Annotated in this window: 48 protein-coding genes, 2 tRNA genes and 2 pseudogenes (1 of these 52 running past the window's edge); 35 read left to right on the top strand and 17 right to left on the bottom strand. The window is 67.4% G+C overall.

Features of this window, described 5'->3' with window-relative positions:
- Positions 1 to 1,115 carry the 5' portion of a lipopolysaccharide biosynthesis protein gene (locus tag E3T34_RS07440; RefSeq protein WP_166785854.1) on the bottom strand. 334 nt of this gene lie to the left of the window's left edge, so the window shows 1,115 of its 1,449 coding nt (coding positions 1-1,115); the start codon lies at positions 1,113 to 1,115; the stop codon falls past the left edge of the window.
- Between the two features lie 465 nt (positions 1,116 to 1,580).
- Here E3T34_RS07440 and E3T34_RS07435 point away from each other — a divergent pair.
- The 8 genes and pseudogenes from E3T34_RS07435 to E3T34_RS07400 form a co-directional block, all read left to right on the top strand.
- A pseudogene (locus E3T34_RS07435) lies at positions 1,581 to 2,153 on the top strand (UDP-glucose 6-dehydrogenase); the annotation flags it as partial.
- Between the two features lie 107 nt (positions 2,154 to 2,260).
- Positions 2,261 to 2,512, top strand: a complete 252-nt coding sequence (locus E3T34_RS07430; protein WP_134342610.1) for a hypothetical protein — start codon at positions 2,261 to 2,263, stop codon at positions 2,510 to 2,512.
- A gap of 696 nt (positions 2,513 to 3,208) precedes the next feature.
- Positions 3,209 to 4,303, top strand: a complete 1,095-nt coding sequence (locus E3T34_RS07425) for a DUF4012 domain-containing protein (RefSeq protein WP_206750597.1) — start codon at positions 3,209 to 3,211, stop codon at positions 4,301 to 4,303.
- The gene (locus tag E3T34_RS07420; RefSeq protein ID WP_134342608.1) at positions 4,300 to 4,794 is read left to right on the top strand and encodes a hypothetical protein; all 495 of its coding nucleotides are present in this window, start codon (positions 4,300 to 4,302) and stop codon (positions 4,792 to 4,794) included. Before E3T34_RS07425 ends, E3T34_RS07420 begins: the two co-directional genes overlap by 4 nt.
- Positions 4,794 to 5,009, top strand: coding sequence for a hypothetical protein (locus tag E3T34_RS07415; RefSeq protein ID WP_134342607.1), 216 nt, complete (start codon positions 4,794 to 4,796; stop codon positions 5,007 to 5,009). Before E3T34_RS07420 ends, E3T34_RS07415 begins: the two co-directional genes overlap by 1 nt.
- A gap of 27 nt (positions 5,010 to 5,036) precedes the next feature.
- Complete coding sequence (locus E3T34_RS07410; RefSeq protein ID WP_134342606.1) at positions 5,037 to 6,350, top strand: UDP-glucose/GDP-mannose dehydrogenase family protein; 1,314 nt, start codon at positions 5,037 to 5,039, stop codon at positions 6,348 to 6,350.
- Positions 6,351 to 6,406: 56 nt separating this feature from the next.
- Positions 6,407 to 7,393 (top strand): LCP family protein, encoded by a 987-nt coding sequence (locus E3T34_RS07405; protein WP_166785852.1) that lies wholly within the window; start codon positions 6,407 to 6,409, stop codon positions 7,391 to 7,393.
- A gap of 76 nt (positions 7,394 to 7,469) precedes the next feature.
- Complete coding sequence (locus tag E3T34_RS07400) at positions 7,470 to 9,305, top strand: DUF4012 domain-containing protein (protein ID WP_134342604.1); 1,836 nt, start codon at positions 7,470 to 7,472, stop codon at positions 9,303 to 9,305.
- Positions 9,306 to 9,389: 84 nt separating this feature from the next.
- On the opposite strand, the gene E3T34_RS07395 is transcribed toward E3T34_RS07400, so the two are convergent.
- Positions 9,390 to 9,686, bottom strand: a complete 297-nt coding sequence (locus tag E3T34_RS07395) for a hypothetical protein (protein ID WP_134342603.1) — start codon at positions 9,684 to 9,686, stop codon at positions 9,390 to 9,392.
- A gap of 229 nt (positions 9,687 to 9,915) precedes the next feature.
- Between E3T34_RS07395 and E3T34_RS07390 the strand changes: the two genes are divergently transcribed.
- The gene (locus tag E3T34_RS07390; RefSeq protein ID WP_134342602.1) at positions 9,916 to 10,140 is read left to right on the top strand and encodes a hypothetical protein; all 225 of its coding nucleotides are present in this window, start codon (positions 9,916 to 9,918) and stop codon (positions 10,138 to 10,140) included.
- Positions 10,141 to 10,788: 648 nt separating this feature from the next.
- Here the strand turns inward: E3T34_RS07390 and E3T34_RS07385 are convergent.
- Entirely contained in the window at positions 10,789 to 11,871 is a 1,083-nt protein-coding gene (locus tag E3T34_RS07385) for an acyltransferase (protein WP_166785850.1), read from the bottom strand.
- A gap of 158 nt (positions 11,872 to 12,029) precedes the next feature.
- On the opposite strand from E3T34_RS07385, the gene E3T34_RS07380 reads away from it, so the two are divergent.
- Together E3T34_RS07380 and E3T34_RS07375 are read left to right on the top strand one after the other, a co-directional pair.
- A complete protein-coding gene (locus E3T34_RS07380) occupies positions 12,030 to 14,312 on the top strand; it encodes an ATP-binding domain-containing protein (RefSeq protein ID WP_134342600.1) in 2,283 nt (760 codons plus the stop codon).
- Between the two features lie 476 nt (positions 14,313 to 14,788).
- Positions 14,789 to 15,604: an HAD-IIB family hydrolase gene (locus E3T34_RS07375; protein ID WP_134342599.1), complete on the top strand. Its 816-nt coding sequence runs from the start codon at positions 14,789 to 14,791 to the stop codon at positions 15,602 to 15,604.
- A 10-nt stretch (positions 15,605 to 15,614) separates the two neighbouring features.
- Here E3T34_RS07375 and E3T34_RS07370 read toward each other — a convergent pair whose 3' ends face one another.
- From E3T34_RS07370 to E3T34_RS07345, 6 genes are all read right to left on the bottom strand, one after another.
- Positions 15,615 to 16,508, bottom strand: a complete 894-nt coding sequence (locus E3T34_RS07370; RefSeq protein ID WP_134342598.1) for a UTP--glucose-1-phosphate uridylyltransferase — start codon at positions 16,506 to 16,508, stop codon at positions 15,615 to 15,617.
- A gap of 537 nt (positions 16,509 to 17,045) precedes the next feature.
- Positions 17,046 to 17,432 carry a VanZ family protein gene (locus E3T34_RS07365; RefSeq protein ID WP_370327361.1) on the bottom strand — a complete coding sequence of 129 codons (387 nt, stop codon included), beginning with the start codon at positions 17,430 to 17,432 and terminating at the stop codon, positions 17,046 to 17,048.
- Positions 17,433 to 17,752: 320 nt separating this feature from the next.
- Complete coding sequence (locus E3T34_RS07360) at positions 17,753 to 19,222, bottom strand: DHA2 family efflux MFS transporter permease subunit (RefSeq protein ID WP_134342596.1); 1,470 nt, start codon at positions 19,220 to 19,222, stop codon at positions 17,753 to 17,755.
- 140 nt (positions 19,223 to 19,362) lie between these two features.
- Positions 19,363 to 19,436: transfer RNA gene (locus E3T34_RS07355), tRNA-Pro, on the bottom strand.
- An 80-nt stretch (positions 19,437 to 19,516) separates the two neighbouring features.
- Positions 19,517 to 20,500 carry a metallophosphoesterase gene (locus E3T34_RS07350; RefSeq protein ID WP_104099394.1) on the bottom strand — a complete coding sequence of 328 codons (984 nt, stop codon included), beginning with the start codon at positions 20,498 to 20,500 and terminating at the stop codon, positions 19,517 to 19,519.
- The gene (locus E3T34_RS07345; RefSeq protein ID WP_134342595.1) at positions 20,497 to 23,079 is read right to left on the bottom strand and encodes a transglycosylase domain-containing protein; all 2,583 of its coding nucleotides are present in this window, start codon (positions 23,077 to 23,079) and stop codon (positions 20,497 to 20,499) included. Before E3T34_RS07345 ends, E3T34_RS07350 begins: the two co-directional genes overlap by 4 nt.
- A gap of 50 nt (positions 23,080 to 23,129) precedes the next feature.
- On the opposite strand from E3T34_RS07345, the gene E3T34_RS07340 reads away from it, so the two are divergent.
- Positions 23,130 to 23,294, top strand: a complete 165-nt coding sequence (locus tag E3T34_RS07340; protein WP_134342594.1) for a DUF4177 domain-containing protein — start codon at positions 23,130 to 23,132, stop codon at positions 23,292 to 23,294.
- A gap of 3 nt (positions 23,295 to 23,297) precedes the next feature.
- Positions 23,298 to 23,768, top strand: a complete 471-nt coding sequence (locus E3T34_RS07335; protein ID WP_134342593.1) for a RidA family protein — start codon at positions 23,298 to 23,300, stop codon at positions 23,766 to 23,768.
- A gap of 87 nt (positions 23,769 to 23,855) precedes the next feature.
- Here the strand turns inward: E3T34_RS07335 and acs are convergent, their stop codons facing one another.
- Positions 23,856 to 25,811, bottom strand: a complete 1,956-nt coding sequence (acs, locus tag E3T34_RS07330) for an acetate--CoA ligase (protein WP_104099397.1) — start codon at positions 25,809 to 25,811, stop codon at positions 23,856 to 23,858.
- Between the two features lie 435 nt (positions 25,812 to 26,246).
- Between acs and E3T34_RS07325 the strand changes: the two genes are divergently transcribed.
- From E3T34_RS07325 to E3T34_RS07305, 5 genes and pseudogenes are all read left to right on the top strand, one after another.
- Entirely contained in the window at positions 26,247 to 27,440 is a 1,194-nt protein-coding gene (locus tag E3T34_RS07325) for a TadA family conjugal transfer-associated ATPase (protein WP_104099398.1), read from the top strand.
- 95 nt (positions 27,441 to 27,535) lie between these two features.
- On the top strand, positions 27,536 to 28,465 hold the full coding sequence (locus E3T34_RS07320) for a type II secretion system F family protein (protein WP_233191126.1): 930 nt from the start codon (positions 27,536 to 27,538) through the stop codon (positions 28,463 to 28,465).
- Between the two features lie 367 nt (positions 28,466 to 28,832).
- Positions 28,833 to 28,997, top strand: coding sequence for a DUF4244 domain-containing protein (locus E3T34_RS07315; protein WP_233191137.1), 165 nt, complete (start codon positions 28,833 to 28,835; stop codon positions 28,995 to 28,997).
- A pseudogene (locus E3T34_RS16810) lies at positions 28,978 to 29,313 on the top strand (TadE family type IV pilus minor pilin); the annotation flags it as partial. The gene E3T34_RS07315 and the pseudogene E3T34_RS16810, both read left to right, overlap by 20 nt.
- Positions 29,314 to 29,503: 190 nt before the next feature.
- Positions 29,504 to 29,890: an Rv3654c family TadE-like protein gene (locus E3T34_RS07305; protein WP_241973128.1), complete on the top strand. Its 387-nt coding sequence runs from the start codon at positions 29,504 to 29,506 to the stop codon at positions 29,888 to 29,890.
- A gap of 34 nt (positions 29,891 to 29,924) precedes the next feature.
- On the opposite strand, the gene E3T34_RS07300 is transcribed toward E3T34_RS07305, so the two are convergent.
- Positions 29,925 to 30,164 carry a hypothetical protein gene (locus E3T34_RS07300; protein WP_134342591.1) on the bottom strand — a complete coding sequence of 80 codons (240 nt, stop codon included), beginning with the start codon at positions 30,162 to 30,164 and terminating at the stop codon, positions 29,925 to 29,927.
- Positions 30,165 to 30,302: 138 nt separating this feature from the next.
- Between E3T34_RS07300 and topA the strand changes: the two genes are divergently transcribed.
- The 17 genes from topA (at position 30,303) to E3T34_RS07220 (ending at position 49,943) form a co-directional block, all read left to right on the top strand.
- Positions 30,303 to 33,326 carry a type I DNA topoisomerase gene (topA, locus tag E3T34_RS07295; RefSeq protein ID WP_104099402.1) on the top strand — a complete coding sequence of 1,008 codons (3,024 nt, stop codon included), beginning with the start codon at positions 30,303 to 30,305 and terminating at the stop codon, positions 33,324 to 33,326.
- Positions 33,323 to 33,979, top strand: a complete 657-nt coding sequence (gene tmk / locus E3T34_RS07290) for a dTMP kinase (RefSeq protein ID WP_233191130.1) — start codon at positions 33,323 to 33,325, stop codon at positions 33,977 to 33,979. The genes topA and tmk overlap by 4 nt, the downstream gene beginning before the upstream one ends.
- 319 nt (positions 33,980 to 34,298) lie before the next feature.
- On the top strand, positions 34,299 to 35,462 hold the full coding sequence (locus E3T34_RS07285) for a DNA polymerase III subunit delta' (RefSeq protein ID WP_134342590.1): 1,164 nt from the start codon (positions 34,299 to 34,301) through the stop codon (positions 35,460 to 35,462).
- A 31-nt stretch (positions 35,463 to 35,493) separates the two neighbouring features.
- Positions 35,494 to 37,047 carry an alpha/beta hydrolase gene (locus tag E3T34_RS07280; protein ID WP_233191132.1) on the top strand — a complete coding sequence of 518 codons (1,554 nt, stop codon included), beginning with the start codon at positions 35,494 to 35,496 and terminating at the stop codon, positions 37,045 to 37,047.
- Positions 37,048 to 37,092: 45 nt separating this feature from the next.
- On the top strand, positions 37,093 to 37,731 hold the full coding sequence (locus E3T34_RS07275; RefSeq protein WP_104170792.1) for a TetR/AcrR family transcriptional regulator: 639 nt from the start codon (positions 37,093 to 37,095) through the stop codon (positions 37,729 to 37,731).
- A gap of 45 nt (positions 37,732 to 37,776) precedes the next feature.
- Positions 37,777 to 37,852 (top strand) — tRNA-Thr (locus E3T34_RS07270).
- 476 nt (positions 37,853 to 38,328) lie between these two features.
- Complete coding sequence (locus E3T34_RS07265; RefSeq protein WP_104099405.1) at positions 38,329 to 39,327, top strand: Gfo/Idh/MocA family protein; 999 nt, start codon at positions 38,329 to 38,331, stop codon at positions 39,325 to 39,327.
- Between the two features lie 293 nt (positions 39,328 to 39,620).
- Complete coding sequence (locus E3T34_RS07260) at positions 39,621 to 41,951, top strand: bifunctional diguanylate cyclase/phosphodiesterase (protein WP_134342589.1); 2,331 nt, start codon at positions 39,621 to 39,623, stop codon at positions 41,949 to 41,951.
- A gap of 29 nt (positions 41,952 to 41,980) precedes the next feature.
- Positions 41,981 to 42,754 carry a D-alanyl-D-alanine carboxypeptidase gene (locus E3T34_RS16715; protein ID WP_255570925.1) on the top strand — a complete coding sequence of 258 codons (774 nt, stop codon included), beginning with the start codon at positions 41,981 to 41,983 and terminating at the stop codon, positions 42,752 to 42,754.
- The gene (locus E3T34_RS16710; RefSeq protein WP_255570924.1) at positions 42,742 to 43,482 is read left to right on the top strand and encodes a D-alanyl-D-alanine carboxypeptidase; all 741 of its coding nucleotides are present in this window, start codon (positions 42,742 to 42,744) and stop codon (positions 43,480 to 43,482) included. Before E3T34_RS16715 ends, E3T34_RS16710 begins: the two co-directional genes overlap by 13 nt.
- Positions 43,483 to 43,510: 28 nt before the next feature.
- The gene (locus E3T34_RS07250) at positions 43,511 to 44,101 is read left to right on the top strand and encodes an isochorismatase family protein (protein WP_134342588.1); all 591 of its coding nucleotides are present in this window, start codon (positions 43,511 to 43,513) and stop codon (positions 44,099 to 44,101) included.
- Positions 44,102 to 44,181: 80 nt separating this feature from the next.
- A complete protein-coding gene (locus tag E3T34_RS07245; protein ID WP_241977362.1) occupies positions 44,182 to 44,928 on the top strand; it encodes an alpha/beta fold hydrolase in 747 nt (248 codons plus the stop codon).
- A gap of 548 nt (positions 44,929 to 45,476) precedes the next feature.
- Positions 45,477 to 46,763, top strand: a complete 1,287-nt coding sequence (locus E3T34_RS07240; protein ID WP_198412271.1) for an MFS transporter — start codon at positions 45,477 to 45,479, stop codon at positions 46,761 to 46,763.
- Between the two features lie 155 nt (positions 46,764 to 46,918).
- Positions 46,919 to 47,758 (top strand): DUF4397 domain-containing protein, encoded by an 840-nt coding sequence (locus E3T34_RS07235; protein WP_134342587.1) that lies wholly within the window; start codon positions 46,919 to 46,921, stop codon positions 47,756 to 47,758.
- A gap of 28 nt (positions 47,759 to 47,786) precedes the next feature.
- On the top strand, positions 47,787 to 48,446 hold the full coding sequence (locus E3T34_RS07230; RefSeq protein ID WP_134342586.1) for a class F sortase: 660 nt from the start codon (positions 47,787 to 47,789) through the stop codon (positions 48,444 to 48,446).
- A 29-nt stretch (positions 48,447 to 48,475) separates the two neighbouring features.
- A complete protein-coding gene (locus E3T34_RS07225) occupies positions 48,476 to 49,132 on the top strand; it encodes an RNA polymerase sigma factor (RefSeq protein WP_241977361.1) in 657 nt (218 codons plus the stop codon).
- Positions 49,119 to 49,943, top strand: coding sequence for an anti-sigma factor domain-containing protein (locus tag E3T34_RS07220; RefSeq protein ID WP_134342585.1), 825 nt, complete (start codon positions 49,119 to 49,121; stop codon positions 49,941 to 49,943). The genes E3T34_RS07225 and E3T34_RS07220 overlap by 14 nt, the downstream gene beginning before the upstream one ends.
- Before the next feature lie 19 nt (positions 49,944 to 49,962).
- Here E3T34_RS07220 and hpaD read toward each other — a convergent pair whose 3' ends face one another.
- The 6 genes from hpaD to E3T34_RS07190 all read right to left on the bottom strand — a co-directional run bounded on the left by hpaD (position 49,963) and on the right by E3T34_RS07190 (position 57,474).
- Positions 49,963 to 51,039 carry a 3,4-dihydroxyphenylacetate 2,3-dioxygenase gene (hpaD, locus tag E3T34_RS07215; protein ID WP_134342584.1) on the bottom strand — a complete coding sequence of 359 codons (1,077 nt, stop codon included), beginning with the start codon at positions 51,037 to 51,039 and terminating at the stop codon, positions 49,963 to 49,965.
- An 82-nt stretch (positions 51,040 to 51,121) separates the two neighbouring features.
- Complete coding sequence (gene hpaE / locus E3T34_RS07210) at positions 51,122 to 52,657, bottom strand: 5-carboxymethyl-2-hydroxymuconate semialdehyde dehydrogenase (protein WP_104099412.1); 1,536 nt, start codon at positions 52,655 to 52,657, stop codon at positions 51,122 to 51,124.
- 3 nt (positions 52,658 to 52,660) lie between these two features.
- Complete coding sequence (gene dapA, locus E3T34_RS07205) at positions 52,661 to 53,620, bottom strand: 4-hydroxy-tetrahydrodipicolinate synthase (RefSeq protein ID WP_134342583.1); 960 nt, start codon at positions 53,618 to 53,620, stop codon at positions 52,661 to 52,663.
- Positions 53,621 to 53,733: 113 nt separating this feature from the next.
- Positions 53,734 to 54,513: a GntR family transcriptional regulator gene (locus tag E3T34_RS07200; RefSeq protein WP_134342582.1), complete on the bottom strand. Its 780-nt coding sequence runs from the start codon at positions 54,511 to 54,513 to the stop codon at positions 53,734 to 53,736.
- A complete protein-coding gene (locus E3T34_RS07195; RefSeq protein WP_134342581.1) occupies positions 54,510 to 56,105 on the bottom strand; it encodes a fumarylacetoacetate hydrolase family protein in 1,596 nt (531 codons plus the stop codon). The genes E3T34_RS07200 and E3T34_RS07195 overlap by 4 nt, the downstream gene beginning before the upstream one ends.
- Positions 56,106 to 56,118: 13 nt before the next feature.
- Positions 56,119 to 57,474: an MFS transporter gene (locus tag E3T34_RS07190; RefSeq protein WP_104099416.1), complete on the bottom strand. Its 1,356-nt coding sequence runs from the start codon at positions 57,472 to 57,474 to the stop codon at positions 56,119 to 56,121.
- Between the last annotated feature and the right edge of the window lie 197 nt (positions 57,475 to 57,671).

Raw genomic sequence — 57,671 nt, 5'->3', positions numbered from 1 at the left:
CTACCAATCACGACGCAGAGAATTACGAATGTCTTCGTGACTAGATTGTAACGAAGAAGCGATTTGGTCAGCGCACGTGCCAGGAAAACCCAATATCCCGTGTAGGTCATCACCTGAAATAGGGCGCCAATGCTTAGAAGTTGAAGGATCGGTGCTGATTGAACCCAAGCGGGCCCAAGAAGTATTCGGACAAATGGGTAGGCGGTGGCAACAAGCAGACCGAAGAATAGCGACGCAATGTAGCTCAGCATGAGCTGAATACGGGTGACCGCTTGAACAAAGACCACTTTTGATTCGACGCGTGACAAAAGTGGAAGAACGACGTTAGAAAGTGGGCCCAGCAACTGGACCACGGGCAGCGTGATTATCTGGAACGCTCGGTTGTAGAGCCCGAGTGCCGCTGCGCCGGAGCGGGCCCCTAGGATGATGCTGTCAACGTTGTAACTTATGTAGCCGACGATCTGAGCCCAGCCCAAGTGCCATCCGTACTGGAGAAATGGCTTGATCTCAGACCTGCGCGTCGGCAGTCCAGGGACCCACCGCGCCAGCGCTACCCGGAGGATGCAGAGGGTGGCAGCTATTCCCAACTGCAAACCCACGAGCGCCCAATATCCTGCTCCTGAAAGCGCGAGAATCACTGCAACGCCGAGGCCTGCTACCTGTGACCCCACATCTGTGGCAGCGAGTGTGAAGAATCGATGATTTCGAGTGAGTTCGACCTGGAACTGCGTCTGAATTCCATTCAAAAGAAAAGTGACCGAGATCGCCAGTATCACGTTCACCAGCCGAGGGTCACCGTAAAGAGACGCGATCAAGGTGGCTGCCCCGCAGCAAGCACCCGCGAGGGAGAGACCGAGCAGAGAGTTGATCCAAAATAGATTGGATTTTTGTGCATGTGAGATCGTCTTGGCCTGAACTGCCGCTGAAGAAAGACCGAAATCTCGGAAAAGTTCCCCGACTCCGACAACAGCCATGACCATTGCTAGAAGACCAAAATCAGCGGGCGAGAGCAAGCGCCCAAGAACAATCAAGTTCACAAGCAGCAAGCAGAGCTTGATGACTTGGCCGGTTACTACCGCTGCGCCGCCTCGGGTGGCAGTGGCCGAGAGGCTCAACGCCAAATTCCCGGTTGGGTGACCCAGAAGCCAATGCGGCAGGTAGATCTATTCCGCATCTTTATCGCCGCGGTGGATGCCATGCGCGCGCTCAACCCAGAATTCCCAACCTCTTATAGACTGTGAAGTAGTGGAGTGTTAGCTTGTCTCGCCAGCCTTTTATACAACACATCAGTCCCGATCCTAGCGTCCGGAGTGCTTTGCGTTTTAGCGCGCACGGGCGGTGAATGGCGATAGTCGCACTAGGGTTCGATAATTTAAGCGCCCATTGGCGCCGCCACCGTTATGGCTGCTGAGGAAAGCGGCTAGGCAGTCGCGCTGCCTGAGCGTGCGCAAGCCACGCTGGCATCTGTCCTCGCTCCTTCAAAAGTAGCCCGGTAATGCTCGGAGAGCGCCAAGGAACTGCTTTTCAATGAGCGGCGACACGCACCCTCACCGATTGTCTTGAGCAAGGAGGCAACTTGCATGAGAATGTCCGTAATCGGCTGTGTATACCTTGGCGCAGTGCATGCATCGGCAATGGCCATGTCGGGCCACGAGGTCGTGGGTATTGACATCGATGCCAGCAAAATTGCCCAGCTCTCCTCCGGAAAGCCGCCTTTCTGCGAGCCCGGGCTTTAAGAAATTCTCACGTCGGCCATGGCCTGGGGCCGGCTGCGATTTAGTACGGATATGGCAGATGCCGCAGATGCACAGGTCCATTTCGTAGACGTCCGAACCCCTCAGAAACTAGGTAGTCATTCCGCAGACCTCCGCTACGTCGACGCTGCAGTTAGCGCTCTGCTTCCATACCTGAGAGCAGACGACCTCGCTGTGGGAAAGAGCACCGTTCCGGTCGGCACGGTGGCCCAAGTGGAACCCGGCCCGGCCGGGGGACACTTGACGCAGCTCCTAAACGAGGTCTTCGCGTTGGCGTTGGCCGCCCAAACTCCCCTTATCGTGACCGACTTCGCCACGGCTGAGCTGGTGAAAGTCGCCGCAAATGCCTTCTTGGCCACCAAAATAAGCTGCATTAGTGCAACGTCTGAGATCGCAGATAGTTTTCCGAGGGTGCCCAAAGCCTAAACGGTGATGAGGCTTTGGCCATCGTGAGGAAACGGTACGCGTTTACCGACGGGGATTTCCAATGAGCTCGCAATCAGCAGGTGTCCTATAAAGCAGTGCTGGGCAAGAAGACCCTTAATGCGGAGACACTAATCAACGCGGGTAAATTAAGCGGTCTCATCGGCCCGGTGGCGCCCTTCGTCGCTGTCGATGGCGGGCTGAACGCGGCCTATGCGGCGGGTCTTTCAGTGGAGATAGGTGACGTGCGTGTGGGCGACGTTTCCTTCTTCACGCTTCCAACGGCGGGCACCCGAACTGCGCCCGACGGCCAGTCGATTGTCGTCATCGGTTAGGACAAGCTGGCTATCGTGCAGCGGGGATTCCAAACCGACACATTGAATGAGTATCAACCTGAGTAGCGGGCCATATGGCGTAGGAGGAGTTTCTGACGGCTGCTCCTAAGCAAGTGGCAGCCGCGCCCTTCTCTTCTCCCCGGGACAGGTCTATGGTCTGGTCACCCACCTATTTGGCTGCCTAGGAGGCAACGCTATGCCAACGCGACTCGCCCGACCGTCACTGCGCAGGTTTTGGCCTGTACGTCGTAATCGCTGCCTGCAGTGTCGGCGCCCAATTACGGCCGTTCTGGTGACGCGGTGGTGCTCCGCCGAATGTGAGGATTACTGGGTTCAGGACTGCATCTAGTCTTCTCCTAACTCGAGGTGTGGATCAACTCCGGTGCGGCCCCGACCTAATTCTTTCCGCCATGTCTGCATTGTCGCGGCACAGAGCCCGTTGCTCAGCGGCGGGGGAAAGCTCGTGGCGGTTAGCGGTTAGCGGTTGGCGGTTGGCAATGCGAGTGATGTAGAAGACGTTTCCTAGACCGAGGAGCACGAGCAGGCCGAGGCTGCTCACCAGAACAATGACGGGGTCAGGGCCGGACAAGCTTGAGGCTGCCACCGCACTGGCGGAGTCTGTCGTGTATAGGGCCGCGGATGGCGCGTCGCTTGCCCTGGTCTTCGGGTGCGCGCCACCACAGGTTGCAATTGCAGTTGAAGAGATTCCGCTGGCGTGGTGGTGATGCCGCGGGCGCTCAGATCCGCGATGTCCGAAGCTGGCTCCTCTGGGAGCAGACCCTCGTGGGCACACTCAAAACCCAAGCTGCCGCGATGGACTTCGTCGGGGTCGGCGCCACGTCCAACGAACTCTCGGCTGCCACGAGCAAGGCCGTCGACCAAACTCACGATCCGCTTTGGCGGGCCGCAGAACTCATCCCCTTTGCCGGAGTGAACCCCACCGCGGTGCGTGAAATGGCCGAAGTTGTTGACGTAGTGGCCGAGCAAGCGGTCGCACTTATCGCCACAATCGCATCCGGCCTGAGTGCCGCGTCGCTAAAGCCCGTCGAAGGGAAGATCAATCTTGGGCCGATCGTGGAGCTGAATACAGCCGTGTCAACTGCGAGCACAGCCCTCAACTCGGCGGCATCATCCGTAGCCGCGATTAGTCTCGATAGCACCGTCGACCAAGTCATCGCGGCCGGTATCAAGCTCTCCACCATGCTCGACGGTGCGGCAACCATCGTGGGGGACGTGAGCTCGTTCACCTCGGTGGCACCCGATATTCTCGGCGCATCCGGGCCCCGCACCTACAGCCTGATTTTCCAGAACCTCGCCGAAACCACCGCGCTCGGTGGGACCGCCGCCGCCCTGACCGAGGTCACCATTGACGATGGGGCGATCAGCATTGCCCGACAGGCGTCGCGCCAGGGCTCCCCGTGGCGGGACGGCAAACCGGTCGTCACGGAAGACCCCAAGCTCTCCGCACTGTACACACAGCTGATGTTCACGCGGCTGAACCTCTCAACGAGTAGGCCTGACTTACCCACGGCCGCCCGGTTCACCCAGGCCTTCTGGCAGCAGGACTTTGGCGGCACCGTCGACGGTGTTATCTCGATCGACCCCGCTGCACTTGCCCACATGCTCGGTGCCACCGGTCCCGTGGCGATGAGCACGGGCGATGTGCTCTCCAAAGACAACGCCGTGGCTCTGCTGCTGAACGAAATCTACTTCCGCTACCAGGGCAAGAAAGGACCCGATCAGACGGATGCGTTTTTGCTGAGGCAGCCAAGACGATGTTTGACGCGGTGACCAATTCGAAGGCTGAACCGCAAGACATGGTGAAGGCCGTGAGCCAGGGCGTCAACGAATACCGCATCATGGCGTGGAGCTCGCACACCGAGGAGCAGAAGATTCTCGCGGGCATTCCGATCGCCGGCATCCTGCCCACAACGAATGAGGACTCCACCACCACGGGTGTGTTATTCCGAGACATGTCGGCGCCCAAGATGGACTTCTACCTTGAGACCGCCGCGACGCTCAGCACGGATGTCGGCACCGCGGAAACCCCGACCTTCACCACCACCGTGAACCTGCGCTCCACGCTGACACCCGAACTGGCGGCAAGCTGCCGAGTTATGTGGCCAGCGGCGCGGGGGGCGTCAAACAGTCCCACACGGAGGCATTCGTCCACGGGCCTCCCGGCACGACCTCTGCGTCCTCGTCGATCGCAGCCGACGTCGGTGCGGAACTTGAGACCACCACCGATGATCTCGGCCGGCCGGTGGCACGGTTCTCGGTAATGCTTACCCCCAGTCAGACCAGTGCGGTCACGGCCGTCTTCACCGGGCCGGCCGGCACCTACGCGGCACCGGAACTCCGCACGACCCCGATGCTGAATCCGACCACGGTCACGGTCGATGCCCCGGCTGCGATCCTACGAAGTAGTAGGGCGGCTATACGACGCACTGACCGTCTCATCGATTCCACGCATGCTGGCCAGCAGGGCAGTCACTAATAGGCTGAACCACATGGAAGAGAACGCATGAAGATTTCGGTTATCGGCTGTGGCTACCTCGGGGCGGTGCACGCCTCGGCGATGGCCGAACTCGGTCATGAGGTGGTGGGCATCGATATTGACGCCCGCAAGATCGAGCAGCTCGCCGCGGGTAAGCCGCCGTTCTACGAGCCGGGTCTGCCTGAGATTCTCACCTCGGCCATGGCCTCGGGTCGGCTTCGCTTCAGCACCGACATCGCCGATGCGGCCGGCGCCCAGGTGCACTTCATCGGCGTTGGCACCCCGCAGAAGGCAGGCAGTCACGCAGCCGACCTCACCTACGTCGACGCCGCCGTGCAGTCTCTGTTGCCCCATCTCGCTGCCGGTGACCTGGTCGTGGGTAAAAGCACGGTGCCGGTCGGAACCGCGGCTCGCCTGGCCGCCGTGATCGAGGCCTCCGGCAACGGCGCGACCCTCGCTTGGAACCCCGAATTTCTGCGCGAGGGCTTCGCAGTGAAAGACACCATCAGCCCTGACCGGCTGGTCTACGGCGTCCCTCCTGGCGAGGCCGGCGAGCAAGCAACGGCATTGCTGAACGAGGTCTATGCCTCGGCGATGGCCGCGCAGACTCCATTGATCGTCACCGACTACGCCACCGCCGAGCTCGTGAAGGTCTCAGCGAATGCGTTCCTCGCCACCAAGATCAGTTTCATCAATGCCATGTCTGAGATTGCCGACGCCTCCGGGGCGAACATCAGTGAGCTGGCCGACGCCATCGGCTTCGATAACCGCATAGGGCGCCGCTTCCTCAATGCCGGGGTCGGGTTCGGCGGCGGCTGCCTACCCAAGGACATCCGTGCGTTCACCGCCCGTGCTGAGGAACTCGGCCGGGGCGACTCGGTCGCCTTCCTGAAGGAGGTCGATGCGATCAACCTGCGGCAGCGGCAGCGGGTCGTGGCAATGACTTTGCAGGCGCTGGACAAGCCCGTCTACACCGCGAAGGTTGCCGTACTCGGGCTGAGCTTCAAGCCGCACTCCGACGACGTGCGGGACTCACCGGCACTCGACGTGGCCGTGCAGCTGCGGGGGCTCGGTGCCGACGTTGTGGCGACCGACCCGCAGGGAATCGAGAACTCAAGGTTGCGGCATCCGCAACTCACCTACTCGACCAGTATCGAGGAGACCTTGCGTGACGCGGACGCAGTGGTGCTGGTCACCGAGTGGGCCGAGTTCAAGCAGATCGACCCGGTCTGGGCGGCCACACTCGTGCGTGTTCCCATCATCATCGACGGCCGGAACACGCTCGATGCGGCCGCGTGGCGGGCTGCGGGCTGGACGTACCTGGGGCTCGGTCGACCGTGATGACTGGAGTATCTCATGCCCCTCTGACGAAGCCGAAACGCCGAGGACGGCGGATCGTGCTCATCGCCATCGCCGCAGTAATCCTCCTCGTCGCCGGCACCGCGGGTATCTATGTGTGGAGCCTGAGCAACACCTTCGACACCCAGACAGTGAAGATTCCGGATGTGTTTCCCGACGAGGCGTCTCGCCCGACGGCGGCACCCGTCGATGCGGCGAGCGGGCGGAACACGAGCGGGCAGAACATCCTTCTGCTCGGCTCTGACACGCGGGGAGCCAACGATGGGTCCATTGCAGACCTGACCGGCCAGCGCTCGGACACCATCATGGTGGTGCATGTGCCGGCGAACCGCAAAAACATCTACGTCATGTCGATCATGCGTGACAGCTGGCTCGAGATTCCGGGCCGTGGCGAGGACAAGATCAACGCCGCCATGTCCTACGGCGGAGTGCCCCTCGCAGTGCAGACCATTGAAGGTCTTCTTGGTGCACGCATCGACCATGTGGCGATTGTCGATTTCACCGGTTTTAAGGGCATCACAGATGCGCTGGGCGGCGTGGCCATCGACAATCCGATCGGATTCGACTCGTCCCATCTGAAGGGGCATTACTTCGCCGAGGGGACGCACCTCTTGAACGGGACGGAGGCGCTGGCCTTCGTGCGGGAACGTTACGCCTTCTCTGACGGCGACTTTCAGCGCGCACGTAACCAGCAAGCCTTCATCAAGGCCGTGCTCGGCAAGTCGCTGACGGTGGAAACCCTCTCAAATCCCGCCAAGATCAGCGGTCTGGTCGGAGCGATTGCTCCCTACCTCGCCGTAGACGAGGGGCTGAACTCGGCCTACGTGGCCGGTCTGGCCGTGGAACTGCGCGACGTGCGTGTGGGTGACGTCACCTTCTTCACCCTGCCGACAATGGGCACCGGCACCTCACCGGACGGCCAATCTATTGTCGTCATCGATCAAGACAAGCTGAAGGCTGTGCAGCAAGGGTTCCAGATGGACACGCTCGATGCGGTCCAGTCGGAGTTTCAGACGATGGAGTGAACGGGCGGGCACCACGGAGCCGGCGTGCGCGCCAGCCGATACTGGGCGATCGGCCGGCATGGGTTAGCGTACGTAGGTGACTGATTCAACCGACGACCGCGCCGCCGCTCACGCCCGACCTCGGCGGGTAAAGAGCCGTCACCGGCGAGTTCTGATCACCCTCACCGTGCTTATCGGACTCGTCGTTCTGCTCAGTGCCGCCGGGGGATGGGTCGGCTCTCGGGCGCTGACTGCCAAGGCAGAGCTCGAAAAGGCGCAGACCCTCGTGGGTGCCCTGAAGACCCAGGCCACGGCCATGGACTTTGCGGGCGTCGGTGACACATCTACGAAACTCTCCGTCGCTACGAGCAAGGCTGTCGATCAGACTCATGACCCGCTGTGGCGGACTGCGGAAATCGTTCCGTTCGCTGGCCCAAACCTCTCTGCCGTGCGCCAGATGGCAGAGGCCATCGACATGGTGGCGCAGGATGCGGTCGCGCCGATCGCGTCAGTGGCGTCAGGCCTGAGTGCCGCGTCGCTGAAGCCCGTTGACGGAAAGATTAACCTCGGGCCGATCGTGAAGCTGAACACAGCCCTCGCCACAGCGAGTACCGCGCTCGATTCGGCGGCGGAAGCTGTTGCCGATATTGAACTCGACGGCACCATCGAGCAGATCAGCGCGGCCGGCACCAAGCTCTCGACCATGCTCGACGGCGCGGCAACTAGCGTGAGGGACGTGAACTCGTTCACCTCGGTGGCACCCGACATGCTCGGAGCCTCGGGGCCACGTACCTACATTCTCGTTTTCCAAAACCTAGCTGAGACAACCGCGCTCGGTGGCACTGCCGCCGCCCTTACCGAGGTCACCGTGCTCGACGGCAAGATCAGCATCGGCCGCCAGGCGTCTAGCCAAACCTTCCTGAAAGACGCCGTGAGTCCGGCGATTGGAGAAGACGCCAAGGTCTCTTCGCTGTTCACCTCGCTGATGTACACCAGACTGAACCTCGCGACCAGCCGGCCCGACTTCCCCACCGCAGCCGAGATCGCGCAGGCGTTCTGGCAACGGGACGTCGGCGGAACCGTCGACGGAGTAATCTCAATCGACCCCGTCGCTCTGGCGCACATGCTGGGCGCTACTGGCCCGGTCACGATGAGTACCGGTGATGTGCTCTCGAAGGACAACGCCGTGGCCCTGCTGCTGAACGAAATCTACTTCCGTTACCAGGGCCGGGATGGGCCTGACCAGACCGACGCTTTCTTCGCTGAGGCCGCTAAAACCATGTTTGACGCCGTGACGAACTCGCAGGCCGAACCGCAGACCATGTTGAAAGCCGTCACCCAAGGTGTCAGCGAGCACCGCATCATGGCGTGGAGCGCCCACCCCGAGGAGCAGAAGATTCTCGAAGGCACCCCTATCGCCGGCATCCTGCCCACAACCAACGATGAGTCGACCACCACGGGGGTATTCTTCCGGGATATGTCGGCATCGAAGATGGACTTCTACCTCGAAACCGGCGCGACGCTCAGTACGGATGTCTGCACCGCGGCGACCCCGACCTTCACCACGACGGCCAAGCTGCACTCCACCCTCACGCCGGAACTTGCGGCGGTGCTTCCGAGCTACGTGGCCAGCGGCGCGTGGGGCGTCAAACAGTTCCGCACCGAGGTCTTCGTCTATGGGCCTCCCGGCACGACCTTCGTGTCGTCGTCGATCGACGCCGTCGACGGGGCCGGTCTGGAGACCACCACCGACGACCTCGGCCGGCCCGTGGCACGGTTCTCGGTCATGCTGACCCCCGGTCAGACCAGCGCGGTCACGGCCGTCTTCATTGGCCCCGCCGGCACCTACGCGGCACCGGAACTGCGCACGACGCCGATGCTGAACCCGACCGCGGTCACGGTCGACGCCCCCGGCTGCAGTACCGCGAAGTAGACAAGCGGGTGCACGGATAACTGAGCGGCTCACCGATTCGCTGGCAACACGGTAGACGTTCCTGCCGCCCTGTAAGTCTGCGCCTCAGCGGCGGGAGAAAGACCGCGGCTGCTGGCGATTGGCGAAGCGAGTGCGATAGAAAAAGTTTCCAACGCCAAGCAGCACGATCAGGCTCAGGCTGCTCACCAGAACAATGACGGCGAGCGGAGACAGGCTTGAGGCCACGGAACTGGCGGAGTCCGCCGAGTCGAGCACCTCGGACGGGGTGGGGGTCGCGGTGGCCTCCGAGGTGGCTGCGGTTTCAGGTTGCAGCTGCAGTTGAAGAGGCGCAGTTGGCGTGGTCGTCGTGATGCCGAGCACGCTCAGGTCTGAGGCATCCACAGCTGTTTTCTCGTCCGAGTCTCGATCGCTGGACCGCGAGCTGCTGTAATTCGAGCTGCTGTAATTCGATCTGCTGTACTGCGAGCGGCTCCCCGCCGGCTCTTCATTCGAGGTCGTGGTCGGGCTCTCCTGGGTCACAGGCGCGGGAGCAACGGCTTCGGGTGCAACGGTCAGGTCGGCGGGTGCCGGTTCCGTCGGCGCTTGGCTGACCTCCGGTTCGGGTGTGTCAGTGGCCGGCGTGTCAACCGGGCTCGGGTTGACCGGGGTGGACGTTTCGGGCGGGGTCTCCGGTACTGGAACGGTCGAATCATCCGACGTTACGACCGGCTCTTCGTTGGTCGCCGTTGAGGGCGGTTCTTCGGCCCAGGCCATGATCGCGGGAGAGCCGATCGAGAGCGCTAAGGCCAACGATCCGGCGGCGATGGCCGCCCCCCATGCCGACGTAGTCAGCTGAAGCCTGTGTCGCTAGAGCGTCATGGTGATAGCGGCAAAACCGGTGATTCCCGCGGCGGCGGCCGCGACGAAGAGAAACGCGTATTGAAGTCGCTTGTGACTGCGCCCACGTCGGAGCAGAGCTTTGTGCCCCATCTGCTCGGGGCGGATCCTAGTCACGTTTTAGCTTATGGCGGGTGTGATCGTGTGGAATACGATCCTGCGTCCCCAAAAAGGGGGTGGGCGTGCACTGGCGGGCTCTTGGCGTATGCAGGGGTTTCGCGTGGTGGAGCGGCGGCCTTGTGCGAGTGTGTGGAAGGCATCCCAACATCCGCATTCCTGGTCGAATGGTCCGAACTCGTCCAGAAGTACCAACGGCTGGCGGCACTCGGTGGGCCGGGGCCGTCGCAGTAAGCTGGTGAGGGTGAACCTGGCGCCGACCGAGGTTGCGGAATGGCGACATCCGGGGCACTCCAATGGCGTGGTCACGTTGCGAGCTTATGCAGCGCTGAGCGGCGCTGAGCGGCGCACGAGGCGAACTTGTGCCCCCAGTGGCGGTGCCCCTAGGAGCGGTGCCCCCACAAAATGAACGCAGAATTCGGCGGCCGGGGCCCGGGACGGATTTCGTGGCGGAGATGGGCGACGACGGCGCGAGTCGACCACTCCCGTTTCAGGACTGCTTCAGTCGTGCCGGAGCACTCTGCGCGGGCACGGAAGGTTGGGCGTCCAGCCTGGACTTCCAGGCGAGGAACGGGCGCTCCACCAGCCACCAGCTGATCGTTGCCGCCAACAGAGTGATCGGCAGGGAGAGCAGGGGGCCGTGAGGGATCGCCGGCGTGGCACTCAGCCACAGCACCACCGGGTAGTTCCACAGGTACGCCGCATACGAGATGGTGCCGAGAGCCAGTGCGGGCTTCAGCCACCGTTTCGGGAGGGTCTTCCACTCACGCAGGTGCAAGATGATCACCACCGTCAAGAGAGCCACCAGCGGGCCGATCGCCACGTACGTGAGGTGCCAGCTCTTAGCGATCGGGGAGAACGTGATCATCATCAGAATGCCCAGGCTGAGGAGTGAGAGCGCAGCCCGCGGAATGCCGGATTTGGGGAGGAGCCGGCCCAGAGCATCCTGACCCACGTAGGCGGCGGCGCCGATCACCATCGCGATCGCCCAGGAGCTGGGCAGCGTGTAGATGCGCGTAATGTCCGGGGCTGTCATCAGCATCGACGCGATCATGACGGTGGCGATGGCGAGCACCGATACCGCCAGCACCCAGCGCATGCGACGGAACCGCACCCCGATGGCCAGCAGGATCGGCCAGACGAGGTAGAACTGTTCCTCGGTGGCCAGCGTCCACAGGTGGCTGATGCCCGAACTGCCCAGCGGGATCGGCAGATTGCCGGTGTAGGTGATGCCGATGAGCAGGGCACGGCCAAGGCCGGCCCTATCGCCCCAGGGGTCAAGAATCAGCGTGACCACGGCCAGAACACCCAACATGAGCACCAGTGCGGGAACCAGTCGTAGTGCGCGATTGCGGTAGAAGCGGCCGTATCGCACCCGACCGAAGCAACCGATGTCGGAGAGGAGCAGCCCGGTGATCAGGTAGCCGCTGAGGGCGAAGAACATGACGACACCCACGATGCCGCCGCCGCCGAACGTGGACGGCCACGCGTGGCGCAGCAGGACCAGCCCGATGGCGAGACCGCGAATGAGGTCGAGGCCTTCGATGCGCCCGTGTCTACGTGTTTCGGGCACCAATGGTCCTTCGTTCAAACGGCAGTGTGACCAGACTACCGAGCGGGCTGAGGGTTCGAGCGAGCCTGACCCTCACTGGCCGAGGTGCGTCACTGTTTTTTTCTCGGTCAGGTGAATGATTCGACCCGAGTAAACTTGAGGCTCGGATTTCAAAGGGTGTGCGCGTGGTCGACCAGGAGCTTCAACGGGAACAGCAATATGTCGCGAACCTGTATGCGCGTCTCGACGCTCTGCAGCGGGAGGCCGAGCAGCAACTCGTGGCCGTGCGGCGGCTCGACGTGGGCGGCAACCACCAGTCGCGCTCCGAACGAGACACGTTCGCGCGCCTCTACGAAGACCGCATCGTGCAGCTGCGCGAGGTCGACGACCGGCTGGCGTTCGGCCGGCTCGAAGTGGCCGCCGACACCTCTGACTCTGACTCTGACTCTTCCTCTTCTTCCGACTCGACGGATGCCTCCGTCTACCGCTACATCGGCCGGCTGGGGCTGCGCGACGAAGACCTGCAGCCCATCCTGCTCGACTGGCGAGTGCCGCAGGCCAGCGCGTTCTACCAGGCCACCGCGGCGACGCCGCTCGGGGCCCGCGCCCGCCGGCATCTGCTCTCGAAGGGCCGGGACATCGTGCGCATCGAGGACGAGATCCTCGACGCCGCGCTTCTCGAGGACGATTCGGCAACCCAGCACCAGGGGGAGGGCGCGCTGCTGGCCGCACTCACCGCCCAGCGCACCGGGCACATGAGCGATATCGTCTCGACGATCCAGGCGGAGCAGGACCGCATCATCCGTTCAGACCTGAAGGGCGTGCTCGTCGTGCAGGGCGGCCCGGGCACGGGCAAGACGGCCGTGGCCCTGCACCGCGCGGCATACCTCTTATATACGCATCGCGATCGGCTGAAGAACTCGGGTGTGCTCATCGTGGGGCCGTCGGAGTCTTTCCTGCACTACATCGAGGCGGTGCTGCCGTCGCTGGGGGAGACCGGGGTGGTGCTCGCATCCGTGGGCCAGCTCTATCCGGGTATCGAGGCCACCCGAGAGGATGCCCCGGCCGTCGCCGCGATCAAGGGCCAGACCTCGATGGCCCGGCTCGTCCAGCGTGCCGTGCGCTCGCGGCAGCGGGTGCCGGCGTCGGCGCAGGTGCTGGTCGTGAACGGTGACCGGCTCACACTCAAGCCGCAACTGATCGAGACCGCGATTCACCGGGCGCGGGCCGGCGGCAAGCCGCACAACGAGGCCCGGGTCACGTTCGTGAAGAACGCGCTCGCCGCGCTCTCCCGGGAGTGGCTCGCGCAGTTGAAGGACCAGGGCCGGTCGATGGACGACACCGATCTGCCCATGCTGCGCGAAGACCTGCGCCTGGCCGACGACGTGCGGGTGGCGCTGAACACGGCCTGGCTGCCGCTCACCCCCGAGAAGCTCGTGCAAGACCTCTACGCCCGCCCGCAATGGCTGGCGCAGCTCACCCCCACCTGGACGCCGGCGCAGCGCGCGCTGCTGCACCGGCCACGCGATGCCGAGTTCACCATCTCGGACGTGCCGCTGCTCGACGAGGCGGCCGAACACCTGGGCGAGTACAACGTGGTCGACGCAGCCCAGAAGCGCGAGCACAAGGAGCAGCGCAAGCGCGACGTGGAGAACGCCGAGCTGGCGATCTCGAACATGGAGGTGAAGGGGCTCGTGAACGCCAAGGCGCTCGCCGACAACTTCGCCGAGCTCGGCGACCGGGCCACCACGGCCGAGCGCGCCGCGCTCGACCGCACCTGGACTTACGGTCACGTGGTCGTCGACGAAGCACAGGAGCTGTCGCCGATGCAGTGGCGGCTGGTGCTGCGGCGCGGCCCGCTGCGGTCGTTCACAATCGTGGGCGACATCGCCCAGGCGGCGTCGGCCGCGGCCGCGTCGAACTGGCGCGACGCCCTCGAGCCCCTGCTCGGCTCCTCGCTCGAGGCCTCGCGGTGGCGGCTCGAGGAGCTCACCGTGAACTACCGAACGCCGAGCCAAATCGCTTCGGCTGCCGAGTCGATGGCGCTCGCGCACGACCTGCCGATCACCCCGGCGCGGTCGGTGCGGGCGAGCGAGTGGCCGATTGAGACGCTCACGGATGTTGTTTCGGCCGTTAGACGGGAACGCTCGCTGGGGTTGGGTGGCACGGTTGCAGTGATCGTGCTGGAGCACTTTCTGGCTGGAGTTGTTGGTTCGCTGGGTGCTGCGTTCGGTTCCTTGGGCGTCAGTGTCGGTGTCGGGGCTGCGGGGCTGCTCAAGGATGTGGCGGTGCTCACCCCGCAGGATTCAAAGGGGCTGGAGTTCGACGCCGTGATCGTGGTGGACCCGGCGGGGATCGTGGCGGCGTCTTCGCGTGGGGCCGGGGCGCTGTACGTGGCGATGACGCGTCCGACGCAACGGCTGTATCTCGTGGCGACGGGTGAGTTGCCCGCGGGGCTGTAGCGGTGGTTTCGCGGCTCGGTGGTTTCGCTTGTCGGTGGTGGTGCTTGTCGGTGGTTTCGTTTGTCGAAACCCGGCGAGCCATTCTCTGAACCCGCGCCGCGGCATCCGTGCCCCCGCGTTATCTGCGGACTTTTTCGTGACACGCCGTTCCCCGTGGCTGGGGTGACCCGGTCTTTTCGGACGGGGTCACCCCACCCGGGCACATAGGGCGTGTCCCGAAATTCTCCGAGTTAACGTCACGACGGACGCTCCCGCGCGAGCCCCGACGGCTCCCGCCGCCGCGGCACCCGTCTCCCCACACCCAGCCCCGCACCCTGCCCGCACCCGCCCGAAACCCGCCCCGAAACCAGCCCCGCACCCGCCCCGGCTCGACAAGCAGGGCCCGCTGTACACTTTTTAGGGCGTCGCGCATGGGTGACGTCAAGCTCCGGGCCACGACTACGGCCCCGAGTAACTGCAAAGGATCCACACTTCACATGACGACACTTCCCCGCCTGGTTGCCTTCGATCTCGATGACACGCTGGCCGCTTCCAAGTCGCCGCTCGACCCGCGCATGGCCGAACTCATGGTCAACCTGCTCGGGGTCGTCGACGTATGCGTCATCTCCGGCGGGCAGATCGCCCAGTTCCACATGCAGTTGATCGACAACCTCGACACCGTGAGTGAAGACATCCTCTCGCGCCTGCACCTGATGCCCACCTGCGGCACGCAGTACTACCGGCACGCCGACGGTGCCTGGAACCAGATCTACGCCGAGTACCTGACCGACGCCGAGAAGACGGATGCCCTCAACGCCGTCGAAATCTCCGCGCGTTCGCTGGGCTACTGGGAGAGCGACACCTGGGGCCCGATCCTCGAGGACCGCGGCTCGCAGATCACCTTCTCCGCCCTCGGCCAGGCCGCCCCGGTCGCCGCGAAAACCGCGTGGGACCCCACCGGCGTGAAGAAGAACACCCTGCGCGAAGCCGTGCAGGCGCTGCTTCCCGAACTCGAGGTGCGCTCCGGCGGGTCCACGTCTGTGGACATCACCCGGCGCGGCATCGACAAGGCGTATGGCATGAACAAGCTCGCAGCCCTCACCGGTGTGCCGCTCGACGACATGCTGTTTGTGGGCGACCGCCTCGACGAAAACGGCAACGACTACCCGGTCAAGGTTCTCGGCGTCGAATGCGTCGCCGTGCAGGGCTGGGAAGACACCGCCGCGTTCCTTGAGACGCTGATTCCTCAGCTCGAGGCCGCCGCCGCAGCCGCCGCCGCAGCAGCCTCTGCCGCTGCCACTGCCTCCGCCTGACGGATTCCGCTCAGTCGAACCCCGCGACGAAATCTTGCAACCACGGCCGCAGGTCCGGCCCGAGGTCCTCGCGGTCTGCGGCGAGCCGCACGATCGCCTTGATGTAGTCCAGGCGGTCGCCGGTGTCATAGCGGCGGCCGCGGAAGATCACTCCGAACACGCCACCCGTCGCATCCGGGGTCGTCGCAAGCTCCTGCAGCGCATCCGTGAGCTGAATCTCGTTGCCCTTGCCCGGCAGGGTGTGCTCGAGCACGTCGAACACCTCCGGGCGCAGCACATAGCGGCCGATGATGGCCAGGTTCGACGGGGCATCCGCGGCGCTGGGCTTCTCCACGAGCCCGGTCACGCGCACCACGTCGGGGTCGTCGGTGGGCTCGATCACGGCACAGCCGTAGAGGTGGATCTGCGACGGATCGACCTCCATCAGCGCCACGATGCTGGCGTTGCGCGCGCCCTGCTCCACCAGCATCCGGGCCAGCAACGGGTCACGGATGTCGATCAGGTCATCACCCAGCAGCACCGCGAACGGCTTGTCGCCGACGTGCATCTTCGCGCGCAGCACCGCATGCCCGAGTCCGAGCGGGTCGCCCTGGCGCAAGTAGTGGATGTCGGCCAGCCGGGTGGGGAGTCGCACCTTCGCCAGGCGGTCGTGGTCGCCCTTCTTCTCGAGCAGCGACTCCAACTCGGTCATGCGGTCGAAGTGGTTCTCCAACGCGTTCTTATGCCGCCCTGTCACCATCAGCAGGTCGGTCAGGCCGGCCGCGGCTGCCTCCTCGACCACGTACTGGATCGCGGGCTTGTCGACGACGGGAAGCATTTCCTTCGGCATGGCCTTGGTGGCCGGAAGGAAGCGTGTTCCCAGTCCTGCCGCGGGAATGACGGCCTTGGTAATCTCGGAGCTCATGAGACTCAGACTAAGGGCGCAGTGTTGCCGCCGCATCTCCCACCGCGGATCTTTCGGTCTGGCGCCGTGATCTGTCTCGGCCACCGGCCACTGCCCGTGAGGTCACCTGCCGCCTGCTCTGGGCTGCCTTGCCGTACCCCTGAGTCGGGCTGGCAGCTGCGGCTAATTCAGGAGAAACCCGGCCACAGTCATCCGTCTCCCCGGGTTTCCTGGGGCTGTGCCGCGCATCCAGCCCAGATCTCCTGAGTTAGCCACCGGTGAGGCCGGTGCCCGGTGCCTCAGCTGGCATAACTTCTGCAGTTCGCGGCCGGAGGGCCATGCCAGGCTGAATCGGGCACATCCGTCAGAATCTGCAGGAGTTATGCACGCACGTAGGGGGCTAACTCAGGAAAACCAAGCCGGCTGCGGCTTGCGCCCCCGGAATTACGCAACGAATACCGAGGCCCATCCCGGATCTCCTGAGTTAGCCACAGAAAAGGCAAGTGCACGTGCCGACGGGCACCCCGGCGCACACCCGCACCCGACCTGCAGTCCCCGTCAGCGCCCGCGGCCGCCGCGCAACAGAACCAGCCCGAGCACCGTGCCGACGGCGGCCCCGACAGTGTTCGCGACCACATCGGCGAGGGTGGCGAACCGGTCCGGCAGGAAGATCAGCTGCCCGAGCTCGATGGTGCAGCTCGCCGCGAACCCGACCAGCACGGCCAGCCACCACCGTCGTGCGCCGGCCACGAGCACGACGAACAGGCCGACCGGCACGAACAGGGCGATGTTGGCGATGAACTCGACCAGGCCGTAGCGCACCCAGCCGGGCGCGCCGTGTTCCTGCAGCCAATCGATAAGGGCCAGGAGTGAATCGTATGCCGCCCGGTCGACCGGCACCGGCCAGAACGCGATGAAGGCCAGCGCGACCAGATAGGCGAGCATGAGCCAGGGCGCCCACCGGCGCAGCCGGGTGGGCACGGCTCCGCCCGCCGCGGCAGGGCCCGGCGGTCTCGGCGGGGGAGTGCGACTCGCGTCGGTCATGTCTCGCCTCCCGGTACGTCACGGTCGGCAACCGACGGCGCCGGGACCTGACCGCAACACTGTCGATCTATTTACCGTAGACGCATCCGTGCGCGGGGGCTCGCAAATACGCTCTGAGCCGAAGGATGCCCACCGCCGACCACTTCCATTCCGGTCGAGAGTGACCGGTAAAGCGGGCGCTCTCGACCGGAACAGGCACCCTCACGACGAAAGCCGAGCCCCTACCGCCCGGCCGACACCCGCTTCGGCAGCACGAAGACGAGCAGCAGTGCCAGCACGCTGAACGCGGCGCTCACGCCCATCGCCGCGGTGGCGCTGTCGGTGAAGCCGGCGGCGACGGCCTCCGCACCGGGGCCGGCCACGACCAGCGTGCCGAAGAAGACGCTGCCGATCACGGCTATGCCCACGGCGCTGCCGACCCGCTGCATCACGCCGACCACGCCGCTGGCCGCACCGGCCTCGGAGCGGTCCACGGTCGCCACGATGAACTGGGCGTTCGGCGCGATGAAGAATCCGCTGCCGAGACCCGCGATCAGCAGCGGCGGCAGCAGCTCCCAGTTGGTGATCGCCGGGCCGATCAGGAGCAGGGCGAGCCAGACCCAGACCAGGCCGATGGTGACCAGGGACACGCCGATGATCAGCACGGTGCGGCCGAGCCGCTGCGCCAGCCGGTTGCTCTGCGAGGCGCCGATGATGGTTCCGATCGCGAACGGGATCGATACCAGCCCCGACTCGAGGGCGGTGTGCCCGAGGCCGGCCTGCCAGAGGATCGAAATGGTAAAGAAGATGCTGGTGAACGCGGCGAAGTAGACCAGGGCGAGCACGATGCCGCCGGTGAACGCCGGATGCCGGAACAGCCGCGGCGGCACCAGCGGGCTCTTGCCCCACCGGGTGTACGCCACCTCCCAGAAGCCGAATGCCACAATCAACAGCGCCCCCGCCGCCAGGGTCAGGTAGGTCCAGAGCGGCCAGCCCTGGTCCTCGCCCTCGATCAGGGGAATGAGCAGCGCCACGAGCCCGCCGGAGATCAGCAGCAGGCCCACCCAGTCGATGCCGCCGCTCGGGGTGCCCGGGGCACGTTCGGAGCCGGCCGGCAACAGGATCGCCGCCGCGACGAGGGCGACGATGCCGATCGGCAGGTTGACCCAGAAGACCAGGCGCCATCCGTTCTCGTCGCCGAAGGCCTCGATGATCAGGCCGCCGATGATCGGGCCGAGCGCCGTGGATACGCCGATCACCGTGCCCATGATCGCGAACGCCTTGCCGCGGGTGATGGGCGGGAACAGAAGCTGGATCACAGCGGTCACGGCCGGCACGAACATGCCGCCGGCAAGCCCCTGCACGACCCGGGCGATGATCAGCTGCAGATCGTTCTGCGCGAGCCCGCAAGCCAGGCTGGCCAGGGTGAACAGCAGCAGACCGGTGAAGAAGACCCACTTGTGGCCGATGCGGTCGCCGAGCCGCCCGGCCGGGATCAGCGCGATCCCGAAGGCGAGCGCGTAGCCGGAGATGATCCAGGAGAGGGTGGCCTCCGAGGCATCCAGGCTGGTACGGATGGTCGGAAGCGCCACATTCACGATCGTGGTGTCGAGCAGCGCCATGAACATGCCGGCCAGCAGCACGATCAGGGCCTGCCAGGCATGCCGTGGGATAGCGACAGGTGCGGGGAGACCCGGGCTGGAATCGGTCATGACATGATCCTCTCGCGCTTCTGGCCGCGCCGGCTTGGCCGCACCAAACACCAACTACCAAACACCAACTACCAAACACCAACTACCAAACACCAACTACAAAAACCCCCACTCCGAAGAGTGAGGGTTTTGCATATCTGTCGGGGTAACAGGATTTGAACCTGCGACCTCGTCGTCCCGAACGACGCGCGCTACCAAGCTGCGCCATACCCCGATGGCCCGTAAGCCTTGACAAGTATAACCCCCCGGATGCCCTACCACGACCATCCGGTGCCGAGCCTGCCGATACCCCCGCTACGCCGCCGTCAGCGTGAGCAGGGTCGCCTCCGGCGCGCAGGCGAACCGCACCGGCGCGTAGATCGACGTGCCGAGCCCCGCGGACACGTTCAGGTACGAGGTGTGCAGTCCGGAGTCCCAGAGGCTGAGGCCCTTGACCTGCTTGCGTGGGATGTCGCAGTTGGTGACGAGGGCGCCGTACCGGGGAACGCACACCTGCCCGCCGTGCGTGTGCCCGGCCAGGATCAGCTGGGCACCATGGTTGACGAACGAGTTGAGCACCCGCTGGTAGGGCGCGTGGGCGACGCCCACCGTGAGCGTCGACCGCGGCGGGGTCGCCTCCTCGGGGTCGGGCCAGTGCTCCTCCGACAACGGGTCGTTCGCGCGCAGGTCGTCGATCGCCCGGGTGATCAGGTCGAGGCGGTCGAGCCCGATGTGCGGGTCATCCACCCCGAACAGCTCCAGGTGGGTGCCGTTGATGTCGAGCGCGGCCGCCGCGTTGTCGAGGTCGATCCAGCCGAGGTCGCCGAACACCCGGTGCAGGTGGGCGATGTCGAGCTTCTCGTGAAACGCCGAGCGAAGCGTCGACGGGGCACGAAAGTACCGCATCGGGTTCTTCAACTGCGGCCCGTAGTAGTCGTTCGACCCGTTGACGAAGATGCCCGGAATGCCGCGGAACGGTTCGAGGGCATACTCGATCCCGGAAATGCCGTCGGCGTGACCGAGGTTGTCGCCCGTGTTCACGATCAGGTCCGGCGCGAGGTCGGCCAAGCCGCGCACCCAGTCCTGTTTATCCCGCTGCCACGGTGCCATGTGCAGGTCGGAGAGGTGCAGCACCTTGATCGGGGCGGATCCCGGCGCGAGCACCGGAACGAGAACCTCGCGGAGGGTGAACATGCGGCGCTCCACGAGAGAGCCCCAGGCGAACGCGACGACTCCGGCCGCGGCTACCACCCCGGCGCTGACGGCCAGGGAGGTGCCTGCGGAGTTGGCGCGCGTCATCCGTTGCCCCCGCCGTTCGCGTCGGGTTTCGCGTCGGGTTTCGCGCCGGCGGCAAGCTTGCCGACCACGATCGTGACGGCGCTGCCCGCCGCGGCGCCGGAGCCGGCGGTCGGTGTCATGGAGAGCACCGTGCCGACCTGCTTCGGGTCGGTGACGTCCTGCTCCTGCTTGACGATGCCGAAGCCCGCCAGGGTGGAGGTAGCTTCGGCCTCGGTCTTGCCCACGACATCGGGCACGATCTTGAGCGCGCCGTTGCTGGAGTAGACGGTCACGGTCGAGCCGCGGCTGGCGCTGCTGCCGCCGGCCGGGTCGGTGCGGGCCACGGTGCCGGCGGGCATCTCGGAGTCGGTCACACCGCCGTCGACCACGTCGAAGCCGGCCGAGGTCAGGGTGGAGGCGGCTTCGCTCATCGACTTGCCGCGCAGGTCGGGCACGGGAATCTGAACGGCCTGCAGCACCTTGTTGGATGCCTCGGCGAAGGCGTCTCCGCCGTACTTCGCGTTCGCGACGCTCATCACCTCCGGCCACATGCGGTGACGGGCGGTGGCGGCCGTGCCGCCCTCCCAGTCGTCCACGAGACGCTGGTTGATGTCGCCGGTGACGCTGACGACGCCGACCACCGTGGCGACCTTGGTGCTCGCGCCGCTCATCCAGGTGTCCTTGTTGCCGTCGGTGGTTCCGGTCTTGCCGATCATCGGCACCCTCGGGGAGACCGCGGAATTCGACGCGCGTCCCGTGCCTTCGGTCATCACCTTTTGCATGGCATACGTCATGCCGGCGTCGACCTCAGGGGTGACCGCCTGGGTGCACTTGGTCTGCGGCGGGGTCATGTCGACGCCGTCGCCGCCGACGATCCGGTCGATCACGATCGGGCTGCAGCTGAGGCCGTTGTTGGCGATGCCGGCGAAGGCGATGGCCATGCTGAGCGGCGCGACCTCGTTCGTGCCGAGCACGGCCGAGGGTCCCTTGACGAGTGGCTCCAGGTCGGCGCGGCCCACTCCGAAGGCGTTGGCCATGTCGGCGATGCCGCAGAGGTCCAGCTTCTTCGCCATGCCGATGAAGCCGGTGTTGATGGAACCGATTGTCGACTGCAGCGCGCTGTAGTTGGTGCCGGACTCGTTCGCGTCGTTCTTGGGGTTGAAGACATAGCTCTGGTTGCCTTCACAGCTGTTCTTGAACACGCCCCAGTCGCTCTTGCGGCGGGAGTCGACGCGCTCGTTGAGCGTGTGCCCCTGGGTCAACCACTCGGCGAGGGTGAAGACCTTGTAGGTCGAGCCGGGCTGGAACCCGAGCGAGCCGCCCTCGTTGGAGTTGGTGTTGTAGTTGATGCCCGTGTAGTCGTTGTTGTTCTCGGTCACGGCCGGGTCCTGGCTGTAATCCTTGTTCTGGGTCATGGCCAACACTCGGCCGGTGCCCACCTCGACGCTGGTGATCACACCGCCCACGTCCCAGTCCCCGTACTGCTTCGGCACGTGCTTCTTCATGGTGGTCTCGGCGGCGTTCTGCAGGTCGAGGTCTAGCGTTGTGTAGATCTCGTAGCCGCCGCGACGGAAGTTGGCCATGCGGGTGCCTTCGTCTTCGCCAAAGGAGGGGTCATTCTGCAGGGTGTTGACGACCAGGCTGCAGAAGTAGGCGCTGCCGCCGGCTGTCGCACACCCGGTGCTGGGTTCCGTGATGGTCGGCTCGATCACGGTGGCCAGGGCGGCGTCGTGGTCTTCCTGGGTGATCTTCTGATACTTGAGCATCTCGCCCAGGATGTAGTCGCGGCGTTCCTTGTTGGCGGCATACCCGTTGGCGACGCCGTTGGTTTCGCTGTCCGGGTTGTCGAGCTGGAACTTGACCGGGTTGTTCACGATCGCCACCAGGCTCGCCGCCTGCGCCAGTGACAGGCCCGCGGCCGTGGTGTTGTAGTAGTAATTGGCGGCCGATTCGATGCCGTAGACCGTGCCGCCGAAACCGGTGATGTTCAGGTACTGGCGAAGGATGTCGTCTTTCGCGTACTGCTTCTCCACGCCGATGGCGAGGCGCATCTCCTTGAGCTTGCGGTCGGGGGTGGTCTCCGTGGCCGTGTCGTAGCAGCTCATGCGCTTCTTTTCGTCGGCCAGAGCCTCGCACTTCTGCACCTGCACGTTTTTCACGTACTGCTGGGTGATCGAGGAGCCACCGCGCGCGGTGCCGGTGGCCACTGTGCTCACGACGCCCTTGACGGTGCCCTCGAGGTCGATGCCGCCATGCTCATAGAAGCGGGGGTCCTCGCCCGCGATCACGGCATCCTTCACGAACGGGCTGATCGCGTCCCACTCGACTTCCACCCGATTCTGATCGTAGAACGAGGCCAGAAGCAGGGGGCTGCCGTCGGCGTTGGTCGCGTAGATGTTGCTCTTCTGCGCCAGCTGGTCGATCGCGAGGTAGTCGGGGAGGCTCTCGAACATGTTGATCGTGTTCGTGGCTGTCATGCCGGAGAGGGCCAGAGCGGGGGTGACAGCGGCGGCGACGAGGACGCCGGCCACGGCGCTCATCCCGACGAAACCGAGGAACCCGCCGAGCGCTCCACTGACCGTACGATTTTTGGCAGACATACTATTGAGACTAAGTGACAAATCTGAATAACCGCCTGAATCGGAGCCTTATGCCTGCCTGGGAATACCTTACGACGCCGCTGATGATTCACAACACAGCTGCCATTTTGAACAACTGGGGCTCGGAGGGCTGGGAGCTCGTGCAGGTCGTTCCCGGACCCGAGGGTGGGCTTGTCGCCTACCTCAAGCGCCCCGTCGCCACCGAAGGAGCCTGAGGCGTGGCGCAGATCGCTGCCCGACTGGCCGAGCTCGGCATCGAGCTGCCGAGCGTCGTGCCGCCCGTGGCCAGCTATGTGCCGGCCGTGGTCTCCGGCTCGCTGGTGTTCACCAGCGGTCAGCTGCCGATGATCTCGGGGGCGCTGCCGGCCACCGGCAAGGTCGGCGACGGCCACGGACTCGTGCCGGCCGCCGACGCCCAGGACTACGCCCGGCAGTGCGCGCTCAACGGGCTTGCCGCCATCCAGGCCGCGATCGGATCGCTGGACCGAGTGACGCAGGTCGTCAAGGTCACCGGCTTCGTCGCATCCGACCCGTCGTTCATCGGCCAGCCCGGTGTCGTCAACGGTGCCTCCCAGGTGCTCGGCGAGATCTTCGGCGACCGGGGCGTGCATGCCCGCTCGGCCGTCGGCGTCGCTGTGCTGCCGCTGGATTCCCCGGTCGAGCTGGAGCTCATCGTCTCCTTCGCCTGAGCCCCAGAAAGCGGGCAGGCCCACTGGGCCTGCCCGCTTTCGTGTGTCTACTCGGGTGCGTGCCCGAACGAATTGGTTAGACGCTGGTTACTTCAGGGTGGACATGATCGCCGTCATCACCGAGGTGTCAGCGAGGGTGGTGGTGTCGCCGACCTCGCGGCCCTCCGCGACATCCTGCAGCAGACGCCGGATGATCTTGCCCGAGCGCGTCTTCGGCAGCTCGCTCACGATGAAGATCTGGCGGGGCCTCGCGATGGCACCGATTTGCTGGGACACGTGCGCCCGCAGCACGGCCTGGATGTCCGCGTGCGAGGACTCCTCCAGGTGGCTGTACTTGATGATGACGAACGCCACCACCGCCTGGCCGGTCGTGTCGTCGTGCGCGCCGACCACGGCCGCCTCGGCGGTCATCGGGTGCGCCACCAGCGACGACTCGATCTCGGCCGTGGACAGACGGTGCCCCGACACGTTCATCACGTCGTCGACCCGGCCGAGCAGCCAGATCTCACCGTCACGGTCGAGGCGGGCGCCATCACCGGCGAAGTAGCGCGGGTTCTCCGATCCAAACTTCTCCCAGTACGTCTCCTTGAAGCGCTCCGGGTCACCCCAGATGCCGCGCAGCATCGACGGCCACGGTTCGGTCACCACGAGCAGGCCACCGTTGTCGCGGCCCACGTGGTTTCCCTCGTCGTCGAGCACGTCGATCACGACGCCGGGGATCGGGCTCTGCGCCGAGCCGGGCTTGGTCGTAGTCACGCCGGGCAGGGCGGAAATCATGATCGCGCCGGTCTCGGTCTGCCACCAGGTGTCGACCACCGGCGCGACATTGCCGCCGATGACCTCGCGATACCACATCCACGCCTCCGGGTTGATGGGCTCGCCCACCGAACCGAGCAGGCGCAGGCTGGTCAGGTCGAAGCCCTGCGGGATCTGGCGACCCAGCTTCATGAAGGTACGGATGGCCGTGGGCGCCGTGTACAGGATGCTCACCTTGTACTTCTCAACGATTTCCCACCACCGGCCGGGGTGCGGGGTGTCCGGGGTGCCCTCGAAAAGCACCTGGGTGGCGCCGTTGGCGAGCGGGCCGTAGACCACGTAGCTGTGGCCGGTGATCCAGCCGACGTCGGCGGTGCACCAGTAGACATCAGTCTCGGGGTGCAGGTCGAACACGTTCTTGTGGGTGAACGCCACCTGCGTGAGGTAGCCACCGGTGGTGTGCAGGATGCCCTTGGGCTTGCCGGTGGTGCCGGACGTGTAGAGGATGAACAGCGGGTTCTCGGCCGGGAAGCCCAGCGCCTCATGCTCTCCCGCGACCGAGGCGAGCTCGTCGTGCCACCACAGGTCGCGGTCGAACCACTCCACGAAGCCGTCGGTGCGCTTGACCACGAGCACGTTGCGCACGGTGGTCTCGCCGCCCTCCAGAGCCGCGTCGACGGCCGGCTTGAGAGCGGACGCCTTGCCCTTGCGGTAACCGCCGTCGGCGGTGATCACGAGCACGGCGCTGGCGTCATCGATGCGCGAACGGAGGCTTTCGGCGCTGAAACCGCCGAAGATGACCGAGTGCACTGCGCCGATGCGGGCCACGGCGAGCATCGAGATGACGGCCTCCGGGATCATCGGCAGGTAGATCGCGACGCGGTCCCCGGCATTCACGCCGAGTTTTGTCAGCACATTCGCAGCACGCTTCACTTCGGCAGTGAGCTCGGCATATGTGATGTCGCGGGAGTCTCCCGGCTCACCCTCGAAATGCAGCGCGACCCGGTCGCCGTTGCCGGCCAGCACGTGCCGGTCGAGGCAGTTCCAGGCCACGTTCAATTCGCCGTCTTCGAACCATTTGGCGAACGGTGGATTGGTCCAGTCCAGGGTTTTTGTGAACGGCTTATGCCAGTGCAGAAGCTCGCGGGCCTGATCAGCCCAGAATTTCAATCGGTCGTCCGTGGCGTCCTGATAGATCTGCGGCTTCGCGATGGATTGTGCGGCAAATTCCGGTGTCGGCGGGAATCTGCGGGATTCATGGAGAAGGTTATCGATCTTGACGCTCATACGTATGTCGCTCCTTTGCGATGCGCTGCGTGTATCGGGCGCGTGAACCAGCCCCTCCTGAACCCTACACGGCGACATGTGTCGCCCAGGTTGCGCGGAATTGCGGCGAGTTCCCACCCCCAATTGTGGTCTCATCAGGCACCCGGGTTCTGTGTCCTCATTTATGAGGACACGGGGGACTTGCGCATCTGTAATTCCCCTTGTACATTTGTCTTTGTCTGAACGAAAGTTTTGACCTGCGGTGTGTCTGGTTCCCCCCAATCAGCGCACTGCCGAGGCGGCACCTGTTCCCCCCAATAGGTGCCGCCCCCCTTTTTAACCTTTGGTTTTTCGCGGTGGTGCGTCCCGGTCCTCCCCAGCCAGCGGTCGGCCCGGGTTCTCCTCGATCCGGCGCAGGGGCCGGATGCGCTTCCACCGCCGATCTAACGTCGGGGCATGCCCGAGCCGTTCGTCGCCGTCCCGTCGTATGGCAGGTCCGTGCCTGTCCGCCCTCCCAACGGTGCTCCCGACCGCCGCACGGATGCCCGGCCGCCCGGTGCGCTCAGCCCCGGTGCTCTCAGCCCCGGTGTGCTGCCGGCGATCCGGCCCCTCGACGTGTTCGTGCTCGGCCCGCTCGCCGAATTCGCCGCCGACGGCGAGGTCACCGATCTGTTCGTCAACGGCGCCGCCGGGCTGTGGGTGGATGCCGGCCACGGACTGCTGCACGCCCCGCAGTGGAGCTGCCCGGAACCGGCTGTGCGGGAATTGGCGGTGCGCCTGATCGCCCTCGGCGGGCGCCACATCGACGAGGCCAGCCCCTGCGTCGATGTGCGGCTGTCCGACGGCATCCGGGTGCATGCGGTGCTGCCGCCGGCGTCGAGCACGGGCACGCTGCTGTCCATCCGGCTGCCTCGCGCCGAGCGCCTGAGCCTCGCCACGCTCGCCGCCGGGGGTCTGTTCGGGGTGGGGGAGGCATCCGTCGCCGTCGCTGACCGGCTGCGCGTGGCCGTGCACCGGCGCGAGAACCTGCTCATCACGGGAGCCGCCGGCAGCGGCAAGACCACCCTGCTCGCGGCGCTGCTGGGCGAGGCACCGCCTGGGGAACGCATCGTGGCCATCGAGGACGTCGCCGAACTGCGCATAGACCACCCGCATGTCGTGGCGCTCGAGGCACGGCAGCCGAACCTCGAGGGTGCCGGCCGGATCGGCCTGGAGAGTCTCCTGCGCGAGGCGTTACGGATGCGCCCCGACCGGCTGGTGCTCGGCGAATGCCGCGGTGCCGAGATCCGGGAGCTGCTGGCCGCGCTCAACACCGGCCACGACGGCGGCGCCGGTACCCTGCACGCGAACTCCCTGCACGACGTTCCGGCCCGACTCGAGGCCCTCGGCGCTCTCGCCGGACTAAGTCCGGAAGCGGTGGCGCGGCAGGCGGTGAGCGCGATCGGGCTGGTGCTGCACCTCGAGCGCCGCGAGGGCCGCCGTCGGCTCGCTCCGCTCGGCCGGTTCGCGCTGGACGCCCGGGATCGCCTGCTGGTGATCGCCGCGGCCCCGGGGAACCGCTGGGCCCCGGGGGAGTCCGGCCCGCCCAGACCGGTCCGCACACACGGGCGGCGGGCCGCCGCGGCCGCCGAGACTGGAGAGTCGGAATGAGAGTCGGCACGAGACTTGGCAGGAGACTCGGCACGTGGCTCGGCGTGAAACGGCGGCACGGTCCGCCCAGCCCGGCCATCGAGGAGGTGGCGCAGGTGACCCAACGCATCGCGGTTCTCCTCGCCGCCGGCGTCTCCCCGGCATCCGCGTGGGCCTACCTCGAACCCGTCGCTTCGCACCCCGTCGGCGAAAAGTCTCTGTCGCCGACACCGCCCTCTTCGGGGGCACAGATCATCCGGGCGGCGGCCGACGCCGGGCGCCGCGGCGACAACATCGCCGACGCCGTGGCCGCCGAGGCCCGCGCACTCGGCGGCCAGATCGGCGCCGCCTGGCTGGGCCTCGCCGCGGCCTGGCAGGTGGCCACCCAGGCCGGAGCGCCGCTGGCCTCCTGCCTGCGGCAACTGGCGTCATCCTTCCGGGACCTCGGCCAGTTGCATGCCGACCTCGCCGTGGCGCTCGCCGGCCCGAGCGCCACGGCACGGATGGTCGCGTTCCTGCCGGTCGTCGGTGTGCTGTTCGGCAGCCTTCTGGGCTTCAACACGCTGCAGACGCTATTCCTCACCGCACCCGGCTGGGCCTGCCTCGCCGGCGGCGGCGCCCTCATGCTGGCGGCGGACCGCTGGAACCGGCGGCTCGTGCACTCCGCCCGGGCACGGGACCCGACCCCCGGGCTCGAACTGGACCTCACCGCCATCGCCATGACCGGCGGCGGCTCCGTCGACCGCGCCCGGACCCTGGTCGACGCGGCGGCAGAGCGGTTCGCCCTGCACCGCGCGGACTCGGCGGCCAGCATCGACCGGGTGCTCGCTCTGTCGGTGCGCGCCGGCGTTCCCGCCGCGGAGCTGTTGCGAAGCGAGGCCGACCAGCTGCGTCGGCAGGCCCGCAGCGACGGCCAGCACCGGGCCGCCACCCTCGCGGTCACGCTCATGATCCCGCTCGGGGTGTGCGTGCTGCCCGCATTCATGCTGGTCGGAGTTCTGCCGCTGTTGATGACCGTCCTCTCGTCCACAGTGCTCGTTTTCTGAAGTTCTGCACCGAAGCGAGCGGCTGTCGGTGTTCCGCCCTCGCCCGCGCCAGTCTGAGACCACTCGTGCCGCCCACACACCGCGTCGCCCGACGCGAGAAGGAGACGAACGAATGCCCACCATCGAACCGACCACCGATTCTGCCCTGACACCGACCACCGATCAGGCCGCCAAACCGACCAGGGGTCAGGCCCTGCGACCGACCGTTGAACCGGCCACCGACGAGGTCACCAACCTGACCAGGAACCTGATCGCCGAGCGCGCCACCGGCACGATCGACGCAGCGACCACCGGCCCCGGCCTCGGCCACGATTCTCTGCGCAAGGCGGCACCGGCACCCCGGCTTCCGCGCCCCGACCGGTTCCGGCTGCCGCGCGGCCTGCGCGCCGAGACGGGTGCAGCCACCGCCGAATACGCCGTCGCAACGATGGCGGCGGTCGGATTCGCCGGCCTGTTGATCGTCATCCTGCGCGGCGACGAGGTGCGCGGCATCCTGACCGATCTGGTGCGCAATGCGCTTTCCGTGGGGTAGCCGCCGGCCCGACGTGCACTCCGACGGGCACTCCGACGGGCACTCCGACGGGCACTCCGACGACGCCCCGAGCGCCCGAAGCCGCGCGCGGCGCCGCCCCGGCCCCAGGGACCGCCCCCGCGACCGCGGCAGCGTCACCGCCGAGTTCGCGACGGTCGTTCCGGCTGTACTGCTCGTGCTCGCCTGCTGCCTGGGCGCCCTGCAGGTGATCGGCCAGCAGGTGCGCCTCACGGATGCCGCGGCCGATGCCGCCCGGTCCCTCTCCCGCGGCGACAGCGTCGACCGGGCCTCTGGGCTGGTGCAGCGGGCGGTGCAGGGGGCCTCGATGACCCCGGAGCGCCGGGGTGAGTTCGTCTGCGTGAACCTGCGCGCACCGAGCTCGTTCAGCGATTCGCGGCCTTCGGCCTCACGCTCCGGGCCGGGTCCTGCGCGCTCGGCGGTGGCCGGTGAGGCCCCGCCGGGGGAGGTCCCGGACGCTGACTTCCCGGGCTCTGCGGCGGCGGACCGTGACTCGCCGGGCTCTGCGGCGGCGGCACTGGTCAGCACCCGAGCGCGGCTCGGGTACGGTGCTAGCTGTCGGGGTGCTGGGCGCGGTCATGCTCCTGACGGCGGTGCTGCTGCCGCTGTTCGCCGCGCTGGTGGTCGGTCAGGCGGTGCAGGGGGCAGCGGATGCCGCGGCGCTCGCCGCCGCCGACACCGCCTCGGGCGCCGTGGCCGGGATTCCCTGCGCGGCGGCGGCCGAAGCCGCGAGGCTGAATGGGGCATCCGTCACCGTCTGCACGGTGGAGGGATTGATCGCATCGGTGACCGCGGTGCGCGGCTACCTCGGGTTCGAGCTGGGCGCGCAGGCACGGGCCGGGCCGCCCGATTCGCCCGGCGGCCCCGCCGGCTGACTTCGTCTCAGCGGGCGCGAAAGCCACGGGCGGCTCAGTCGAAGAGGGCCTCGATGTAGCGGTAGTCCACGGCGGTGGGTCGAGCCGGGAATGTGCTGGAGTCGAATTCGAGGCCGGAGCCGCGTAGATAGAGGTAGCGCTTGTTGCCGTCGGCAGGGATCTCGAGTCGCGGCCGCGGATCGCCGGATTCCAGGAACCGGGTGGTGACTGTCTTGCCTTGGAGGGGGCCGTCCGTGAGCTTCGCGGTGTACGTGCCCGTCGCTGAATTCGCCATGCTCCAATTGTCTCCGCCAGCGCAGGCCTGGCAACCCCCAATGGTCTCGCGCGGCGTGGTCGATTAGGCAGGCACCATATTGAAGTGTGTATGGTGTGCCATGGCCCACTTGGACCCGTACCTATAAAGAGGAGTCTGGTGCCAGGCACTAAGAAGCTGGTCATTGTCGAATCGCCGACGAAGATGAAATCGATCGCCGCGTATCTGGGCGACGGCTACGAGGTCTTGTCCTCGGTCGGCCATATTCGCGACTTGATCGAGCCCAAGAACCTGCCACCCGAACTAAAAAAGGGTCCGCTCGGCAAGTTCTCGGTCGACGTGGAAAACGGTTTCGAGCCGTACTACGTCGTGTCCGACGCGAAGAAGAAGACCGTGGCCGAACTCAAACGGGCCATGAAGAACGCCGACGAACTCCTGCTCGCAACTGATGAGGACCGCGAAGGCGAGGCCATCGCTTGGCACCTGCTGCAGGTCCTCCAGCCCAAGGTGCCGGTCAAGCGCATGGTCTTCCACGAAATCACCAAGGAAGCCATCCTTCAGGCGAAGGACAACACCCGCGACCTCGACACCGCCCTCGTCGACGCGCAGGAGACCCGGCGCATCCTCGACCGCATCTACGGCTACGAGATTTCCCCCGTGCTTTGGCGCAAGGTCGGTCCGGGCCTGTCCGCCGGCCGCGTGCAGTCCGCGGCCACCCGCCTCGTCGTCGAACGCGAACGCGAGCGCCTCGCGTTCGTGTCGGCCGGCTATTGGGACCTCATCGCCCAGCTTGCTACCGGCGCGTCCCGGGCGGATTCCGCATTCCAGTCGAAGCTCGTGCGCCTGGGCGGAGAGCGCATCGCCTCCGGCGGCGACTTCGACGACCTCGGCCGGCTGAAACCCAAGGTGACGGCGGTCACGCTCGACGAGGCATCCGCCCTCGCCCTGGCCACCGCCCTCAAGGAACCATCGGTCGCCCTGACCGTGACGAAGGTGACCGCCAAGCCCTACCGTCGTAGCCCGGCCGCGCCCTTCACCACCTCGACCCTGCAGCAGGAGGCGGCCCGCAAGCTGCGCTTCACCGCCCGCCAGACCATGAGCGTGGCCCAGTCGCTCTACGAAAACGGGTACATCACCTATATGCGAACCGACTCGCCGTCGCTGTCGCAGCAGGCGATCACGGCCGCGCGCACCCAGGCGGCGGCGCTCTACGGCCCCGAAACGGTGCCCGACAAGCCCCGCCTGTACAAGGGCAAGAGCAAGAACGCTCAGGAGGCGCACGAGGCGATCCGTCCGTCCGGCGACACATTCCGCACCCCTTCGGCGCTCGCATCCACTCTGCGCGGCAACGACTTCAAGCTCTATGACCTGATCTGGAAGCGCACCGTCGCCTCGCAGATGGCGGATGCGACCGGCTCGACCGCGTCGGTGACCATCGCGGCCGGGCCGACCGGCACGTCCACGCACCCCGCGACATCCGGGGTGCTCGCGGAATTCGCCGCCAGCGGCACCGTGATCACGTTCCGCGGCTTCATGCTGGCCTATGAGGAATCCCGTGACGAGGAGCGCAACGCACCCACCGACGCCACCGAGTCCAAGCTGCCGCCGCTCGAAGAGGGCCAGAAGCTGACCCTGCTCGACGTGGAAGCCAAGGGCCACGAGACCACCCCGGCCGCCCGCTACACCGAGGCGAGCCTGGTGAAGAAGCTCGAGGAGCTCGGCATCGGCCGCCCCTCGACGTACGCGTCGATCATCTCCACGATCACCGAGCGCGGCTACGTCACCCCCCGCGGCCAGTCGCTGGTGCCCAACTGGATCGCCTTCTCCGTCGTTCGCCTGCTCGAGGAGTACTTCTCCGACCTGGTCGAATACGACTTCACCGCCGAGATGGAAGACGACCTCGACCGCATCGCCGACGGCAAAGCCGACCGGGTGGACTGGCTGACCAGCTTCTACTTCGGTTCCGACAAGCACCGCGGCCTGCGCCAGGTCATCGACAACCTCGGCGAGATCGACGCGCGCTCGATCAACTCGATGCCCATCGGCGACGACATCACCCTGCGCATCGGCAAGTACGGTCCCTACCTCGAGGTCATCGACCCGGGCGCGGCACCGGATGCCCCGCCGCGCCGGGTGAACATCCCGCCGAACCTGGCCCCCGACGAGCTGACCCCGGCGAAAGCCCGCGAACTCATCGACGCGCCGGTCATCACCGACCGCGTGATCGGCGAGAACCCGGAGAACGGCAAGCGGATCGTGGCGAAGGACGGCCGGTTCGGCCCCTACGTCACCGAGCTGGAGCCCGAGGTCGAGGTCGTCGAACCCGGCGAGACCATCGACCCGGTCACCGGCGAGGTGACCCTGCTTGCCGATTCGGCCGCCGCCGAGGCTGCCTCCACGACCAAAACGACGGCTGCGGCCGCGAAGCCCAAGCGCAAGCCCCCGGCGAAGAAGGTCGCCGCGGTGAAACCGCGCACGGCCTCGTTGTTCAAGACCATGGACCTCGCAACGATCGACCTCGACACGGCCCTGCATTTGCTCGCCCTGCCGCGCGTGGTCGGCCTCGACCCGGAGACGGGCGCGGAGATCACGGCCCAGAACGGCAAGTTCGGCCCGTATCTCAAGAAGGGCGTGGACACCCGGTCACTGACCAGCGAGGACCAGATCTTCGAGATCGATCTGGCCGGTGCGGTCGACCTGTACGCACAGCCCAAGTACGGCGCCCGGCGGGCGTCGAGCGCGCTCAAGGAGTTCGAGGCTCCCGACCCCGAGAGCGGCAAGGCGATCAAGATCAAGGACGGCCGGTTCGGCGCCTACGTCACCGACGGCATCACCAACGCCACCATCCCGAAAGCCGAGACGGTGGAGGAGGTCGACTTCGACCGCGCCGTGCAGCTGCTCGCCGACAAGCGCGCCAAGGGCCCGGCCGTCAAGAAGGCGCCGGCGAAGAAGGCCCCGGCCAAGAAGACGGCGGTCAAGAAGGCCCCGGCGAAGAAGACGGCGGTCAGGAAGGCCCCGGCTCGGAAGTCGGCCGTCAAAAAGCCGACTCCGTCGGGTGCCACCACGACGGTGCGCGCTCAGCGCACCCCGGCTCAGAAGGCCGCGACGGCGGCCAAAGCTGCGGCGACCCGGGCGGCCACCGCGGCCGCGAAGGCCGCGACCCAGGCGTCGTCGCTGTCGTGACCCGAGAAGTTCCGGAAGCCGTGACCGGTCCCGCCGCTGCCGGGCTGTTCATCACCCTCGAGGGTGGTGACGGGAGCGGCAAGACGACCCAGTCGGAGCTTCTCACCGACTGGCTCCGGCAGAGCGGGCGCACCGTGCTGCGCACCCGCGAGCCCGGCGGAACGGATGTCGGCGGCGCCATCCGTGAGATCGTGCTGCACCACCGCGGTGAGATCGCACCGCGGGCCGAGGCGCTCCTCTACGCCGCCGACCGGGCCCAGCACATCGCGACCGCGGTGCGGCCGGCGCTCGCCCGAGGCGAAGTGGTGATCCAGGACCGCTACCTGGACTCATCCGTCGCCTACCAGGGTGCCGGACGGGTGCTCGACGCCACCCCGGTGCGTGATCTGTCGCTCTGGGCGGCGGAGGGACTGTTGCCCGCGCTGACCGTGCTGCTCGACCTCGACGAGACCGTGGCGCGCGGCCGCCTCGACGCTGAGAACAAGCCCTTCGACCGGCTCGAGGCGGAGAAGAGCGACTTTCACCGCCGGGTGCGCGCCGCGTTCCTCGCCCTGGCCGACGCCGAGCCGGAGCGGTTTCTGGTCGTGGACGCCGGGCGTCCGGTGGCCGAGATCGCCGCCGTCATCCGCGACCGGGTCGCCGCGCTGCTCTAGAGGCGAAGTGAACGGATGTCCGAGGCCGCTGCGGCCCGGCGGTCCGCCGCTGCGGCGGCATCCGTTTCACGCGCGGGCTCGCCGTGCGCCGTGCGCCGTGCGAATTCGACGGAGATTTTGGCCCTGGACCCCGTTATCGGCCCCAAACCGGCCGTTTTCGGCAAAATCTCCGTCGAATTGGTTCGGCATCAGGCGCGGTGCTGCGCCGGCTGGACGGAATGCGCCGACTGGACGGGCCCTGCCGGGGGCGCAACCAGCTGACGGCGCCGGCTGGACGAGCTCTAAGCCCTCTGTCACCGACGAAAGGTACTCTGGTCCGATGACTGTGTGGGATGGCCTGACGGGTCAGGCGAGAGCGATCGCGATCTTCCGCGCGGCGGCCGAACGTCCGAGTGACGGAGACGCCGAGGCGCGCGCCGGGTCGGCCATGACGCACGCCTGGCTGATCACCGGGCCGCCCGGCTCGGGCCGCTCCAACCTCGCGTTCGCCTTCGCGACCGCGCTGCTCAGTCCCGGCACCGAGGCCGGTGACGAGAGCACCCGCCGCCTGGTCGACGCCCGGACGCATCCCGACCTGACCGTGCTCTCCACCGAGGGCGTCATCATCAAGATGGACTCGGTCAAAGAGGCCGTGAAGCGCTCGCAGTACTCACCGTCGGTGGGCCGTTACCGGGTGGTCGTGGTCGAAGACGCCGATCGCATGGTCGAGCGCACCTCCAACGTTCTGCTCAAGGCTTTGGAAGAGCCGCCGGAGCGCACCGTGTGGATTCTCTGCGCTCCCAGCGAGGCTGACCTGCTGCCCACGATCCGGTCCCGCGTGCGATCGGTGCGGTTGCGGGTGCCGAGCATCGACGACGTCGCCGAGCTGCTCGTGGCCCGGGACGGTGTCGACCGGGCCACCGCGGAACGAGCCGCTCGGGAGGCGCAGAGCCACATCGGCATGGCCCGCCGCCTGGCGACGAACCCCGAGGCGCGAGCGCGACGCGAGGAGACCCTGCGGGCGGCCCTCGGCATCCGCGGCGTGTCGGCGGCGGTGAATGCGGCGGCCCGGCTGCTCGCCATCGCCGGTGACGACGCGAAGGCGATCACGCTCGAGCGCGACGCCGCCGAGCGTGAGGGCGTGTTGCGCTCCCTGGGCGTCGAGCCGGGACAGTCGGTCCCGCCCGGCCTGCGCAGCCAGATCAAGGCCCTCGAAGATGACCAGAAGCGGAGGGCCACCCGCAGCCTCCGCGACGGGATCGACCGCATCCTGGTCGACCTCACCTCGCTGTACCGCGACGTGATCATGGTGCAGCTCGGCCGGGAGACCAGCGTCATCAACCGGGAACTCCTCACGGAGGTGCGGGCGGCGGGAACCGTCTGTGCGCCCGCCGCCACGCTCTTCACCCTGGACGCGATCGCCCAAGCCCGGCAGCGGATCGAATCGAACGTGGCGCCGGCGCTGGCCCTCGAGGCCATGCTCGTATCGGCAATCCGCCGGTGACCGAGAACACGTCCCAGAAAAGGGGAATCCGTTGACCAGACGAACTCGCGTGCGCACCCTGTCGGCGCGTGCCAGGGCCACCGCCCTGGCACTGGTGCTCGCCATGGGCCTCAGCGGCTGCGTGCCGCTGTTCCTGCCGGGGCAGGCGCCGACCACCTCGGTCCCGACCGGGGAGAAGGTCGACGCCGACCTCGAACCGTTCTATGACCAGGTGCTGAAGTGGGCGGACTGCGACTCCGGCCTGCAGTGCACCACGGCTTCGGCGCCGCTCGACTGGGCCGACCCGGGCAGCGGCGAGACGGTCGACCTGGCGCTGGTGCGGCATCCGGCCACGGGCACCCGGGTGGGTTCCCTGCTGGTCAATCCCGGAGGCCCCGGCGGCTCCGGTTACGACTTCGTGAAGGATTCCCTCGACTACGCCACGGATGCGAAGCTGCAGGCCGGTTTCGACGTCGTCGGTTTCGACCCGCGCGGGGTGGGCCGTTCCTCGGCGGTGAGCTGTTACGAACCGGCTGAGATGGACGAGTACCTCTACGGCTTGCCCGCCGCGGTGCGGGGGAGCGACGCCTGGATCCAGGAGCTGTCGACGGCCGCCGTCGACTTCGGGGCCGCCTGCCAGGAGAATACCGGCGCCCTGCTCGCACACGTCGACAGCCTCAGCGCAGCCCGCGACCTCGACCTGCTGCGCGCCGCGCTCGGTGACGAGAAGCTCAACTTCCTCGGCTACTCCTACGGCACCTTCCTCGGTGCGACCTACGCGGACCTCTACCCCGAGCGGGTCGGACGCCTCGCCCTCGACGGCGCCCTCGACCCGTCCACCAGCAACGCCGATGTGACCCGGGTGCAGGCCACCGGGTTCGAGAACGCGCTGCGCTCCTATCTGGCCGACTGCCTGGCCGGCGAGGAGTGCCCCTTCGATGGCACCGTCGACGAGGCCATGACTACCATCGGAGCCCTGCTCGCCTCGGTTGACGTCAGCCCGATCACGGCCACCGACGGCCGTCGACTCGGCGCGAACACGCTGCTCACCGCCATCATCTACCCGCTCTACCAGGCCACCGCGTGGCCGAACCTGAGCGAGATGTTCGCGAGCGTTCTGCAGGGCGATGCCGACATGGCCTTCCAGTTCGCGGACGGCTACAATGGCCGGTCCGCCGACGGCACCTACCGCGACAACGCGACCGAGGCCTTTCTGGCAATCAACTGCGTGGACTACAGCTACAACGACGATCCCGCCTCGATGCGCGCGCAGGCCGCCGAGATCGAACAGGCCGCCCCGACGATCGGCAAGTACATGGCGTTCGGCGACATCGGCTGCGCCAACTGGCCCTACCAGTTTGACGGGGAGCGGTCCGAGATCGCCGCCGAGGGGGCCGACCCGATCCTGGTCATCGGCACCACCAACGACCCGGCCACACCCTATGTGTGGGCCGAGAACCTGTCGGAGCAGCTCGCCAGCGGCCACCTCGTCACCTTCACCGGCGAAGGGCACACCGCCTACAACAAATCGAACGACTGTGTGAACTCGGCCGTCGACGATTACCTGCTGAAGGGCACGGTGCCGGCCGAAGACCCGATGTGCTGAGCATCCGCCTGGCTGCAGATTTGCGCGCTGTGTAAGAATTGAGGCATGTCGCTGCACCACGAGGAACCGGGCCTACGCGAACGTAAGCGGCTCGCAACGCGACGCGCCATCCAGCGCGCCGTGTTGACGCTCTCCTGCGAGCGGGGGCTCGAGAAGGTGACCGTCGAGGACATCAGCCGGCTCGCCGATGTGTCGCCGCGCACCTTCTTCAACTACTTCCCCTCGAAGGATGCCGCGCTGGTCGGCGACGAACTCGACCTCGCGTCCGAAGAGCAGATCGAGGCCTTCGTGCACGGCGGCCGCGATGGGGACATCCTGGCCCAGCTGGCCGCGCTGCTCTCGGTCAGCCTCAGGAACACCGAGGGTGACCGGGAGATCCACCAGCTGCGGCGTCAGGTCATGAAGGAGAATCCCTACCTGTTCGGGATGCGGATGGCCACCCTGCGCAACTTCGAGGGTCGACTGCAGGAGATCGTCACCCGGCGCTTCGTCGTCGACCACCCCGAGCTCGGCGCCGGCTCGGCGCAGCTTGAGCAGCGGGCGCTCCTGTTCACCCTGGTGGCCGTGGCTGCGCTCCGCCACGCCTGGCGGTGCTGGGCCGACTCCGACGCGGCCCGCCCCCTGGCCACGCACGTCGCGGCATCCTTCGCGGACCTGTACGAGATGACCCTGAAGACCAGCTAGACTTTGTAGCTGTGTCCGAGGTTTTCCGAGAGGAATAATCGTGACGCCGCCTTAGCTCAGTCGGTAGAGCGTCTCACTCGTAATGAGAAGGTCATCAGTTCGATTCTGATAGGCGGCTCCATCTCAACTCAGGCAGCCGTGGCTTTCGCTCGTGCCGCGCACGCCCGGCACGCAAGTGCTCACCGCGAAGTCACCCGAATCGCGTACAGGGGCGTTGGGCTCGTGGCCGGGACGAAATCGACCGCCTCATCGACCGAAGTCGCCTCACCCGCGTGGTCGCCAACCGCAACCTCGCGGAAAGCCACTTAGTGCACGCACGCACGCACGCACGCGGCGCGGCTCATCGAGCTGATACCGCTCTACTGAGCCCGCAACCTGAGGCTGACTGAGCCGACCGGGGCATCCGTCGTCACGTAAACGCGGAGATTTTCGGGAAACGCCGGTTCTACGGCCCGGCCGAGCGGCGTGTTGCGAAAATCTCCGGAGTCACCGTGCTGTCCCCACGGATGCCCGGTGCCGGGCCGCCGGACCAGGTCGCCGGGTCGTGACGGGCTCGGCCGCCGGCCGCCGGCCGCCCGCGATCGCTAGGCTGATCCCATGACCGACACAACCCGCACCGACACTATTCGCTGGGGAATCCTGGCCACGGGCGGGATCGCCCACGCATTCACGGACGACCTCGTCCGGAACGGTTTTCAGGTGCAGGCGGTCGGTTCCCGCTCGCAGGCGTCGGCGGATGCCTTCGCGGCCGAGTTCGGCATTCCCACGGCTCATCCGAGCTACGAGGCCCTGGCCGCGGACCCGGATGTCGATATCATCTACATTTCGACCCCGCATCCGTTTCACGCCGAGAACGCCAAGCTCGCCCTGAATGCCGGCAAGCATGTTCTGATCGAGAAGCCGATCACCCTGAACGGCGCCGAGGCCCGCGAGGTCGTCGACCTCGCCGCGACCCTGGGGCTGCTGGTGCTCGAGGGAATGTGGACCCGGTTCCTGCCGCACATGGTGCGCATCCGCGAGATCCTCGCCGAGGGCACCCTCGGCGACGTGCGCACCCTGATCGCCGATCACACCCAGGACCTGCCGGATGACCCGGCGCACCGGCTGAACGCCATGCACCTGGGCGGCGGGGCGCTCCTCGACCTCGGCATCTACCCGCTCACCTTCGCGTCCGAACTGTTCGGACGCCCCGAGACGATCCTCGCGACCGCCACCTTCAAGGCCACCGGCGCCGACGCGCAGATCGCCACGACCTTCCGCTACGCGGGCGGGCAGATCGCCCAGACCCTGTCGGCCAGCAACACCACCGGCCCGAACACGGCCACCATCCTCGGCACGCTGGGCCGCATCGACATCGACCGGGTCTGGTACTCGCCCACGGACTTCCGGGTGCTCAACAGCGCGAACGAGGTCATCGAGACCTTCACCGCCGAGATCAACGGGCGCGGCATGCACTACCAGGCGGCCGAAGCGGAGCAACTGATCCGGGCCGGCAAGATCTCGAGCGACATCCTGCCGGTCGAGGAAGTGGTGGCGATCATGGAGACGCTCGACCTGGTGCGCGCGCAAATCGGCCTGCGGTACCCCGGGGAGTAAGCGGGAGTCCGTGCGCTGTGCTCCGGTCGATAATCTGACCAGTAGAGCGGGAGGGGGCAGAATGGCGCTGCGTGGATCCAGTGGTGGTGTCACGAACCGGCCTCACCGCCCCCATACGTGGCCGTTGCGGCTCCTCGGCGCGCTGGTCGCGTGCTCCGTCGTCGAGCCGCTCGAGTTCGTTCCGCCCGTCGGATGACGCCACCCCCCGTTTTGGGGTGGTCGTACTCGGGGGCGTTGGTCCATCGGCCCATGACGGCTCGGCTAGCGTGTACGCAACGGGAGCGGGGGATCCGATGCACGCCAACGCGCACGCGGATCGAATCGATGACCGCTCCCTTCGCCATGCGCGGCTCGGCCGCTGGATCCTGTGGCTGATGTGGGTGCTGCTGATCGGTTACGCGATCGGCCTGTTCGCCTCCTTCGGCCCGGTTTTCACCGGCTCCTTGTCGCTAATCACTGCGGGGCTCCCGGCCCTGCTCTGCTGGGCAGCCGCGCTCTGCGCGGAGCGCGGCCGCACGCAGCTGATTCTGGTGTCGGCCGCGATGACGGCCTTTACTCTCGGCAGCACCTATTACCTGCTCGCGGGCGCGGCGACCCTCTCGTTTCCGTCTCCGGCCGACATCGGTTACACGCTTTTCTATCCGCTGATTCTGGCCGGACTGGCTGTCCTGGTCCACCGTCAGCGTGGTGAAATACCCCGGTCGGTCCTGGTGGACGGAGCCATCGGGTCGCTTGGCGCGGCATCCGTGCTGGCCGTGTTGCTCAGCCCGGTGATTGCATCCGCGGGTGTCTGGCCGCCCTCCCCGGCCGCCCTGGTGTCCGCCAGCTACCCTCTGCTCGATCTGTTGCTCGTGTCGGTCATCACGGGGATTGCCGCCGCCCGCGGACTCGACGTGGGCCGACGGTGGGCCCTGCTGGTGCTCGGACTCCTGATCTTCGCGGCAACCGACGCCGTCTACGCCTTCCAGGTTTCCGCCGGAACGTACACCTTCGGGGAGCCGTTGGATGCGGGCTGGGCGCTCGGCCTCACCCTCATTGCGGTCTGGGCGTGGGACTTGGCTCGGCCCGGTGTCACCGCCCGGCGCCCCCTGAGCGGCGTGTGGACTCTCGCGGTGCCCGGGGCAGCCACGATCGCCGGGATGGCGGTGCTCGTCCTCGGCACGCAGGTGAAGATCTCCACAGGCGCCGTGCTCCTCGCAGGCGTGACCCTGGTGCTCGGGACCGTGCGCACTCAGCTCGCCTCCCGGCAGATCGGGCGGATGGCCGACCTTCACCGCCAGGCGAGCACCGACGACCTGACCGGGCTGCCGAACCGGCGCGCCCTCTACGCCGAGGCATCCGCTCACCTCGTGCCCGGGGACGGCCACCGGAGCGCCCTGCTGCTCCTGGATATCGACCGGTTCAAGGAAGTGAACGACAGTCTCGGCCACGACGTCGGCGATTTGCTGCTGGTGCAGGCCGGATCGCGCCTGTTCGATCAGCGACGACCGGGCGATCTTCTCGCCCGGCTCGGCGGCGACGAGTTCGCGCTTTTGATCCAGGACGCCGGCCACGACGAGGCCGTGGCGGCGGCCGTGCGGCTGCGGGCGGTCCTGGCCCGGCCGTTCACGCTGGAGGGCATCGCGATCGAGTCCAACGTCAGCATCGGCATCGCCCTATTCCCCGACCAGGGTGACACCCTCAAGGTGCTGCTGCGCAAGGCCGACATGGCCATGTACAAGGCCAAGTCCTCCCGCAGCGGGCACCACGTCTTCGTCTGCTCCGACGACGATCACGGCGACTCCAGGCTGCGGATGATGGAAGACCTGCGCGGCGCCCTCGCCATGGACGAACTCGTGCTGCACTACCAGCCCAAGATCGAGCTGGCCACCGGGCACGTGCACGGTGTGGAGGCGCTGGTGCGCTGGCAGCACCCGAGCCGGGGTCTGCTGCCTCCCGACGTGTTCCTGACCCTGGCCGAAGACGTCGGGCTCATGCGCGACCTGACCCGGATCGTGCTGGGAAAGGCGCTCGACCAGGCCGCGGTCTGGCGTGCGCAGGGAACACCGCTGACCGTTGCGGTCAACATGTCTCCCAGCACCCTGATCGAGTCCGATCTGCCCGCACGCATCGCCGCCATGATCCAGGTGCGGGGGTTGTCGGCCGCCGACCTGATGCTGGAGATCACCGAAGAGTTCCTGATGGAAGACCGGGCCAGGGCCAGGGACATCCTGATCCGCCTGCGGGAGAGCGGCATCCGCATCGCCGTGGATGATTTCGGCACCGGCTACAGCTCCCTCGCCTACCTCCGGGACCTGCCGATCGACGAGCTCAAACTCGACAAGTCCTTCGTGTTCCCGATGGCCGACGACGCCAGGGCCGCGGCCCTGGTGGCCTCGATCATCGCGCTCGCGCACAGCCTCGGCGTGCGCATGGTGGCGGAGGGCGTCGAGGACGCCGTCGCCTACGCCGAGCTGACCCGGTACGGCTGCGACGAGGCCCAGGGCTTCCACATGTCCCGCCCGCTTCCGGCCGCGGCACTGGATGCCTGGCTCGCCGCCCGGCACGCGCCGGCGGCCACGCGGGCGCCGTCGCAACGCCGCAGTAACGCCGTTGCAACGCCGTGGGCACGAGGCACAGGCTGACTCACAAGCCCGGCGGGTAGGGTTCACGGGTGGAAGAATCGAAGCCTCGCAAACGCCTCGCGGCCGTCCTCGTCGCCGTGGCGGTGCTGCTGGGCGCGGGTGCCGTCCTGATCGGGGCGTCGACCCGGGCCCCGGATGCCGTGGCCACCGCCTCCATCGCCGCCGCGAACACCGGTGCGAGCGTGAACGTGCCGGCCGCGGAACCCGTTTCGGAGCGCCCCGTGCCGGTCACCGCCTCCGATGCCAGAAACCTGCGTACGTGTTCGGTCTCAGCGCTGGCCGCCGACCCCCGGTTGGCTGATTTCCAGGCCCAGGTGGTCAACGCCAGCACCGGCGAGGTGCTCTTCGACCGCGGTGGCGATACCTCCTCACGCACGGCGAGCGTGCTCAAGGTGCTGACCAGCGCCGCCGCCCTTGAGGTGCTCGGACCGGACTACCGGGCCACGACCACCGTCGTCACCGGCAGCACACCGGGGTCTGTCGTGCTGGTCGGCGGGGGAGACCTCACCCTCACGCGCCTGCCCACCGGCACGGAATCCGTCTACCCCGGCGCAGCCCACGTCGATGAGCTCGCCCGCCAGACCCTCGACGCCTGGCGGGCGAACCCGGCGAACCCGCCGATCACCTCCCTCGTGCTGGACGCCTCGTTCTTCGGCGGGCCCGGCTGGGAACCGAGCTGGGATGAACTGGAACGCAACGCCGGTTCCATGCCCGACGTGACCGCCCTGCAGGTCGACGGTGACCGCGACGACCCCTCGCGTCAGAGCTCTTCCCGNGCAACGCCGGTTCCATGCCCGACGTGACCGCCCTGCAGGTCGACGGTGACCGCGACGACCCCTCGCGTCAGAGCTCTTCCCGCAGCGCCGACCCCGTCGGGCGCGCCGGCGCGGCCTTCGCCGCCGCGCTCGGCGGCGGCGTGAGCGTCAGCGTTGGCACCGCGCCGGCCGGGGCCGAACAGCTCGCCGCCGCCCGGTCCCAGCCCGTGTCCGTGCTGATCGGGCAGTCGCTGATCGTGTCGGACAACACTCTCGCCGAGATGCTCGCCCGGCTCGTCGCGGTGGAGTCCGGGGCCGGCAACACCTTCGGCGCCCTGCAGGAGTCCGTCGTCGCGGCGCTCGACGCCTATGGCATCGACACGACCGGCATCATCATCCGGGACGGCTCAGGCCTCAGCGACGACAACGCCGTACCGCCGTCGTATCTCACCCGGCTGTTCGTCAAGATCAACGCGCGCGACGGCGACCTCGGCGTCATCTTCGACGGCCTACCGATCGCCGGTGGACCCACCGGATCGCTGTCCTACAGCGACCGGTTCACGGGCGACAACGCCGTCGCCGACGGCGCCGTCTTCGCCAAGACAGGCTGGATCGACACCGGCTACACGCTCTCCGGCATTATCCGGGCGGCCGACGGCACGCCGCTCACCTTCGCCGTTTACGCGCTCGGGGATGTGAGCGATAATGCGAAGCAGGCGCTCGACACCATCACCGCCGGGTTCTTCCGCTGCGGCGACAACCTGTCGAACTCCTGACTTCAACCGGCGACAGAAGGAGCAATCCGTGACCAGGGCCCTGTTCATCATCGACGTTCAGAACGATTTCACCGAGGGCGGGGCCCTCGCCGTCGAGGGTGGGTCTGCGGTGGCCGCGGGCGTCAGCGCGCTGCTGGCGGAACATCCGGATGCCTATGACGTGATCTTCGCCTCCCGCGACTGGCACGACCCCGACAGCGACAACGGCGGACACTTCGCCCGGGCCGGCGAGCCAGGCTCCACGGACTCCTGGCCCGTGCACTGCGTGGCGGGCACCCCTGGCGCCGAGTACCACCCCTCGCTGCTGTTGCCGGACACGACCATCCACATTCGCAAGGGGCAGGGCCACGCGGGCTACTCCATTTTCGACGGCATCTCGCTGGGCGGCGAGAAGACGGGCGAGCTGCTCATCGCGAACGGGGTGACCGACATCGACATCGTCGGCCTCGCCACCGACCACTGTGTGCGCGCGTCCGGCCTGGATGCGCGGGGCCACGGCCAGCATGTGCGGGTACTGACCGACCTCGTCGCCGGCGTCGCCCCGGACACGAGTGACGCGGCCCTGGGCGAGCTGGCCTATGCCGGTGCCGTGCTCGTCACCTCCGACGTGGTCGTCTGAGCGTGGGGGTGACCGGCCGGGCGAGTCCGGCCCCGGCGGGACCGGCCGCGGCGGTTTCTGCTTCGGCGGGCTCTGCTTCGGTGGGCTCTGCAGGCGGGGCGCTGTTCGCGCAGCGCCTCGACGGCGTGCGGATCGCCTACGACGTCGTGCCCGGCGAGCGCCCGATCCTGCTCGTGCACGGGTTCGCGTCGACATCGCAGGTCACCTGGGTCGGCACCGGCTGGGTGCGAGCCCTGCAGGACGCCGGGCGCGGCGTGATCACCCTCGACCTCCGCGGTCACGGCCGCAGCGACAAGCCGCACCGCAGCATCGACTACCTGCCCCGGCAACTCGCCGCCGACCTCGTGGTCGTGCTCGACGCCCTCGGGCTGGAGCAGGTCGACGTGGTCGCCTATTCGATGGGCTCGCGCGTGGCGGCGGCGCTCGCGCGGCTGGCGCCGTCCCGGGTGCGCCGACTGGTGCTCGGCGGAGCCGGGCCGGACGAACTGTTCGAGACCTGGCATCCGGATGCCGTGCGCCGGTTCGTGACCGACGGCACCGCCGGCGCCGACCCGTCGATCGCGGCGATACTGGGTGCCGCGATCACCGCCGGCGCCGACCGTGAGGCCCTCGTGGCGTGCGTCGGCGGGGTGGCCGGCTCCTCGCTGGACGTGCCGGTCGAGATTCCCGTGCTCTACGTCGCCGGCGGCGCCGACTCCATTCCGGCCGGGATCGCCGAACTTGCCCGCGCGCGCGGTGCCGACTACCTCGAATTGGCGGGCCGGGACCACGTGAACACGCTCACCTCCCGCGAGTTCAAGCGCGCCGCACTGCAGTTCCTGGCCTGAGCGCCCTGAGCGCCCTGAGTCCGGGCTTTCGCTCGCCTCTTACGCCCCGAACGAATTCGACGGAGATTTTGCCTGCATCGCCCTAAACACCTTCAGAAACCCGCACATATCGCAAAATCTCCGTCGAATTCGTTCGCGCTGTGGGGCGGAGCGCGTGGGGGCTGCCCGAACCGCACAAGAGATGCTGCGCATCCGGCTGGCGCTGCTGGGCAACCGGCCGGTGTTGGGGCTAACTCAGGAGATCCGTCCGGGCCGGCCCGGACATCCGCGCTGGTTCCGCACTGGTCCGGGGCGGCCGGGCCACCGGGCGATGGATGTCCTGAGTTGGCCACACGCGCGAGCTCGGCTGGCCCTGGCCCTGACCCTGACGAATTCGACGGAGATTGTGCCCATAACCGCGTCCAACACTCCGAAAACCCGCACATATTGCAAAATCTCCGTCGAATTGGTTCGCCGCCGGCTGGGGGAGTGAGCCCCGGCGCCTCCCCTAGGCTGGGGGCGTGCGGGCCTCGCTGCCGAGGCCGCCGAATGCCGACCGGGGGACCGTCATGACAACCGACATCCAGGATGCGATGGGTTCGGTTTCGACAGGCTCGACCACCGGATCCGGCTCGTTCACCGGCGCCCGGGGCAGGAAGTACTGGCTCGCGCCGGCCGCCGCGATCTTCGCCGTCGCCTGGGGCGGCAACGAATTCACCCCACTGCTGGTGATGTACCGACAGGCGGACGGGTTCTCCAACCAGCTGGCGAACCTGCTGCTCGGGGCCTACGTACTCGGCATCATCCCGGCGCTACTGATCGCCGGCCCGCTGTCGGACCGGTTCGGCCGCCGACCGCTGATGCTGCCCGCGCCCTGGGTCGCGATCGCGGGGAGCGTGCTGCTGGCCCTGTCCGCGGGAAATGTGCCCATGCTGCTGGCCGGCCGCATCCTCTCCGGCGTCGCCCTCGGCCTGGCCATGGCCGTGGGCACCAGCTGGGTGAAGGAACTCTCCGCGAGACCGTTCGACTTCGGGGCCGACCGTTCCTCGGGGGCACGACGGGCGACCATCGCGCTGTCCCTCGGTTTCGCACTCGGCGCGGCGAGCTCTGGAGCGCTGGCCCAGTGGGCACCGTTCCCCGGCGTGCTGCCGTACGCGGCGCACACCGTCATCGCCGTGCTCTTCGGCCTTCTGCTGTTTTGCACCCCGGAGTCCCAGGGGTGGGGCATCGCGGCCGGGGCCCTGCCGGCCGTCCACCCGGCCATCTCCCCGTACCCGCGGTTCCTGCTCCTGATCGTGCCGGTGGCGCCGTGGGTCTTCGGAACGGCCACGACCGCCTACGCCATCCTGCCGGCGCTCGCCGCGACTGAGATCCCGTCCGCGCCGGTGGCATTCGCGGCCCTGCTCTGCGTGGTGGCTCTCGTCGCGGGAGCGTCGCTGCAGCTCTTCAGCCATCGCATCACCGCCGGGCACAATGCCCGAGGCATCATGTTCGCGCTGATGCTGACCGTCGGGTCGCTGCTGCTCGCATCCGTCGCCGTGAGCCCACCCGTGCTCTGGCTGATTTTGCCGGCGGCGGCCCTGCTCGGCGCCGCGTACGGCCTGCTGATGGTGTCGGGGCTGCAGGAGGTGCAGCGGATCGCGCCGCCCGACCACCTCGCCCGGCTGACCGCGATCTACTACGGCATCACCTACCTGGGGTTCTTCGTGCCGTTGGCGCTGTCCCTGCTCGAGCCGTGGCTCGGCTACCCGGCGATGTTCGCGGGCGGGGCCGCGTTCTCGGCCGTGTCGCTGGTGGTGGTGATGCTGGTCTTCCGCCGGGACATCTCCCTGCATCGCGCCGCGGCGAGCCGATGAAATCGCGCGCGACCTGCAGCCCGCAAAAAAAGTTTTACAGAGATTTCCATGCATGTGCATCCGTTTGGGGACGTGCGAGAGAAGTAGGGGTTATAGAGGTTTCAAGAATCTCTTCAGAGTGACCCACTCACAGATCCATTACGCAGGAGGAAACGATGCACAAGTCCCTCAAGATCGGAATGACGGCCAGCGCTCTCGGTGCTCTCGTCGCCCTCGGCGGTCTCGCTCCGGCACAGGCAGCCGAAGACGTCGCGAAGCTGTCTGTGTTCCACGGAGTTCCCGGCCTCACCGTCGACGTCTACGTGAACGACAAGCTGACCCTGGACGACTTCAAGCCGGGCGACCTCGCCGGTCCGCTCGACCTCGCACCCGGCACCTACAAGGTGGCCATCACCGCGTCGGACGCAGCGGATGCCAGCGCACCTGCCATCGGCCCGGTCGACCTCCCGCTCGAAGCCGGCATGAACTACACCGCCGCCGCGCACCTCGACGAGGCCGGCAAGCCCACGGCGTCGCTGTTCACCAACGACATCTCGCAGCTCGCCGCCGGGGAGGGCCGCCTGACGGTTCGCCACGTGGCAGCAGCCCCCGCGGTCGATGTTCTCGCCAACGGAGCCGTCGCGATCACCGCCCTAATGAACCCGAAGGAATCCGTGCTCACGTTGCCGGCCGGCACCATCTCGGCCGCCGTCGCCGCAACCGGAACGACTGACCCGGTGATCGGCCCGGCAGACGTCAACGTCGCAGAGGGCACGAACACGATCGTCTACGCGTGGGGCAGCCTGACCGACAAGAACCTGGCCCTGGCCGTTCAGACCATCGACGGGCTTCACTCCAACCCGGACAGCATCCCCGCCGGTGAGGCCGGTCTCGTCGCCACCAACCAGGCGGACGACTCCATGGGGCTCATGGTCGGTGGCTTCGCCGCCGTGCTGATGGGTCTGGTCGCCGCCGCCGTCGTCGGTATGCGTCGCCTGTCCGCGGCTCGCCGCTAGTCACGCCAGTCAGAAAGGGAGATCCACAATGAGAGCCACAGTGGGCACTTTCACAGTGCTCGCTGTGGCTCTTGCCCTGCTCACGGGCTGCAGCAGCGCCCCGAGTACATCATCGCCCACGGCCTACGTTCCCCCGACGAACGCAGCGCCGACTCCGACGCCGTCGGCCCCGCTGCCCGTCGCCGAGGTCGACGTGCCGACCGTCAGTTCCTCGCTGGATCAGAACCAGACCCCGCAGGCCCGGCCGCCCCAGACCATCCGAGTCGACTCCCTCGGAATCGACATGGCCATCGAGTCCGTCGGTCTGGCCGACGACGGGGCGATGGAGCTGCCAAAAGACCCCTCGCTCGCCGCCTGGTATCGCTTTGGACCGTCACCGGCCAGCACCACCGGCGCGACCGTGATCGCCGCCCACGTCGACTCCCTGATTTACGACATCGGACCGTTCGCCCAGCTCGCCTCGGCGCGTGCGGGCACCGAGATCGTGGTGACCACCGACGACGGTCAGGAGCGTCGCTATTCCGTGGAATCCGTTCAAACCGTGGCCAAACAGGATGTGCCCTGGAACTCGATCTTCGACCGGTCCGGTCCCAACCGGCTCACCCTTGTGACCTGCGGCGGCGAATTCGACTACGACGCCCGCACCTATCTGTCCAACGTAATCGTCTCGGCGAGTCCAATCGCATGACCCAGGCACCATGACGCAGAGGGGTGGCTATGCTGGTCATCACGGTGGTCGAGGCTTGCTCTCCGGCGGAGTCTGACATGTACGACCTCCCGATGCGCTCACCAACCGGGGGAAACCGATACGACGTGACGGCACTCACCGACGAAGACGACCACGCCCAGCTCGTTCTCGCGTTTCGGGCGGGAGACGAACGTGCGCTCGCCGAGGCCTACGCCCGCTGGTCATCCCTCGTCTACACGATCGCCGTTCGTTCGCTCGGCGATCCCGGCGAAGCCGAAGACGTCACCCAGAAGGTCTTCATCGCCGCCTGGCGCGGGCGGGACGGATTTGATGCGTCGCGGTCGCCTCTGCCGGCCTGGCTCGTCGGGATCACTCGGCACACCGTTGCGGATGCCCACGAGGCCCGCTCACGACGGCGGCGGGTCGAGGAGGCTGTCCTCGTCGACACCGCGCTCAGCCAGACCGACGAATCCGCCGACATCGCGGATCGTGTGCTGATGAGCGACGAACTTCGCCGGCTCGGACCCGTTCCGCAGCAGGTGATGCAGCTGGCCTTCTACGACGATCTCACGCACACCCAAATCGCCGATAACCTCGGACTGCCGCTCGGCACCGTTAAGAGTCACATCCGCCGAAGTCTTTCGAGACTGCGCACCAGATTGGAGGCGAACGATGACACACATTGACCGGGAAAACCTCGCTCTCATCGCAATGACAGAGTTCGACCTCACCGAACCCGAACGCCAGCACCTGTCGGAATGCCCCGAGTGCTCCCTGGAACTCATCGCCCTGCAGCACACCGCCCACGTCGGCCGGTCCGCGCGCAGTGTGCAACTCGTGGAGCCCGGCGATCGAGTCTGGGCCGGTATCCACGCCGCCCTCGGCCTGTCCGACGCCGTGGCCGCCACCCCTGGGCGCAGCGGCTACGAGGCAGCGGACCAGCCCCCTGCAGCGGTCGAGCCTGTCGAGACCCCTGCACCGGTGGTCGAGCCTGTCGAGACCCCGTCCGCCACGGTCACCGACATCGGCTCCGCCCTGCGCCCCCTCCCACGACGCCGCAACTGGATGCCGATGGCCGTGGCCGCCGGCATCGCCGGGCTGCTCGGCGGCCTCGGCGGCGGCATCTGGTGGCAGTCCGCACAGCAGCAGGAACCCGCGCCGGTGCTACTCGCCGAGGCCCAGCTGGACCCGTACCCCGGCTGGGACGCCGCCGGCAGCGCCTACGTCGCGAAGACGGCCGACGGCCACCGGGAGGTCGTGCTCGACGTCACCGGGGTGAGCGCTGACACCGATCTGCGCGAGGTGTGGCTGATCAAGGCGGATGCGTCCGGGCTGATCAGCATCGGACTGCTCGACGGTGAGTCCGGGCGCTTCGCCATCCCCGACGGCGTCGACCTGTCGCAGTACCCGCTGGTCGACGTCTCCGCGGAACCCGACGACGGCGACCCGCAGCACTCCGGCGAGTCGATCCTGCGCGGGGAACTGCGCACGGCCTGACACCACCCGCACGTGAGTGTCAGAGCGTATTGCCGAGCTTGAAGCCGTGCTCCACGTCGTTCTGGCGGGTGTACGAGAACCCGTCGGCGCCGACCGTGACGGCCATCTCGCTGGACTCGGTGCGGGCCATGACCGGCTGGGGGTTGCCGTCCAGATCGAGCACCAGTGAGGCATCCGTGTACCAGCTCGGCACGACCGCGTTGCCCCACCAGTCGCGGCGCTGGTTGTCGTGCACGTCCCAGGTGACGACGGGGTTGTCGGGGTCGCCGGTGTAGTAGTCCTGGGTGTAGATCTCGACCCGGTGGCCGTCGGGGTCGCGCAGGTAGAGGTAGAACGCGTTCGAGACGCCGTGGCGGCCGGGGCCGCGCTCGATGACGTCCGACATCCGCAGGGCGCCGAGCTTGTCGCAGATGTAGATGATGTTGTGCTTCTCGTGCGTGGAGAAGGCGATGTGGTGCATCCGCGGGCCGTCGCCGCCGGTCAGGGCGGTGTCGTGCACGGTGTCCTTGCGGCGCATCCAGGCAGCGTAGGTGACGCCGTCTTCGTCCTGGATGTCCTCGGTGACGCGGAAGCCGAGGTCCTCGAGGTAGCCGCGGCCGAGTCCCACGTCGGGGGTGACCTGGTTGAAGTGGTCCAGGCGCACGAGGGCGCCGGGACCCTGCAGGTCGTAGCGCCAGGCCAGGCGTTCGACGTGGTCGACCGAGTAGAAGAACTCGTAGGGGAAGCCGAGCGGGTCTTCGACGCGCACGGAGTCACCGACACCCTTTGCGAACCCGTTGATGCGGCGTTCGGTGCGGCAGCCGAGCTCCTGATACCAGGCCTCGGCCAAACCCACGTCTTCGGGGGCGCGCACCCGGAAGGCCATCGCGGCGACAGCGGCGACCGGGCCCTGGCGCAGCACCAGGTTGTGGTGGATGAACTCCTCGAAGCTGCGCAGGTAGATCTCGGTGTCGCTCTCCTCGGTCACGACGAGGCCGAGCACGTCGACGTAGAACGCACGCGAGCGGGCCAGGTCGGTGACGACGATGTCCATGTAGGCGCAGCGCAGGATGTCCGGCGGGGTCGCGGTCGGCGTGGGGATGGGGGTGGTGGTCATGGAATCCTCCTCATTGAGATGTCGCGGTGGTCGAGCGTGTCGGTGGTCGAGCGTGTCGGGACCCGGGACTGGGGACCCGAGATCAGTGGGCGCCGAAGCGGGCGGTGTGCACAGGCCCGAGGGAAACGTGCACGGCCTGCTGCTCGGTGTAGAAGTCGATCGAGCGGTAGCCGCCCTCGTGGCCGAGGCCCGAGGCCTTGACCCCTCCGAACGGGGTGCGCAGGTCCCGCACGTTGTGTGAGTTGAGCCAGACCATGCCCGCCTCGATCGACTGCGCGAAGGTGTGCGCCCGGGTGAGATTGCTGGTCCAGATGTATGCGGCCAAGCCATACTTGACGCCGTTGGCCAGCTCGAGGGCTTCTTCGTCGGTGTCGAACGGCGTGATCGCCACGACCGGTCCGAAGATCTCCTCCTGGAAGATGCGGGCCGTCGGGGCGACATCCACGAACACGGTCGGGGACACGTAGTTGCCCTCCGGCAGGTTCTGGGGGCGGCCGCCGCCGGCGAGCAGGCGGCCCTCGCTCTTGCCGATCTCGACGTAGCTCATCACCTTGGCGTAGTGCTCGGGGTGCACGAGCGCGCCGACCTCGGTGGCAGGGTCGTGTGGGTCGCCGACGACGATGTTCTGTGCCCGGGCCGCATAGCGGGCGCAGAAGTCGTCGTAGATCGGGCGTTCCACCAGGATGCGGCTGCTGGCGGTGCAGCGCTCGCCGTTGAGCGAGAACACCCCGAACAGGGTCGAGTCGAGCGCGGCCTCGAGGTCGGCGTCGGCGAAGACCACGGCGGGGGACTTGCCGCCGAGCTCCATCGACATGCCCTTGAGGTTCGCGGCGCAGTTGCGGTAGATGGTCTGACCCGTGGTGGTCTCGCCCGTGAACGAGATGAGGGGGACATCCGGATGCTTGACCAGCGCGTCCCCGGCCTCCTCACCCAGCCCGTTGACCAGGTTGAAGACCCCGTCGGGCAGCCCGGCGGAGCGGAAGATCTCCGCCCACAGGCTCGCCGACAGCGGCGTGAACTCGGCCGGCTTGAGCACGACCGTGCAGCCGGCGGCCAGTGCGGGGGCGAGCTTCCAGCTCTCCAGCATGAACGGGGTGTTCCACGGGGTGATCAGCCCGGCCACGCCGACCGGTTTGCGGAAGACGTAGTTGATCTGGCTGCCTGGCACCTGGTAGGTGTCGTCGGTCTGCGCCACGATCAGGTCGGCGAAGAAGCGGAAGTTCTCGGCTGCCCGCTTGGCCTGGCCGAGGGCCTGGGTGATCGGCAGGCCGGTGTCGAACGTCTCGAGTTCGGCGAGGCGGGCATCCTGGGCCTCGACGGCGTCGGCGATCTTGTTCAGGATGCGGGAGCGTTCGCGCGGCTTCATCCTCGGCCACGGCCCGGCCACGAAGGCGTCGGTCGCGGCGGCGACGGCGAGGTCCACGTCTTCCTTCTGGCCGGCTGCGGCGGTGGCGTAGGTCTGGTTCGACACCGGGTCGAGCACGTTGAAGGTCGCGCCGGAGACGCTGTCGACGAACCGGCCGCCGATGAAGTGCTGGATGCGGGACGGCAGGTTCTCGGGCACGTGCTGCGCGCGGGTTCTCGTGGTGGTGGTGTCGGTCACGGCGGTCTCGGTCATGGCTCAGGCTGCTTTCGGGGTGAAGCCGGCGACAGTGAAGCCGTCGACGGGGGAGAGGTACTGCTCGCCGGCGGCCAGGAGCGCCTGCATTTTGGCGATGCCCGCATCCGTCGGGGTGATCAGCGGCGGGCGCACGAAGCCGCTCTCGATCAGGCCGCGCTGCTCGAGCACCCATTTGCCCGGGGCCGGGTTCGTCTCGACGAAAAGCAGGTCGACGAGTGGGTGCAGGCCGTAGTGGATGCGCCGGGCCGTCTCGATGTCGCCGGCCATCCACGCGTTGTACATCTCGACGTGCGCGACCGGGGCGATGTTGCTCGTGGCGCTGATGTATCCCACGCCGCCGAGGGCTAGCAGAGGCAGGCAGAGCAGTTCGATGCCGCTCCAGACCAGCAGTTCGGGGCCGCAGAGCTGCAGCACCCGGGAGAAGTGCTCGAAGTCCTTGGTGGTCTCCTTGACGCCGACGAAGTTGTCGAAATCGCGGTAGAGGCGGGCGATGGTCTCCGGGGCGATGTCCACGGCGGTGCGGCTGGGCACGTTGTAGGCGACGATCGGCAGGTCCGGAAACTCCTCGGCCACGGTCTTGTACCAGACGTAGAGGGCTTCCTGGGTGGGGCGGGCGTAGTAGGGGGTGATGATCAGGGCGGCGTCGACGCCGGCGTCCTGGGCCGCGGCGGTGAGCTCGAGGGTCTCGTCGAGCTTGGCCGAGCCGGTGCCGGGCATGAACGGCACCCGGTCGCCGACCGCGGCGGCCACGGTGCGGATCGCGCTGGCACGCTCGATGATGGTCTGCGAGCTCGGCTCGCCGGTGGAGCCGCCGAGCGAGATCCCGTGCGTGCCGGAGGCGAGCTGCCAGTTCACGAGGTTGGTGAGGCCGGCGTGGTCGACGGCGCCGTCGGCCGTGAACGGGCTCATCAGGGGCGCGATAGAGCCTGTGATCTGACTCGGGTCGGTGCGGAACTTCATTGTTCTTCCTTTCGAGGGCAACGGATGCGTCCGCGACTGTTGCCGAATCGGACGAATGTTCCCGGTGTGCGGGCAACAGTCGTCCGTTACGGGAACAGTTGCGGGATTGGCTGTTAGGGGGTGGAGGCGGTGGGGGCGGTGTGCTGCTGGGCGAGGAAGGCGTTCAGGGTGCCGAGCCGGTGGTCGCGCGCGGCCAGTTCGATCTGCAGGGGATCGGCGCCGTCCTTGATCAGGTCGAGCAGCGCGGTGTGCTCGGCGACGGACTCGTGCGCCCGACCGGGCACGAAGCTGAACGTGGATTCGCGAAGGGTGCCGAGCCGGCTCCAGCCCCGCTGCACCAGGTCGAGGATATGCGCATTGCTGCAGGCCTCGAACAGGGCCGAGTGGAACTCGCGGTTCAGGCTGGTGAAACGCACCGGGTCGAAGTGGTGCAGGCACTCGTCCATCTCCGCGTTGATCTCCCGGGCGCGCAGCAGCGTCTCCGGGTCGAGCCGCGGCGCCGACAGGGCGGTGGCGTAGCCCTCGACGAGGGCCAGCGTCTGCATCGTGTGGGTGTACTCGGTGACGTCGAGCATGGCCACCTGGGCGCCGACGTTGCGCTCGAACGTGACCAGCCCCTCTGCCTCCAGCAGTCGGATGGCTTCCCGCACCGGCACGGTGCTGACACCGATCTCCCGGGCGATCTGCCCGAGCACCAGGCGGTAGCCCGGGCTGAAGCTGCCGTCGGAGATGCGGGCCCGGATCCACCGGTGGGCGAGCTGCGCCTTGCTCAGCGACGCCTCCGCGCCGGTGGTCGAGACGCCGGTGGTCGAGCCAGTCGCAACGCCAGTCGAGCCCGCCGAGCCTGTCGATCCAGTCGATCCAGTCGATCCTGTCGAGACCGAGGCCGTCATGCCTGCTCCTCCAGCCAGACCCGATAATGGGCCTTCCACTCGGCGTTCATCGGGTAGAGCCCGTCGACGCCGTGCCCGGCCGTGACCATGGCGGCGATGAAGGTCTCCTCGCGCTCCTGCACGATGGCTGCGGCGACCACCTCCTCAACCAGGTGCGGCGGGATCACGATCAGCCCATCGGCGTCCCCGACGATCACGTCGCCGGGCTGCACGGATGCCCCGCCGCAGGCCACGGTCAGGTCCGTGTCCCACGGCACGTGCCGGCGTCCGAGCACGGCAGGGTGCGGTCCGGCGTGGTAGGTCGGGATCTCCAGGGCGGTGACGGCCGCGAGATCGCGCACACCGCCATCCGTCACGATGCCGGCCGCGCCGCGCATCTGGGCGCGCAGGGCGAGGATGTCGCCGACCGTGCCCGTGCCGCGCTCGCCGCGGGCCTCGATCACGAGCACGTCGCCCTGTCCGAGCGAGTCGAAGGCGCGCTTCTGGGCGTTGTAGCCGCCGCCGTGCGACTCGAACAGGTCCTCCCGCGCCGGAATGTACCGGAGTGTGCGGGCCCGGCCGACGAGACGGGCGCCCGGCCGGGTCGAGCCGAGGCCGTCGATCGACACCGAGTTGAGCCCGCGCTTGCGCAACTGGGCGCTGAGGGTGGCGGTGCCCACACTGTTGATCCGGGCCTTCAGCTCGGGGGTGAGGGCGAACGGCGGGGGCGTCTGCTCCGCTGTGGGTGCGGTGACGGATGCCGGTGCGAGCCCGGCCGCCTCCGCCGAACCCCACGCCTCGGTGCGCTGCAGATCGTCGACCCGCGGGCCGGCCCCGAACGCGCCGAACGGCACCGTGCCCTGCCGAATCGGGCTGACGAGGCGGCCGGTGCGGGGTGCGCCCGGGGCTCCTGGGGCATCCACTTCGACCTCGACGATGTCGCCGGGCACGACGACCGACGATCCGGCCGGCGTGCCGGTGAGGATCAGGTCGCCGGGCTCGAGCGTGAGCAGCTGCGAGAGGTCGGCGACGAGCCGGCCGAACCCGAAGAGCAGGTCGGCGGTCGTGTCCTCCTGTACGAGCGTGCCGTTGACCCAGGTGCGGATGCGCAGCGCTGCCGGGTCGAGGCCGGCCGCCGGCAGCAGTGTCGGCCCGATGGGGGTGAAGCCGTCGGCGCCCTTCGAGCGCAGGTTCGAGCCCTTGTCGGCGTAGCGCAGGTCGTACACGCCGAAGTCGTTGGCACAGGTCACGTGCGAGACCGCCGCCCAGCCCTCCTCGGGCGAGACGCCGCGGGTGCGGCGCCCGATCACCAGCGCGATCTCGCCCTCGAACACCAGCAGCTCGCATCCGTCGGGCCGTTCCACCGGCGTGCCGCTGGAACTCCGCGACGACGCCGGCTTGAGGAAGTACGACGGCTGCTCCGGCGTGCGGCCGCGCTGGGCGGCCCGGCTCGGGTAGTTGAGGTGCACCGCAATGATCTTGCCCGGTGTGGCGAGATCGGTGGTGGCGGTGACGCTGATACCCGCGCTGTTGCTTGCGCTGCCGGTCGCGCTGGTGCTTGCGCTGTTGCTTGCGGTGACGTCGGCGGCGCCCACGGAGGTCGAGTTCGGCATGTTTTGCGGCTTTCTAGTCGTGCTGGGAAATGCCGAGCGGGACTCCACGGGTTTCCTTCACCACGGAGACCGCGACGAAGGAGATCGTGGCCAGCACCATGATGTAGATGCCGATCGACGGTGACCAGGCGGTCTCGTCCAGCAGCAGCTGCGCGATCAGGGGAGCGAACGCCCCACCGAGGATGGCACCCATGGCGTAGCCGATGGACACGCCCGAGTAGCGTACCTGAGCCGGGAACATCTCCGCGTAGAGCGCCGCCTGTGGACCGTACGAGAAGCCGAGCCCGCTGGCCAGCACGACGAGCGCCACCGTGAACCAGAGGATCTCGCCGGTGTCGATCAGCAGGAACATCGGGATGGCCCAGAGGAACAGCCAGGCGTAGCCGAACTGGAACGTGCGGATGCGCCCGATCTTGTCGGAGAGGATGCCGCCGATCATCGTCGACGCGAGCCAGAACGCGGCGGCGATGGTGCTGGCCAGCAGCACGGGGGAGCGTTCCATGCCCAGGCCGCCGGCCTCGACCGGCTTGGTGGCGTAGGAGGAGAAGAACGCGATCAACAGGTAGCCGGCGGCGTTGTTGGCGATGAAGATCAGGGCGGTCAGGATGACCTGGCGCCAGTGGCCGCGGAAGAGCTGGCGGAGGGGGGCGGCCGATTCCTTCTTGCGATCCTGCATCTCCTTGAAGACGGGGCTCTCGTCGACCGAGCGGCGAATGATGAAGCCGACCACGATAAGCAGCACCGAGACGAGGAACGGGATGCGCCAGCCCCAGGCGAGGAAGGCCTCCTCGCTCATCGTGCTGGTCACCAGGAGCATGACGCCGGTGGCGAGGATGAGCCCGGTCGGCACGCCGATCTGCGGGTACGCGCCGAAGAATCCGCGCTTGTTGACCGGGGCGTGCTCAACCGACATCAGGGCGGCACCGCCCCATTCCCCGCCGGCCGAGAAGCCCTGCAGGATGCGCAGCACGATCAGCAGGATCGGCGCCCAGACGCCGATCTGCTCGAAGGTCGGCAGGAGGCCGATCAGTGCCGTGGCCGCGCCCATGATGACGAGGGTCAGCACGAGCATGGCCTTGCGGCCGAGGCGGTCACCGAGGTGGCCGGCCACGACCGCGCCCAGCGGGCGGAAGAGGAAGCTGATGCCGAGGGAGGCCCAGGCCACGAGCTGCGCCAGACCGGCGTTGTCGTTGGCGAGCGGGGCGAAGTACAGCCCGGCCAGCACGAGGCCGGCGGCCTGCGCGTAGATGAAGAAGTCGTACCACTCGATGGTGGTGCCCACCATGGTGCCTGCGAGGACCCGGCGTTCCTCGTGTCGTTTCGCGGCGGTCGCTTTCGCGGCGCTCGCTCGGTCGGTCGTCAATGCCATGGAATACCCCTTTGTATTTCCCTGTGTGGTGCTGGAATCGTGCGATCTCGAAACGGTATCACAGATCGTATATTATCTACAGGGCTAGGAACGGGGTCGTCCGGGGGGCCTGGATGGTGCCGCCGTCTCGTGGTCCGGATGCCGCCGTGCGCCGGGCCGGCTGCCGGCGCCCGCCCGGCTGCCGGCGCCCGCCCGGT

Origin of the sequence: Cryobacterium sp. TMT1-62 (assembly GCF_004403145.1) — a bacterium.
In the GTDB taxonomy this organism is placed as follows: Bacteria; Actinomycetota; Actinomycetes; order Actinomycetales; family Microbacteriaceae; genus Cryobacterium; species Cryobacterium sandaracinum.
The sequence above is the reverse complement of the archived record's forward strand: the minus strand, read 5'-3'. Positions and strand labels throughout refer to the sequence as shown.

Coding starts and splice junctions, on each gene's coding strand:
- E3T34_RS07415 (WP_134342607.1), top strand. CDS start 4,794: ATGCTTACCCCCAGTCAGACCAGTGCGGTCACGGCCGTCTTCACCGGG.
- E3T34_RS07410 (WP_134342606.1), top strand. CDS start 5,037: ATGAAGATTTCGGTTATCGGCTGTGGCTACCTCGGGGCGGTGCACGCC.
- E3T34_RS07375 (WP_134342599.1), top strand. CDS start 14,789: ATGACGACACTTCCCCGCCTGGTTGCCTTCGATCTCGATGACACGCTG.
- E3T34_RS07370 (WP_134342598.1), bottom strand. CDS start 16,508: ATGAGCTCCGAGATTACCAAGGCCGTCATTCCCGCGGCAGGACTGGGA.
- E3T34_RS07365 (WP_370327361.1), bottom strand. CDS start 17,432: ATGCTCGCCTATCTGGTCGCGCTGGCCTTCATCGCGTTCTGGCCGGTG.
- E3T34_RS07360 (WP_134342596.1), bottom strand. CDS start 19,222: ATGACCGATTCCAGCCCGGGTCTCCCCGCACCTGTCGCTATCCCACGG.
- E3T34_RS07350 (WP_104099394.1), bottom strand. CDS start 20,500: ATGACGCGCGCCAACTCCGCAGGCACCTCCCTGGCCGTCAGCGCCGGG.
- E3T34_RS07345 (WP_134342595.1), bottom strand. CDS start 23,079: ATGTCTGCCAAAAATCGTACGGTCAGTGGAGCGCTCGGCGGGTTCCTC.
- E3T34_RS07340 (WP_134342594.1), top strand. CDS start 23,130: ATGCCTGCCTGGGAATACCTTACGACGCCGCTGATGATTCACAACACA.
- acs (WP_104099397.1), bottom strand. CDS start 25,811: ATGAGCGTCAAGATCGATAACCTTCTCCATGAATCCCGCAGATTCCCG.
- E3T34_RS07325 (WP_104099398.1), top strand. CDS start 26,247: ATGCCCGAGCCGTTCGTCGCCGTCCCGTCGTATGGCAGGTCCGTGCCT.
- E3T34_RS07300 (WP_134342591.1), bottom strand. CDS start 30,164: ATGGCGAATTCAGCGACGGGCACGTACACCGCGAAGCTCACGGACGGC.
- E3T34_RS07285 (WP_134342590.1), top strand. CDS start 34,299: ATGACTGTGTGGGATGGCCTGACGGGTCAGGCGAGAGCGATCGCGATC.
- E3T34_RS07275 (WP_104170792.1), top strand. CDS start 37,093: ATGTCGCTGCACCACGAGGAACCGGGCCTACGCGAACGTAAGCGGCTC.
- E3T34_RS07265 (WP_104099405.1), top strand. CDS start 38,329: ATGACCGACACAACCCGCACCGACACTATTCGCTGGGGAATCCTGGCC.
- E3T34_RS07260 (WP_134342589.1), top strand. CDS start 39,621: ATGCACGCCAACGCGCACGCGGATCGAATCGATGACCGCTCCCTTCGC.
- E3T34_RS16710 (WP_255570924.1), top strand. CDS start 42,742: ATGCCCGACGTGACCGCCCTGCAGGTCGACGGTGACCGCGACGACCCC.
- E3T34_RS07240 (WP_198412271.1), top strand. CDS start 45,477: ATGACAACCGACATCCAGGATGCGATGGGTTCGGTTTCGACAGGCTCG.
- E3T34_RS07235 (WP_134342587.1), top strand. CDS start 46,919: ATGCACAAGTCCCTCAAGATCGGAATGACGGCCAGCGCTCTCGGTGCT.
- E3T34_RS07230 (WP_134342586.1), top strand. CDS start 47,787: ATGAGAGCCACAGTGGGCACTTTCACAGTGCTCGCTGTGGCTCTTGCC.
- E3T34_RS07225 (WP_241977361.1), top strand. CDS start 48,476: ATGCTGGTCATCACGGTGGTCGAGGCTTGCTCTCCGGCGGAGTCTGAC.
- E3T34_RS07220 (WP_134342585.1), top strand. CDS start 49,119: ATGACACACATTGACCGGGAAAACCTCGCTCTCATCGCAATGACAGAG.
- hpaD (WP_134342584.1), bottom strand. CDS start 51,039: ATGACCACCACCCCCATCCCCACGCCGACCGCGACCCCGCCGGACATC.
- hpaE (WP_104099412.1), bottom strand. CDS start 52,657: ATGACCGAGACCGCCGTGACCGACACCACCACCACGAGAACCCGCGCG.
- dapA (WP_134342583.1), bottom strand. CDS start 53,620: ATGAAGTTCCGCACCGACCCGAGTCAGATCACAGGCTCTATCGCGCCC.
- E3T34_RS07200 (WP_134342582.1), bottom strand. CDS start 54,513: ATGACGGCCTCGGTCTCGACAGGATCGACTGGATCGACTGGATCGACA.
- E3T34_RS07195 (WP_134342581.1), bottom strand. CDS start 56,105: ATGCCGAACTCGACCTCCGTGGGCGCCGCCGACGTCACCGCAAGCAAC.
- E3T34_RS07190 (WP_104099416.1), bottom strand. CDS start 57,474: ATGGCATTGACGACCGACCGAGCGAGCGCCGCGAAAGCGACCGCCGCG.